This window comes from Pseudoxanthomonas sacheonensis (assembly GCF_010093305.1).
GTDB classification, from domain to species: Bacteria; Pseudomonadota; Gammaproteobacteria; order Xanthomonadales; family Xanthomonadaceae; genus Pseudoxanthomonas_A; species Pseudoxanthomonas_A sacheonensis.
In genome coordinates, this window is the sequence record NZ_PDWS01000002.1 from 1 (window position 1) to 57671 (window position 57671).

General features: G+C 64.3%; 38 protein-coding genes (1 of these 38 running past the window's edge). 24 read left to right on the forward strand and 14 right to left on the reverse strand.

The window, feature by feature from the left end:
* Window positions 1-320 (forward strand): MFS transporter (locus CSC73_RS02040; RefSeq protein WP_163838802.1); only part of this gene is annotated, 320 nt, incomplete at its 5' end.
* Window positions 321-340: 20 nt separating this feature from the next.
* On the opposite strand, the gene CSC73_RS02045 is transcribed toward CSC73_RS02040, so the two are convergent.
* Window positions 341-1435, reverse strand: coding sequence for a LacI family DNA-binding transcriptional regulator (locus CSC73_RS02045; protein WP_246197283.1), 1095 nt, complete (start codon window positions 1433-1435; stop codon window positions 341-343).
* Window positions 1436-1627: 192 nt separating this feature from the next.
* Between CSC73_RS02045 and CSC73_RS02050 the strand changes: the two genes are divergently transcribed.
* From CSC73_RS02050 to CSC73_RS02065, 4 genes are all read left to right on the forward strand, one after another.
* Window positions 1628-3793 (forward strand): alpha-glucuronidase family glycosyl hydrolase, encoded by a 2166-nt coding sequence (locus CSC73_RS02050; RefSeq protein ID WP_281352858.1) that lies wholly within the window; start codon window positions 1628-1630, stop codon window positions 3791-3793.
* Window positions 3790-5787 (forward strand): sialate O-acetylesterase, encoded by a 1998-nt coding sequence (locus CSC73_RS02055; protein WP_163838804.1) that lies wholly within the window; start codon window positions 3790-3792, stop codon window positions 5785-5787. The genes CSC73_RS02050 and CSC73_RS02055 overlap by 4 nt, the downstream gene beginning before the upstream one ends.
* Window positions 5788-5938: 151 nt before the next feature.
* Window positions 5939-7615, forward strand: coding sequence for a glycoside hydrolase family 43 protein (locus CSC73_RS02060; protein WP_425502264.1), 1677 nt, complete (start codon window positions 5939-5941; stop codon window positions 7613-7615).
* A gap of 59 nt (window positions 7616-7674) precedes the next feature.
* Complete coding sequence (locus CSC73_RS02065) at window positions 7675-10311, forward strand: glycoside hydrolase family 3 protein (protein WP_163839063.1); 2637 nt, start codon at window positions 7675-7677, stop codon at window positions 10309-10311.
* A gap of 224 nt (window positions 10312-10535) precedes the next feature.
* On the opposite strand, the gene CSC73_RS02070 is transcribed toward CSC73_RS02065, so the two are convergent.
* The gene (locus CSC73_RS02070) at window positions 10536-11570 is read right to left on the reverse strand and encodes an SMP-30/gluconolactonase/LRE family protein (protein WP_163838806.1); all 1035 of its coding nucleotides are present in this window, start codon (window positions 11568-11570) and stop codon (window positions 10536-10538) included.
* Between the two features lie 314 nt (window positions 11571-11884).
* Here CSC73_RS02070 and CSC73_RS02075 point away from each other — a divergent pair, with 314 nt between their 5' ends.
* From CSC73_RS02075 to CSC73_RS02090, 4 genes are all read left to right on the forward strand, one after another.
* Window positions 11885-13369: an MFS transporter gene (locus CSC73_RS02075; protein ID WP_163838807.1), complete on the forward strand. Its 1485-nt coding sequence runs from the start codon at window positions 11885-11887 to the stop codon at window positions 13367-13369.
* Window positions 13370-13402: 33 nt separating this feature from the next.
* A complete protein-coding gene (locus CSC73_RS02080; protein ID WP_163838808.1) occupies window positions 13403-14419 on the forward strand; it encodes a glycoside hydrolase family 43 protein in 1017 nt (338 codons plus the stop codon).
* Window positions 14409-15254 (forward strand): aldose 1-epimerase, encoded by an 846-nt coding sequence (locus CSC73_RS02085; protein ID WP_163838809.1) that lies wholly within the window; start codon window positions 14409-14411, stop codon window positions 15252-15254. Before CSC73_RS02080 ends, CSC73_RS02085 begins: the two co-directional genes overlap by 11 nt.
* 305 nt (window positions 15255-15559) lie before the next feature.
* Complete coding sequence (locus tag CSC73_RS02090) at window positions 15560-16366, forward strand: arginase family protein (RefSeq protein ID WP_163838810.1); 807 nt, start codon at window positions 15560-15562, stop codon at window positions 16364-16366.
* A gap of 87 nt (window positions 16367-16453) precedes the next feature.
* On the opposite strand, the gene CSC73_RS02095 is transcribed toward CSC73_RS02090, so the two are convergent.
* Window positions 16454-18490, reverse strand: a complete 2037-nt coding sequence (locus tag CSC73_RS02095; RefSeq protein WP_163838811.1) for a CshA/CshB family fibrillar adhesin-related protein — start codon at window positions 18488-18490, stop codon at window positions 16454-16456.
* Between the two features lie 545 nt (window positions 18491-19035).
* A complete protein-coding gene (locus CSC73_RS02100) occupies window positions 19036-19818 on the reverse strand; it encodes an IclR family transcriptional regulator (protein ID WP_163838812.1) in 783 nt (260 codons plus the stop codon).
* 179 nt (window positions 19819-19997) lie between these two features.
* On the opposite strand from CSC73_RS02100, the gene fucP reads away from it, so the two are divergent.
* Together fucP and CSC73_RS02110 are read left to right on the forward strand one after the other, a co-directional pair.
* Complete coding sequence (gene fucP / locus CSC73_RS02105; RefSeq protein ID WP_163838813.1) at window positions 19998-21299, forward strand: L-fucose:H+ symporter permease; 1302 nt, start codon at window positions 19998-20000, stop codon at window positions 21297-21299.
* A 3-nt stretch (window positions 21300-21302) separates the two neighbouring features.
* A complete protein-coding gene (locus CSC73_RS02110) occupies window positions 21303-21659 on the forward strand; it encodes an L-rhamnose mutarotase (RefSeq protein ID WP_163838814.1) in 357 nt (118 codons plus the stop codon).
* Between the two features lie 42 nt (window positions 21660-21701).
* Here CSC73_RS02110 and CSC73_RS02115 read toward each other — a convergent pair whose 3' ends face one another.
* From CSC73_RS02115 to CSC73_RS02145, 7 genes are all read right to left on the reverse strand, one after another.
* Window positions 21702-22841 (reverse strand): L-lactate dehydrogenase, encoded by a 1140-nt coding sequence (locus CSC73_RS02115; protein ID WP_163838815.1) that lies wholly within the window; start codon window positions 22839-22841, stop codon window positions 21702-21704.
* Between the two features lie 40 nt (window positions 22842-22881).
* Entirely contained in the window at window positions 22882-24228 is a 1347-nt protein-coding gene (locus tag CSC73_RS02120; protein WP_163838816.1) for an L-fuconate dehydratase, read from the reverse strand.
* 52 nt (window positions 24229-24280) lie between these two features.
* Window positions 24281-25132, reverse strand: coding sequence for a fumarylacetoacetate hydrolase family protein (locus CSC73_RS02125; protein ID WP_163838817.1), 852 nt, complete (start codon window positions 25130-25132; stop codon window positions 24281-24283).
* A 26-nt stretch (window positions 25133-25158) separates the two neighbouring features.
* Window positions 25159-25905 carry an SDR family oxidoreductase gene (locus tag CSC73_RS02130; protein ID WP_163838818.1) on the reverse strand — a complete coding sequence of 249 codons (747 nt, stop codon included), beginning with the start codon at window positions 25903-25905 and terminating at the stop codon, window positions 25159-25161.
* Window positions 25906-25960: 55 nt separating this feature from the next.
* Window positions 25961-26812, reverse strand: coding sequence for an amidohydrolase family protein (locus CSC73_RS02135; RefSeq protein ID WP_163838819.1), 852 nt, complete (start codon window positions 26810-26812; stop codon window positions 25961-25963).
* The gene (locus CSC73_RS02140; protein ID WP_163838820.1) at window positions 26809-27828 is read right to left on the reverse strand and encodes an aldo/keto reductase; all 1020 of its coding nucleotides are present in this window, start codon (window positions 27826-27828) and stop codon (window positions 26809-26811) included. The genes CSC73_RS02135 and CSC73_RS02140 overlap by 4 nt, the downstream gene beginning before the upstream one ends.
* A 333-nt stretch (window positions 27829-28161) precedes the next feature.
* Entirely contained in the window at window positions 28162-29229 is a 1068-nt protein-coding gene (locus CSC73_RS02145) for a LacI family DNA-binding transcriptional regulator (RefSeq protein WP_163839064.1), read from the reverse strand.
* A gap of 344 nt (window positions 29230-29573) precedes the next feature.
* On the opposite strand from CSC73_RS02145, the gene glk reads away from it, so the two are divergent.
* The 11 genes from glk to CSC73_RS02200 all read left to right on the forward strand — a co-directional run bounded on the left by glk (window position 29574) and on the right by CSC73_RS02200 (window position 51400).
* Window positions 29574-30578 carry a glucokinase gene (gene glk, locus CSC73_RS02150; RefSeq protein ID WP_246197284.1) on the forward strand — a complete coding sequence of 335 codons (1005 nt, stop codon included), beginning with the start codon at window positions 29574-29576 and terminating at the stop codon, window positions 30576-30578.
* A gap of 137 nt (window positions 30579-30715) precedes the next feature.
* Window positions 30716-33295, forward strand: coding sequence for a TonB-dependent receptor (locus CSC73_RS02155; protein ID WP_163838821.1), 2580 nt, complete (start codon window positions 30716-30718; stop codon window positions 33293-33295).
* Between the two features lie 265 nt (window positions 33296-33560).
* Window positions 33561-35975, forward strand: a complete 2415-nt coding sequence (locus CSC73_RS02160; RefSeq protein ID WP_163838822.1) for a beta-N-acetylhexosaminidase — start codon at window positions 33561-33563, stop codon at window positions 35973-35975.
* A 12-nt stretch (window positions 35976-35987) separates the two neighbouring features.
* On the forward strand, window positions 35988-38663 hold the full coding sequence (locus CSC73_RS02165) for a beta-mannosidase (RefSeq protein ID WP_163838823.1): 2676 nt from the start codon (window positions 35988-35990) through the stop codon (window positions 38661-38663).
* A gap of 89 nt (window positions 38664-38752) precedes the next feature.
* The gene (locus CSC73_RS02170; protein WP_163838824.1) at window positions 38753-41386 is read left to right on the forward strand and encodes a glycoside hydrolase family 3 C-terminal domain-containing protein; all 2634 of its coding nucleotides are present in this window, start codon (window positions 38753-38755) and stop codon (window positions 41384-41386) included.
* A gap of 126 nt (window positions 41387-41512) precedes the next feature.
* Window positions 41513-42964 carry a glycoside hydrolase family 125 protein gene (locus CSC73_RS02175; RefSeq protein WP_163838825.1) on the forward strand — a complete coding sequence of 484 codons (1452 nt, stop codon included), beginning with the start codon at window positions 41513-41515 and terminating at the stop codon, window positions 42962-42964.
* A 121-nt stretch (window positions 42965-43085) separates the two neighbouring features.
* Window positions 43086-45428: a GH92 family glycosyl hydrolase gene (locus CSC73_RS02180; RefSeq protein ID WP_163838826.1), complete on the forward strand. Its 2343-nt coding sequence runs from the start codon at window positions 43086-43088 to the stop codon at window positions 45426-45428.
* A 122-nt stretch (window positions 45429-45550) separates the two neighbouring features.
* On the forward strand, window positions 45551-47389 hold the full coding sequence (locus CSC73_RS02185) for a glycoside hydrolase family 35 protein (RefSeq protein WP_163838827.1): 1839 nt from the start codon (window positions 45551-45553) through the stop codon (window positions 47387-47389).
* Between the two features lie 130 nt (window positions 47390-47519).
* Window positions 47520-48902 carry an alpha-L-fucosidase gene (locus tag CSC73_RS02190; protein WP_163838828.1) on the forward strand — a complete coding sequence of 461 codons (1383 nt, stop codon included), beginning with the start codon at window positions 47520-47522 and terminating at the stop codon, window positions 48900-48902.
* 20 nt (window positions 48903-48922) lie between these two features.
* Window positions 48923-50017, forward strand: a complete 1095-nt coding sequence (locus tag CSC73_RS02195) for a sialidase family protein (protein WP_163838829.1) — start codon at window positions 48923-48925, stop codon at window positions 50015-50017.
* Window positions 50018-50401: 384 nt separating this feature from the next.
* Window positions 50402-51400 carry a carbohydrate kinase family protein gene (locus CSC73_RS02200; protein ID WP_163838830.1) on the forward strand — a complete coding sequence of 333 codons (999 nt, stop codon included), beginning with the start codon at window positions 50402-50404 and terminating at the stop codon, window positions 51398-51400.
* Between the two features lie 130 nt (window positions 51401-51530).
* Here the strand turns inward: CSC73_RS02200 and CSC73_RS02205 are convergent, their stop codons facing one another.
* Entirely contained in the window at window positions 51531-52319 is a 789-nt protein-coding gene (locus CSC73_RS02205) for a copper homeostasis protein CutC (protein ID WP_163838831.1), read from the reverse strand.
* Window positions 52320-52466: 147 nt separating this feature from the next.
* On the opposite strand from CSC73_RS02205, the gene CSC73_RS02210 reads away from it, so the two are divergent.
* Entirely contained in the window at window positions 52467-53912 is a 1446-nt protein-coding gene (locus tag CSC73_RS02210) for an alpha-L-fucosidase (protein WP_163838832.1), read from the forward strand.
* Window positions 53913-53958: 46 nt separating this feature from the next.
* On the opposite strand, the gene CSC73_RS02215 is transcribed toward CSC73_RS02210, so the two are convergent.
* Window positions 53959-54366, reverse strand: a complete 408-nt coding sequence (locus CSC73_RS02215) for a DUF4124 domain-containing protein (protein ID WP_163838833.1) — start codon at window positions 54364-54366, stop codon at window positions 53959-53961.
* 684 nt (window positions 54367-55050) lie between these two features.
* On the opposite strand from CSC73_RS02215, the gene CSC73_RS02220 reads away from it, so the two are divergent.
* The gene (locus CSC73_RS02220; RefSeq protein WP_163838834.1) at window positions 55051-56127 is read left to right on the forward strand and encodes an SAM-dependent methyltransferase; all 1077 of its coding nucleotides are present in this window, start codon (window positions 55051-55053) and stop codon (window positions 56125-56127) included.
* On the opposite strand, the gene ligD is transcribed toward CSC73_RS02220, so the two are convergent.
* Window positions 56109-57671, reverse strand: partial view of a DNA ligase D gene (gene ligD / locus CSC73_RS02225; protein WP_163838835.1) — the 3' portion only. The gene runs 951 nt beyond the window's last position; only the last 1563 of its 2514 coding nucleotides appear in the window; its start codon lies beyond the right edge, outside the window; the stop codon is at window positions 56109-56111. The two genes, CSC73_RS02220 and ligD, sit on opposite strands and share 19 nt — an antisense overlap.

The following is a 57671-nucleotide window of genomic DNA, read 5'->3' on the forward strand; positions in this document are numbered from 1 at the left end:
CCGACTCGATGGGCATGCTGGCGCTGGTGGCGGCCAACGTCTACGTGGTGTTCTTCAACATGTCCTGGGGTCCGGTGATGTGGGTGATGCTGGGCGAGATGTTCCCCAACCAGATCCGCGGTTCCGGGCTGGCGGTGGCGGGTGCGGCGCAGTGGACGTCGAACTTCCTCATCACCGTCACTTTCCCGATCCTGCTGACCGGCATCGGTCTGGCCGGGGCCTACGGTATCTACACGGTGGCCGCGGTGGTCTCGGTATTCTTCGTGCTCAAGTACGTGTACGAAACCAAAGGTCGGGAGCTGGAACAGATGCAGGGTTGATGGCCATGCCGGTCGCCCGCTCAGCTTTTCGCCGGACGTTTGCGCTTGGCGATGGGCGCGACCGAATCGCGCGTGACCAGTTGATGCGGGGCCACATGATCGACCACCACGCGCGTGCCGCGGTCCTTGCGCCGGATATTGCGCAGCAGGATGTCGATGGCCGAATCAGCCATCGAGGAGACCGGCTGGTGGACGGTGGTGAGCTCCGGCCAGACCGTGGTTGCGGCGGAAGTGTCGTCGAATCCCACGACCGAGAGGTCGCGCGGCACATCCATGCCTTTGCGATGGGCGACCGAAACCACGGCAGCGGCCATGTCGTCGTTGCTGGCGAAGATCGCGGTGGGCGGCGGACGGTGGGCAAGCAGCTTTTCGCTCGCCTCAAGACCCGACCGGTACGTGTAATAGCCTTGTTGCACCAGCGTTTGATCGTGGGCGATGCCCGCTTCCTTGAGCGCGTCCCGGAAGCCTTCGTAACGGTGGGCGCTGGCGGTCTGGTTGGGATGGCCCTTGATGTAACCGATGCGCGTATGGCCCTGGGAAATCAAGTGCTCGGTCATCTCCTTGCTGGCGCGGAAATCATCGATGCGGACGCAGGAGATTTCGTTGCTGAAACGGCCCGAGGCGATCGCCACCACCGGGATGCCGGCGCCGACGAACTCCTTGATCACCGCCTTGGATTCGCACAGCGGCGGGGGCAGGATCACACCGGCCACGCTCTTGGCCAGGGTGCGCGCCGCACTGCGCTGCTCTTCCGCGTTGAGGTTGTCCCAGGTGTCGATGACCAGCTGGGCGGCCGTGCGCGCTGCACCGCTCAATGCGCCCACCAGGAGTTCGCGCAGATAGGCCGAGCTTGGGTTGGTGTAGATCAGCGCGATGCGGGTGTGCTGCGCCGCGGCCAGCGAACTGGCCGCCAGGTTCGGCGTATAGCCCAGCTCGCGCACCGCGCGCATGACTTTTTCACGGGTGGATTCGCGCACCTTGCCCTGGCCGTTGACCACGCGCGACACGGTCATCGGCGATACGCCGGCCAGTGCCGCCACTTCATCGATGGTGACGGCGCGTCCTTTGCGTCGAACCGATTTCTTGGGTTTTTCCAACGCTCGCACCTTTGCCATGCTGGCGGTTATGGAGGTCTCTGCATGCGTGCGAGCATTCGATGGCCCTGAAAAAAACCTTCAATTGCGAATCAAGACAGGCACGGAGCTGCCCGCATGGTAACGCTAACCGATAGGCACGGCGAGAACCGCGATCGGCCCGGGGGATGTGCGGAGCACCCGGGGTCCGCGCTGCGCCGCCGGACGCTTTCCTTGCCTTTCCGGTCGCGGATTGCCGCGTTCCTGTGCGCGGTGGCCACCGTGCTGTGCGCCTCCGCTGCGCAGGCCGAAGACGGCCATGAACTGTGGTTGCGCCATGGACGACTCGCGGCCGGCCAGGCCGATGCCTACCGCGCACATGCCTCGCAACTGATCGCTGGGCAGGGCACGCCGACCCAGGTCGCGGCGCGTGCGGAGTTGCTGCGGGGCTTGAGCGGCCTGCTGGGAGCGCCGTTGTCCGTGTCGCAAACGGTGACCCGCGATGGCGCCATTGTCGTGGGTACGGCCGCCTCTTCACCGCTGGTGGCGCGTCTTGGCCTGGACCTGTCGGGTCTGGGCGGCGAGGGGTATCTGATACGCACACTCGCAATCGATGGCCATGCCGCCACGGTGATTGCGGCGCAGGAGGATATCGGCGCGTTGTACGGCGCTTTCCATTTTTTGCGCCTGGTGCAGACCGGACAGTCGCTCGAGCGGCTCGACGTGCGCGAATCGCCGCGCCTGAAGCTGCGCGTGCTCAACCACTGGGACAACCTGGATGGACATGTGGAGCGCGGCTATGCGGGCGCTTCGATCTGGGACTGGCACAAGCTGCCCGATTACCTGGACCCGCGCTATGCCGACTATGCGCGCGCCAACGCGTCGCTGGGCATCAACGGCGCCGTGCTCAACAACGTCAACGCCGACGCGCGCAGCCTGACGCCGGCCTATCTGGACAAGACCGCGGCGCTGGCGCGCGTGTTCCGCGCTTATGGCATCCGCGTCTTCCTCAGCGCCCGCTTCAGCGCGCCTATCGAGATCGGCGGGCTCGGGACGGCCGACCCGCTGGATCCCGCAGTGCGGCGCTGGTGGCGTTCGAAGGCCGATGAGATCTACCGGATCATTCCCGATTTCGGCGGCTTCCTGGTCAAGGCCAATTCGGAAAGACAGCCGGGTCCGCAGGACTACGGCCGCTCGCATGCCGGGGGCGCCAACATGCTGGCCGATGCGCTGGCGCCGCATGGCGGTACGGTGATGTGGCGCGCCTTCGTCTATTCGCACGAACAGCCGGACGACCGCGCCAAGCAGGCTTACACGGAGTTCGTGCCGCTGGACGGAAAGTTCCGCAGCAACGTGCTGCTGCAGGTCAAGAACGGCGCGGTCGACTTCCAGCCGCGCGAACCTTTTCATCCGCTGTTCGGCGCGATGCCGAAGACTCCGTTGATGATGGAGTTCCAGATCACCAAGGAATACCTGGGGTTCGCCACCCATCTGGTTTATCTGGGTCCGCTGTACGAGGAAACATTGCGGTCGGACACCTACGCACGCGGCAAAGGCTCGACCGTAGCCAAAGTTATCGACGGCTCGCTGGACGGCCATACGCTGACCGGTATCGCCGGGGTGGCCAACATCGGCGCGGACCGCAACTGGAGCGGATCGCATTTCGACCAGGCCAACTGGTACGCCTATGGCCGCATGGCCTGGAATCCTGATCTGCCGTCGCGTGCGATCGCCGAAGAGTGGGTGCGGATGACGTTCTCCAACGATGAGCGATTGGTGGCGCCGGTGGTGGAGATGATGATGGGCTCGCGGCAGGCGGCGGTGGACTACATGACCCCGCTGGGCCTGCATCACGTCATGGCGCGCGGCCATCACTATGGTCCCGCTCCCTGGGTGGAAGGCGGTCCGCGCGCCGACTGGACATCGGTGTATTACCACCGCGCCGGCAAGGACGGCATCGGTTTCGATCGCTCGGCGCATGGCAGCAATGCGGTCGCGCAGTATTTCCCGCCGGTGGCGCGCGAGTTCGGCGATGTGCATCGCGTGCCCGAGGATTTGCTGCTCTGGTTCCACCACGTTCCCTGGGACTACAAGACCCGCTCGGGCCGTCCGTTGTGGGACGAACTGGCGTACCGGTACGAGCGCGGGGTGGACTACGTGCGCACGATGCGGAACACCTGGGATGGTCTGGAGCCATACGTGGATGCCGAGCGCTACGCGCAGGTGGCTGCGTTTCTGGGCATCCAGGAGCGGGAAGCGCAATGGTGGCGGGACGCCAGCATCGCGTATTTCCAGACGTTCTCGGAGCGGCCGCTGCCGCCCGGGATCGCGCCGCCGGCGCATTCGCTCGATTACTACAAGTCGCTGGATTTTCCGTACGCCCCGGGAGATGGCCGATGAAGCCGGTTGCATCATCGGCGCACCTGCTTCCGCGTCGCGCCGGCGGTTTGCTGGCGGCAGTGGCTTTCGGCTTCGCCGCCTGGGCTGCAAAGGCGGAAGAGCCGGCCAAGGCCCCGTTGTTTCATGCGATGTTCCAGGACCACGCGGTGTTGCAGCGGGACAAGCCGATCCGGGTCTGGGGCCGTGCGAAACCTGCGCAACGGGTGCACGTCGCGTTGGCTGGAAAGAAGACGCATGCGAACGCGGACGGGCAGGGTTACTGGGAAGCGCGGCTGCCGGCGTTGAAGGCGGGCGGCCCCTACACCTTGACCGCGACGGCGGGCGGCGCCTCGCAGACGGTCGGCGATGTGCTGGTCGGAGATGTGTGGTTGTGTTCCGGCCAATCGAACATGGAATTGCAGGTCTGGCGTTCGTTGGATGCGCGAGCCGAGATCGAAGGCGCGCACGGCGAAACGATTCGCCTGTTGACGGTTCCGCAGACGGGCAGTGTGGTTCCGCTGGAAACTTTTCCGACGCCCACGCAATGGCGAAAGGTCACTCCCGACACGCTGCGCGATTTCTCAGCGGCCTGCTTCTACTTCGCTCGCGAACTGCAGAAAACCGTCGACGTGCCCATGGGACTGGTCAATGCGGCCTGGGGCGGTTCGCGCATCGAAGCCTGGACCAGCGGCCAGGGGCTGCGCACAAGCGGCGGATACGACGACGATCTGGACGTGCTGGAGAAATACGCAGTCGATCCAGCCGAAGCGACCGGACGCTGGGGCGAGTTATGGGGCCGGTGGTGGTCGAACCGCGTCGGCACCAAGCACGGCGACGAACCCTGGAGTCCTGCGTACTCCACCGGCAACGAATGGCGCAGCGCACCGCGTGATCTGGGCGCCTGGGAGCGCTGGGGCGTGCCAGAACTGGCGGACTACAACGGCATGGTCTGGTATCGCACCAAGGTCCGTCTTACCGCAGAACAGGCTGAGCAGAGGGCAGTGTTGTTGCTGGGTTCAATCGACGAGATCGACATGACCTGGGTAAACGGACGCGCCGTAGGCAGTACCTACGGGCCGGGTTCGAGCCGCGAATACCCGCTTCCGGAAAACCTGTTGCATGCCGGCGACAACGTGGTTGTCGTCAATGCGCTGGATACCTATCGCGACGGAGGAATGAACGGTCCTGCCTCCGCTTACGCGCTGCAGTTGCAGGATGGAACGCGAATCCCCCTGGATGGCGGATGGCAATACCGGATGGCACCGGGCGAAGACCTGCCGCCAAGTGCGCCATGGCAGACGGCGGGCGGGCTATCGACTCTGTACAACGGAATGATCGCGCCCATCGGCCGTTACGGCTTGCGCGGCTTGTTGTGGTACCAGGGAGAATCAAACATCACGCAGGCGGGACGCTACCACGTGCGCCTGCAGGACCTGCGGAACGACTGGCGTGCGCGCTTCGGTGCGGATATCCCCCTGCTGATCGTGCAACTGGCCGGCTATGGCATGCCTGATACGAAACCTGCCGAAAGCGGTTGGGCCGAGTTGCGGGAGGCGCAGCGGAAAGCGGCCGCCGGCGATCCGCATACGGGACTGGCCGTCACCATCGACATCGGCGACCGTTACGACATCCATCCGCCAAACAAGCAGGAGCTCGGACGCAGGCTGGCGCGTGTGGCGCGCCATCTGGTGTATGGGGAAAAGCTGCCGCCTTCCGGTCCGGTACCGCTGTCGGCCCGGCGCGACGGCGATTCGGTGGTGGTGGATTTCGGCGACGTAAGCGGACCATTGGTCGCCTATGGATCCCATACCCCGATCGGCTTCGAACTCTGCGGCGCCGAGCCCGCTTCGTGCCGTTATGCCGATGCGGAGATTCGTGGCCACGATGTGATCCTGCGCGCGCCGGCGGCACGAGTGTCCACACGCGTGCGCTATGGCTGGGCTGACAACCCCGTAGTCACCTTGTTCGACGGCGCGGGCTTGCCCGCGGGGCCGTTCGAAATCCATATCCCTTGATGCTCGATTTGACGGACGACACCCCGATGAACCCGCAATCCGACACCGAAGCCAACGCACGCAGCTTTCCGTACGACCGTCGCCGCGGTCGATGTCGCGCTGTGGGATCGGTGAGCATGGCCGGACAATGGGAGCAATAGCGATGAAATGGATGAAAGCCGCAATGGGGCTGGTATGCGCGATGCTTGCGATGCCGGTCTGCGCGCAGCAGCCGATTCTGTTCGACTGGTTCGAGTACCGCGGAAAGGACGCTGTCTTCGAGACGCCGCTGCCGGAAAGCAGCTACCGCAATCCGGTGCTGGCCGGCTTCCATCCCGATCCCAGCATCGTGCGGGCGGGCGATCGCTACTATCTGGTGAATTCCAGCTTCACCTATTTCCCCGGGATTCCCGTGTTCGAGAGCACGGACCTGGTGCACTGGCGTCAGATCGGCAATGTCATCGACCGGACATCGCAACTGGACTTCGACGGATTGGGGATGTCGCGTGGCGTGTTCGCGCCGGCCATCGAGTATCACGACGGCACGTTCTACGTAGTCAATACGGCCGTGGACAGCGGCGGCAACTTCATCGCTACGGCCACCAACCCGGCCGGTCCGTGGTCCGATCTCCACTGGCTGCCGACCATCGGCGGAATCGATCCTTCGTTGTTCTTCGACGACGATGGGCGCGCGTATCTGCTCAACAACGATGCGCCGGCGGGACAACCGCGCTACGACGGCCACCGCGCGATCTGGATGCAGGAATTCGACCTCGCCAGAATGCAGCCGTTCGGTCCGCGCAAGGTGCTGATCGATGGCGGCGTGGATCCTTCCAGAAATCCGATCTGGATCGAAGGGCCGCACATATTCAAGCGCGACGGCTGGTACTACCTCAACTGCGCCGAGGGCGGTACAGGCCCGCAGCATTCGCAGGTCATCCTGCGCAGCCGCCAGGTGTGGGGGCCGTACGAACCCTATGAAAAGAATCCCATCCTGACCCAGCGCGATCTCCCGGCCGACCGTGCCCATCCCATCACCAATGCCGGCCATGCCGATCTGGTGGAAGGACCGGATGGCCGCTGGTGGGCCACCTTCCTGGCCAGTCGCAACTATGGCGGAGTGCACTACAACACCGGCCGCGAAACCTTCCTGCTGCCGGTGGAATGGAAAGACGCCTGGCCGGTGATTCTGGAACCGGGCCGCGAGATTCCTTACGTGGCCCCGGGTCCGGGTTACATGTCGCAAACGGGGACGCAGGCACCGTTGACCGGCAATTTCACCTGGCGCGACGAATTCGACGAACCGGCACTGGATCGCGCCTGGATGTATGTGCGTGTGCCCAAGCAGTCCTGGGCCGACTTGGCCGGCCATGCTGGCCAACTCGCCATGCGGCCCCTGGCGGAAGGGCTGGACACGCTGCGCAACCCGGCGTTTCTGGCGCGCCGCCAGCAACACACGGCGTTCGAAGCCAGCACCGCATTGCAGGTGCCGGTCGAGGCCGGTACCGAGGCGGGCATTGCGGCATTCCAGAACGAAACGCACTGGTACTTCCTTGGCGTGCGCCGCAAGGGGCAGGGCATGGAACTGTTCCTGGAAAAGAGCGGTAGCGAAGGCAGGCGCATTGTCGCCGTTAAAACGCTGCCCGCTCCGGATTCGCTGAAACTCAAGATCGCAGGCGACGCCGCCGATTATTCCTTCGGCTTCGATGCAGGCAAGGGCTGGCAATGGCTGAAGCAGAACGAGGACGGCACGTTGCTCAGTACCGACGTGGCCGGCGGCTTCGTCGGCGCCGTAGTGGGACCGCACGCGCGAATAGCGCCGAACGAACAGAACGGAGCAGGCAAATGATCAGCAAAAATACATGGTTGCGGATGTCGGTACGCGGCGGCCTGCTTGCCGGGCTGGCGATGGTCGCGTGGCACACCCAGGATCTCCGTGCCGCGGAGGCGCAGAGCGCGCCAGCGGCCTATCAGGACACGGGGCGCAGTTTCGAAGAACGCGCGGCCGATCTGGTGTCGCGAATGACCCTTGAGGAAAAGGCCGCCCAGATGCAGAACGCGGCGCCGGCGATCGAGCGCCTGGGAGTGCCCGCGTACGACTGGTGGAACGAGGCGCTGCACGGCGTGGCGCGCGCAGGAGGCGCGACGGTGTTCCCGCAGGCCATCGGCATGGCCGCGACCTTCGACGTGCCGTTGATGGACCAGGTGTCGCGGACGATCAGCGATGAAGCGCGCGCCAAGCACCATGAGGCTATCCGGCGCGGCGAACACGGCCGCTACCAGGGCCTGACCTTCTGGTCGCCGAACATCAATATCTTCCGCGATCCGCGCTGGGGGCGCGGGCAGGAAACCTATGGCGAAGATCCGTTCCTGACCGCGCGCATGGGCGTGAGCTTCGTGCGCGGCTTGCAGGGCGACGATCCCAAGTACCGCAAGCTGGACGCAACCGCCAAACATTTTGCCGTGCATAGCGGGCCGGAGGCGGATCGGCATCACTTCGATGCACGCCCCAGTACGCGGGACCTGTACGAGACCTACCTGCCGGCGTTCGAGGCGCTGGTGAAAGAAGGCCAGGTGGATGCGGTCATGGGCGCGTACAACAGGGTCTACGGAGAATCGGCCAGCGCCAGCCAGTTCCTGCTGCGCGATGTGCTGCGCCGCGATTGGGGATTCAAGGGTTATGTGGTGTCGGATTGCTGGGCGATCGTGGACATCTGGAAGAACCACAAGATCGTGGCCACGCGCGAGCAAGCGGCTGCGCTGGCAGTCAAGAACGGCACCGAGCTGGAGTGCGGCGAGGAATATTCCACTTTGCCCGAAGCCGTGCGCAAAGGCTTCATCGCCGAAGCGGAGATCGACGCCGCGCTGACTCAGTTGTTCACGGCGCGCATGCGGCTCGGCATGTTCGATCCGCCCGAGATGGTGCGCTGGGCGCGCATCCCCGCTTCAGTCAACCAGTCGCCGGAGCACGACGCATTGTCGCGCAAGGCCGCGCAGGCTTCGATGGTGCTGCTGAAGAACGACGGCATGCTGCCGTTGTCGCGCAAGTTGCGCCGCATCGCGGTGATCGGTCCCACCGCCGACGACACCATGGCCCTGTTGGGGAACTACTACGGTACGCCGGCGGCGCCTGTGACCATCCTGCAGGGCATCCGCGATGCCGCGCCGCAGGTGGAGGTGGTTCATGCACGCGGCGTCGATCTGGTCGAAGGGCGCGAAGATCCCGCCGCAACGCCGCTGATCGAAGCGCAGTACCTGCGCCCGGCTACGGGCAGCAGCGAAAGAGGACTGCGCGGCGAGTATTTCCGCAGCATCGACCTGTCGGGCAAACCGGCACTGGTGCGCGTGGATGCGCAGATCGGATTCCGCTGGGATCGCGGTTCGCCTACCGACAATCTGATGGCGCGCGGAGAAGCAGGCCCGGGGCAGGGGGTGCCTTCCGACAACTTCAGCATTCGCTGGAGCGGACAGTTGCTGCCGCCGGTGTCGGGCAGCTACCGGATAGAGGCCGCGGCCAACGATGGGTACCGCCTGTACCTGGACGGACGGTTGTTGCTCGACCACTGGCAGTCCAGCGACCGCCTGCGTGCCGACAGCGTCAGTGTGGAACTGGAGGCAGGCCGCGCCTACGACGTGAAAATGGAGTACTACGACGGCGAGCGCGACGCCGGAGTCCGCCTGGCCTGGAACATGCCGGGCGCCAAGCCTCCATTCGAGGAAGCGGTGGAAGCGGCGCGCGGCGCCGATGCGGTGGTGTTCGTCGGTGGACTCACCGGCGATGTGGAAGGCGAGGAGATGACGGTCAATTACCCGGGTTTCGCCGGCGGAGACCGCACCGATATGCGCCTGCCCTCCACGCAGCAAAAGTTGCTTGAGGCGCTGCACGCCACCGGCAAGCCGGTGGTGCTGGTGCTGACCACCGGTTCGGCGCTCGCCGTCGATTGGGCCAAGCAGAACCTGCCGGCGATCCTGGTGGCTTGGTATCCCGGTCAGCGTGGCGGCAATGCGGTGGCCGACGTTCTGTTCGGCGATGCCAATCCTGCCGGGCGTTTGCCAGTGACGTTCTACAAGGCGGACGAGAAATTGCCCGCGTTCGACGATTACGCCATGAAGGGACGTACCTATCGTTACTTCGACGGAGAGCCGTTGTATGCGTTCGGCCATGGCCTTTCCTACACGCGCTTCGCCTATTCGGACCTGAAGCTGGACCACGAAAGCGCTGCGGCTACGCAAACGGTGAATGTGAAGGTGAAAGTGCGCAACAGCGGCGAACGTGCCGGCGAGGAGGTGGTCCAGTTGTATCTGCGCCCGAAGCATCCGCAACGCGAGCGGGCGCGCAAGGAACTGCGCGGCTTCCAACGGGTCACGCTGCAGCCAGGCGAGGAACGCACCTTGACGTTCGCTTTCACTCCGCAGGCCGATCTCAAATATTACGACGATCAGGCTAAGGCCTACGCGGTCGACCCGGGCGACTACGAGGTGCAGGTCGGGGCATCGAGCGCCGATATCCGCCTGATTCGACCGTTCACGGTGAAGACTCGCTGAGGGTCGGTGTTTACCACTCGACGGCGTGCTGACAGCCAGGAGTGGGCTTGAGGGACTAAATACGTATGGCTCGTCATCCCAGCGAAAGCTGGGATCCATTTTGATCTTGCTTCCAGCAAGGAACTTTAAAGTCAACATGGATCCCAGCTTTCGCTGGGATGACGGGTCTATTTATACTTTTTGCGGGAAGGATAAAAAGACAGGTTCCGGTTGTGCAGGCCTTCCTATCGATGGAATTGCAGACCATTGGCTTTCAAGCGTACCCGCGCCACCAGGGTATGCGAACTCATGTAGAGCGTATGTCCGTCGTCGCCGAAAGCGCAGTTGGAGATCGCCGTGCCGGTCTCGATACGGCCGAGACGCTTGCCATCGGGGTCGAACACCAGCACACCACCCGGCCCGGTAGCGAACAGACGTCCGTCTTCGGCAACGGCCATGCCGTCCGGCAATCCCGGAACGCCTTCCCCCAGCAGGTCGGTAGCATCGGCGAACACGAGTTTGCTCGTGACATCGCCTTGCGCGTCCAGTGAGTAAGCCATCCAAATCGGTCGCTTCGGATCCGAGTTGGAGACGTATAGCGTCCGCTCGTCCGGCGACAGCGCGATGCCGTTCGGGAAACTCAGCCCGTCGTCCAACAGATGGACGCTGCCGTCGGTATCGACGCGATACACGCCATTGAACTTCAGCTCCTTGACCGGGGACTCGTCCAATCCTTTCAGCCCGTAGGGAGGGTCGGTGAAGAACACCGCACCGTCGCTGCGCCTGACGACATCGTTCGGACTGTTGAATTTCTTCCCTTGGTACGTCGCTGCGAGTGTGGTTTTCAGTTTCGTTTCCGGATCCAGCCTCGCCACGACACGGGTTCCGGAGTCGGCCAGTACGACCGTTCCGGCCGGTTCCGCATACAAGCCGTTGGCACCTGCCTCACGCAGCGTGCCCGGGTTCGGTCCGGCAAGGCCGGACGGCTTCAGGAAAACGGAGATGCCGTCGCGCTCGCTCCAGCGATATAGTGTGTTTTCCGGCACGTCGGTAAAAAGCAGGTAGTTGCCTTGGCGAACCCAGGCCGGGCCTTCGGCCCAGGTGAAACCCTCGGCTATCTTCTCGATCCTGACATCGGGCGCGACCACGTCGTGGAACGACTCGTCGAATACGGTCAAGCGCCCGAGGGTGGGGAAGGATTGTCGGGAAGCGCCCGCCGCCGCGAAGGCCGCCAACACGACAGTGAGCACTGTTGCAAGAGCGAAGCGGAATGAAGGCATGCTGGTTTCCCTGATGTTGTTATGTACGTCCAAGTGTGAAGCAGGAAATCATCACCTTCAGACGCATGCGAGAAAGACAGTGCAGGTTAATGGCCTTGTTGCAATGCGATATGCCGGTGCCGCAATCCATGCTGCTTTGCAGCGTGCGGACGGTTAATGGTAGCGCTACCATCCGGCATCTTACAGATATCACGCGGCCCGAACCAAAACAATCGGAAGTGGTTTGCTGCAGCGAACCGAATCATCGTCTCCTACATGCGGCCGAAAGGCCGGTCGGCTTAACCAACGCAGCTGCAGCAGAGCAACCGGTGACCATGGACAAGCCCGCGGAAACTCTTTCGGTCAAGGAGAAGATTGGATACAGCCTGGGCGATCTGGCTGCCAACCTCATCTTCCAGACCCTGATCACCTACCTGGCGTTCTTCTACACCGATGTCTACCGGATGCCGGCGGCCACGGCGGCCAAGGTCATCTTCGTAGTGGGGTTGTTGGGCGCCTTCGTGTTCACGCCGCTGATCGGCCTGATCGCCGACCGCACCACGACCCGGTGGGGGAAGTTCAGGCCCTGGATCCTGTGGACGTCGATTCCGTTCGGCGTGCTGTCCCTGCTGGCTTTCAGTACTCCCGATCTGGGCGAGCACGGCAAGGTCGTCTATGCGCTGGTCACCTACACCTTGCTGATACTGGTCTATGCCGCCAACAACCTGCCTTACTCCGCACTCAGTGGAGTGCTGACTGGCAACATGGATCAGAGGAACAGTCTTTCGTCGTATCGTTTCGTAGCGGTCATGGTGGCGCAGTTCATCATCCAGGTGCTGTTGCTGCCTCTGGTGCTGATCCTTGGCAATGGCGACAAGGTGGAAGGCTTCAAGAACACCATGACGGTGTTCGCCATCGTCGGCACTGCGTGTTTCCTCATCACCTTCTTCACCACGCGCGAGCGCATCGTGCCGGTGCCCGAACAGAAATCCGGCGTGATGCAGGATCTGCGCGATCTGACCCACAACGGACCCTGGCTGGTGATGCTGGCGCTCACCATTCTGGTGTTCGTCAACCTGGCCTTGAAAGGCGGGACCTATATCTACTATTTCCAGTATTACCTGAGCGAGCCGGCGCTGGCGGCGTTCCTGCAGGACATCGGCTTCAACGGCTTCATCGAAGGGTTGAACTCGCTGCTGACCGGTGCAGGACTGGCCGCATTCGCCTGGCCCAAGGACGCACCGACTTCCGCCTTCAGTCTGTTCAATGCCGGCGGCATCATCTTCATGATCGTGGGCATCGGGTTTTCGCGGTGCCTGGCCGACCGCTTCGGCAAGCGCGACGTTTTCGGCGCCGCGCTGCTGGTTTCCACATTGTTCCTGCTGGCGTTCTACTTTTATTCGCCCGAGTCCATCTGGCTGGTATTCGTCAGCTATATCCTGCATGGCTTCTCTTACGGCATCACCATTCCCTTGCTATGGGCCATGATCGCCGATGTGGCCGATTATTCGGAATGGAGGAACAACCGTCGCGCTACCGCCATCATCTTTTCGGCCATGCTTTGCGGGTTGAAGATAGGGTTGAGCATCGGCGGCGCGCTGGTGGCCGGCATTCTGGCGTTCTATGGCTATGACGCCGATGCCGGCGTGCAGCCGCCGCAAACGGTCAATGGCATTCGTCTGGCGATCAGCGTGTTCTGCTCCATTCCGTTCCTGGTGGCCGTGGCCATGCTGTTTCTCTACAAGATCGACAAGCGCATGGAGTCGCGTATCGAAAGCGAGCTGGGTGCGCGCAGATTGCAGAGCGCGGCCGTCTCCTGAACACTTCAGCATCCATATGGGACCTGTCCTGCCATGCCCGATGAATCGGCCTTCGTCGATCTGCAAGCGCTAGCCGCCAAGGCCATTTCGCAGCCGCTGGTGAGCCACATCTACACGGCCGATCCGTCGGCGCACGTGTTCGATGGCCGTCTCTATATCTATCCGTCCCACGACATCGACGCGGGCATCCCGTTCAATGACGATGGCGATCATTTCGGCATGCAGGACTATCACGTACTGCGCATGGAGTCGCCCGAGGGCGAGGCGGTCGATTGCGGCGTCGCTCTGCATATCAGGGATGTGCCCTGGGCCGAGCGGCAGATGTGGGCGCCGGATGTGGCGTACCGCGACGGCAACTACTATCTCTATTTTCCTGCGAAGCGCGCGGACGGCATTTTCCAGATCGGCGTGGCGGTAAGCGATAACCCGGCGGGACCTTTTGTGGCCGAGCCGCAGGCGATCGAAGGCAGCTATTCGATAGACCCTGCCGCCTTCACCGACGACGATGGAACCTGCTATCTGTATTTCGGCGGACTTTGGGGCGGGCAACTGCAGAAGTACCGCGACAACGCGTACGACGCCTCGCACGAAGAGCCTATGGCCGGTCAGCCGGCGCTGGGTCCCCGCGTAGCGCGGCTGGAGGCGGACATGAAACGCTTCGCCGAAGCGCCGCGCGAGGTGCTGATAGTGGACGAAGCGGGGCAGCCATTACGCGCCGACGACCATGCGCGCCGATATTTCGAAGGCCCGTGGATGCACAAGCATCTGGGCAAGTACTACCTCTCGTATTCGACAGGCAATACCCATCTGCTGTGTTATGCGTTGAGCGACAACCCTTATGGGCCTTTCGTCTATCAGGGCGTAATCCTGCAACCGGTGGTGGGCTGGACGACCCATCATTCGATCTGTCAGTTCCAGGGTCGCTGGTATTTGTTCTATCACGACTCCTTGCTTTCCGGCGGCGTGACTCACCTGCGTTCGGTCAAGGTGACAGAACTCCATTACGACGGGCAGGGCAGGATCCGGACCATCGACCCCTATGGCGGTTGATCCTCGCCATCTGCCAGCACTGGACGCAATGGCGCCCATGCAGCCGGGGCCGCTGATCGCGATCGGCAACGCAGGGCTACGCGTGACTATCGCGCCGCAGGCCGGTGGGCGCATTGCGCAGATCCATTGCGACGGCATCGATCATCTCGTTGGCTACGATGATGCCAATCAGGCGATGATCGCCTGGGGAAGTTATCCGATGGTGCCGTGGGCAGGCCGCATTCGCCAGGGTCGATTCGACTTCCAGGGCCGGGAATACCAGCTGCCGCTGAACCTGGACGCGCACGCCATTCATGGCGTTGGCTTCACGATGGCCTGGCAGGTGGAAGCGCATGAAACCCATGCCGTAGAGCTTTCGCTGGCACTGCCCGAAGACGAACGCTGGCCGTTCGGCGGAACCGCGCATCAGCGGATCGAGGTGGGCGAGGGCCGGTTGAAGATGGAGTTGTCGGTGCGCGCTGGTGCGGCTCCGATGCCGGCCGTCATCGGCTGGCATCCGTGGTTCCGCAAACCGGAGCAACTGCTGTTCTCGCCCAGCGGCATGTATCCCCGCGACCAGCAGGGAATCGCGATACTGCCATTGGTGGAGCCGCTGCCGGGTCCATGGGACGACTGCTTCATCAACCAGGCGCCGGTCGTGCTGCAACGCGCGGGCCAACGCCTGCAGTTGAGTTCGGACTGCACACATTGGGTGGTCTACGACCAAACCGCCCACGCCACCTGTATAGAGCCTCAAAGCGGCCCGCCCGATGCGTTCAATCTGGAGCCGACGATAATTCTGCCTGGGGAAACGCTGCGGAAGAGATTCTTGATCGAATGGCTGGAGCCTCGATAGGGGTGAGGCCTTCCGAGCGGCTTTGCCGCGCCGACCCAGCTATGGGCGTACAAGATCCAGTCAGCGCCCTGTGTATTTTACATAATATAGATTATGCGAAATTAGATATTGGAGCTGCTTGCCCTGGCGACTGCTCGGTTCTGGCTTCGAGGCTGTTTCTGCACACGCCGCCAGCCAGGATCTGAGCTCTGCCATGCTCAGGATCAAGCCACTGTCATGCTTAGGCGTGTACTACTCGACTTGATGGTCTTGGACGGAACTAGACGATTGCCAGTAACGCCACGAACAGATGGAGCGCGAAACAGATGCAGTCTTTGCAGAAACAATTCGACCTCAGCCTCGCTTATCCGCAATGGCAAGGATCGGGTCGGCACGAGAATCTCCCGCGTGGCGCTGCAGCGGCAGCTGCGGTGTGCGGGCGGTACGCGCCACTGGTACGGGTGCCCTTGGACGACGGCAACGTGGAAGCCGCTTACGGCGTACGGCGTTGGGAAGCGGTCTTTGCGCAGTTCCGCAGCGCTCAGGATATCCTCGCACGCTCCGGTGCCAGGCGTGTGCTGACCGCTGGCGGAGATTGCGCAGTGGATGTCGCAGTGATCGATTATCTAAGCGGAATACATCCTGGCCTGCGCGTAATCTGGGTCGATGCCCACCTGGATGCGAACACACCCGAGACTTCCCCCAGCGGCAACTTCCATGGCATGCCGGTGAGCGCCATTCTGGGGCGCGCACCCGAACCGATGCGGCCCTTCCTGCGCGCTCCGCTCGACCCGGCCCGCTTCCACTACTTCGGCATCAGGGTCGGGGACGACGGCGACTGGGCGTTGCAGCGTGAACTGGATTTGAAGTTGCTGGATCCGGAAGTGTCCATCGACGGGCCGGTCCATATCCATTTCGACCTGGACGCGCTCGATCCGCGCGAATTTCCTTACGTCGCTTATCCCGAAGGCGGCCTCGGGATCGAAGACGCAATCGCCCTGGTCGGCCGCATAGCACGCGAGTCGGACTTGGTCGGCCTCACGGTGACCGAATTCGCCCCTGCCGATGAAGATGAAGCCCGCGAAGGCAGCAAGACGATTGCGAGGCTCTGCGAGGCAGCCCTCGATCCATGAAGCCGCAACCGGTGCCCGTGCGTTTCGCACGATGATCCGGTTGCGGATGCATGGACAGCACCACTCCCCTGCCCTCTGTATCGGGCTCTAGGGCGACACGCTGCACGACAGCGTGAAGGTCACGCTCCCGTTCGCAGGCAGCGTTGGAATGCCGATTCCGGCGGCGGATTGCATCGCGGTGGCCAGCGCGGACCCGGTCTCGGCAGGGCACGTTGCACCATTGCTTGAACCGCAAGTCGCAGTGGCGCAGGTCAGTCCTGTCAACGGAGTATCGCGTACTACAGCGCCGTCGGCTGCGCCCGGCCCCAGATTCGTGGCCACGATGGTGTAGTCGACATTCGATCCGGCAGGTACCGTATCGTTGCCGCCGTCCGTGCTGCCGCTCGCCGGGGTGTTGGTCTTGGTGATCTGCAGGTTCGCGATGGCGCTATTGGTGAATGTGCAGGTGATGTTGGCATCCGCCGCCGTCGCTGCGGCATCGAGAAGGACAGTGCGCGCGGCCAGATCCGGCGTGGCCGTGCCGCCCGCGCCGAGTCCCGTGCACACGATGCCCGTCAAGGCGAAGCCGGTTGCCGCATCTTCGGTGAGGGTGACGGGCGCGCCCGCCGCGGTCAGCGATTGCGCTGCGCCGCTGACCGCGGTGTTCGGCGCCGTCGTGGTCAGGCTTTGCGCGGCGATGCCGTTGTCGCCGCTGAAGGAGAACGTACCCACGCCACCGGTGCTGATTTTGGCGATGGTCACGGTCGGCGCTATTTGCGGCAAGGCCAACCGATAATCTTCCGCCTCGCCGTTAACGGCTACGCCGGCGGGATTGGCTATGCTCGCTTCATCGGGCGACAAGCGCAGGCGCATGTAGCTCGTCGCCTGCGTCGTATAGTCGGCCGGAATAGTCCAGGTCAGCGAGACCGTGCCGCTGCCGCTCGGACAGGTCGCCGTCGCCGAACGGTCGTCGGCATCGAAGCTGCCGTTGCCGTCGAAGTCGATCCAGCCCGCTACGAAAGCCGGCCCGGTGCAGGCGATATTCGAAATCGTGTAACTCGCGCCGGATGGACCGCTTGGCGGCGGCACGGCGGCATAGCCGCTTCCCAGCGGGCCCGTGGTCTTGGGCAGAGCGTCGACGTCGGAGCCGCCGACCGCACCGGCAGCATCGGGATCCGGCTCGATCGTCGCGCCGAGGCGCGCGCCGGGCACCACCGTCGCCAGATTGGCGCGGTCGTTGTAGTCGCCGCCGGTGACCGCGACGCCCCCGCTCCAGTTGGTATTGAGCACGTGCGCAGCGGCGCTGCCGTACGAGGCGGGAATGGCCTCGGAGAATTCGAGATCGATCACCGCGCCCACTGCGACTGCGGAAACGCCGCCGCCCTGCGCGATGACCCTGGCCGACAAGGCGCCGTCGATGAAACCGACGAGCGCCGGGCCCGCGCGCAGCGAAGGCGTGGCGTTGCCCTCGCAGCTGGTCGCCGGCGCCGTCGGTCCGGCGAACCTGACTTCATTTCCGCTCACGGTGACCGTGGAGCGGATATTGGTGTTGCCGCCGCGGCATTGGGCGATTTCGTCGATCACCCGCAGCGTGCCGCCGCTGGTCAGGCGTGCCGCGACGAACTCGCTGCCGCCGCTGGCTTCTGCATCCGCGAACACCAGGCCGCTGAGTCCGAAAGGCACTCCTCCCAAAGTGGCGCTGCACGAGAAGTCGAACTCGATCGTCGTGCTCCCCGGCGTCGCCAGACCCACGCTCAGCGTATTGGGGTTGGCGCCCTGCCCCGGATGATTGCCGCCGATGTTGTAGAGATCATCGAGGCCGTCGCCCTGCCAACTGCCGGGGGTGTAGACGGTCAAACCGTTCACGGTTCCGCGCGTGCGTGCCGCGTTGCTCAGCGTGCAGGTGATATCGAGACGGTTGGCGCTCGACGCCGGCGTGCCGATATTGAAGCCGCGGGTGATCGTCTTGCCGGCGAAGACATTTTCGCCGTTGTTGCCCCAGTCCACCCAGAAGATGCGCCCGCGATGCAAGCCGCTGCCGCCCGTGGCGAATTGCGCCTGCGCCGGAGACGCCACTGCCAGCAGCGCGCAGAAGGCAATGCCGAGTGCGCCCTTCGAGGCCCAGAATTTCACTTGTGATCGCATGCGTCTATTCCTTTTGGCCGACATCCGGCTTGTATGGTCGTAATCGACGGATCGTCGATCCTGCTGGGGAAGCAATGGCGACAGCGGTTAACCGCATCCTGGGAGATCGCCGTTCGGCTTACGCCAAGCGCGAAATGCGGGCACGGATAGGCCACGGCCCACAGCCGCGCGCAGACTGCCTGGATTCATGACCACCCGACCGCTCCCCTTCAAACGCAGCCGCTGATGGCCTGCGCTCTTTCACGTTCAATGGCTCTCGTACAGCGCCGCTGCACCGAGCTCCCCCTGTTTCAGACCGAAATTCCAGCGCAAGGAGCGATGGAATTGTGATCCGAATCATGAAAATGGTAAGGCAAAATACACTTTACGCCAAGCGGATTTCGCTCCTGTGGCGCTTCGGGACGGGCGTTTTTTTGTCCTGTCGAGACATTGCAGGATGAAATTCGGACGGAACTGCGCTTGTAGCGCTCAACGAGTGGTGGCGCCTTGGTGGTACGCGGTGCGGCCCCTGGCTGTGGCTCGCCCGGGAGAATAACGCATTCCGTTCAAACAGCCTCGATACTTCGCGGCGGACGATACATAAGCGCCTGCGATATCTCATCGGCCGCTTCGCGCAGCGAGTTCAGGGCTTCCTGCACGTTGATCTGCTGCGGACGGCGTTCGATGAAGGGTACCGTGAGCGTGTAAGTGGCGTGCTCCTGCTGCAGGATCGGCGCCGTAAGGTCGATGACGCCGACCACCGCCTCGCTGGGGTGCATCGCATAACCGTGCTCGCGCACTTCGCGCGCGGCTTTCAGGAATTGCGCGCGCTCGTAAGGCACTTCGCTCTCATCGATCAATTTCAGCCAGCGCGCCTGGACGTCTTCCTGTTGGAATGCGAACAACACCAGACCCGAGGTCGAGTGCGCCAACGGCCGCCGATGGCCGGGGCGCACCACCAGGCCCAGATCGCTGGGCGCATCGATCTGGGCGATGACCACGATCTGGTCGTCGGAGGGCGCGACCAGATGGCAGGGTTGGCGGATTCTGTCGGCCAGATGCCGCATCACCGGCAGCGCCACTTCGGTGACGTTCTGCACCTGCGGCTGCTGCATGCCGAGCATGAACAGACGGTTGGTGAGCATATAGTCCCCGTTGCCGGCTACTTTGGTCAGGTAGCCGCGCTCTTCGAGCACCTGCAGCATGCGGAAGATTTCGCTGCGCGAACGCCCCACGCCTTCCGAGATTTCGCCCATGGATCGGGGGCCGGCGTTCTGGGCCAGCAGCTCCAGGATGTCCAGGCCCTTGTCCAGAGCGGGCGCGCGATACTTGGGGGTCTTGGCAGTCATGCTGAACAGCATAAGGGAACAAGGTGAGTGCCGGCATGGGTGCCGGAGACCGAAGCTTGCAGTTCGGCGGCCAGCATTGCATTCATATATAAATATTATTTTTATATTTGCATAATAACGTCGGTCGCAGTAGGCTCCAAAAGACGCCAGCGCAGCAAGCCTTGGGAGGGGTAAGCGGCATGCACTTCGAAGACGCCACCACGGTTGCGCCGAACTCTTTGGTCCGGACCGCCATTCTGCCTCTGGTCCTGATTGTCAGTCTGTTCTTCCTGTGGGGAATGGCCAACAACCTCAACGACATCCTGATCAAGCAGTTCAAGAAAGCCTTCGAGCTTTCGGATTTCCAGGCCGGTCTGGTGCAGAGCGCGTTCTATCTGGGCTACTTCGTGTTCGCCATCCCCGCCGGCATGTTCATGCGGCGCTACAGCTACAAGGCGGCGATAGTCCTTGGGCTGTTGCTGTACGCCACCGGCGCGTTCCTGTTCTATCCGGCGGCGCAAGCGCATACCTACAATCTCTTCCTGCTGGCGCTGTTCGTGATCGCCAGCGGCCTGGCGTTTCTGGAAACCACGGCCAACCCGCTCGTCACCGTCCTGGGTCCGGCCGAAGGCGCAGCGAGGCGCTTGAACCTGGCGCAGGCATTCAACCCATTGGGCTCGATCACCGGCATCCAGATCGGGCAGCATTTCATTTTTTCGGGCATCGAACATTCGGCGGCCGATCTGGCGGCGATGAGTCCTGCGGCGCGCCAAGCGTTCCATGCGGCCGAATCTTCGGCCGTGCAGACCCCGTACCTGGTCATCGGCGGAATCGTGGTGCTCTGGGCGTTGTTGATCGCGCTGACCCGCTTTCCCGCAACCTCGAGCGCAGCCGAACCGGCAGGTCAGCGCCACGGCATTTTCGGCCGCCTTTTGCGCAAGCGGCGCTTCGTCCTGGCCATCGTGGCCCAGTTCTTCTACGTGGGCGCGCAGGTCGGCATCTGGAGTTTCCTGATTCGATACATCCAGGACGGTTTGCCGGGAACGCCCGAAAAGTCGGCCGCGGCGTATCTCACCGTTTCTCTCGTGCTGTTCATGCTTGGGCGGTTCGTGGGCACGGCGCTTTTGCGCTATCTGTCCCCTGCCCGTCTGCTGGCGATATTCGCGCTGATCAATCTGGCGCTTTGCGCGATGGCGGTGGCGACGCCGCATTCGATCGGCGTGTACGCGCTGGTGGCCAGCAGTATTTTCATGTCGGTCATGTTCCCGACCATCTTCGCGTTGGGCCTGGAAGGATTGGGCGATGACGAGCGAAAGCTGGGGTCCTCGCTGATCGTCATGGCGATCATCGGCGGCGCCATCCTGACCGCGCTGATGGGGGCGGTTTCGGACCAGGCGGGCATCCATTGGGCAATGGCGGTCCCGGCCCTGTGCTTTGCGGTGATCTTGTGGTTCGCCTTGGCCTCTGTCGGCCAAAGCCGGCCTGCGGCCGGGAGGGCTTGAGCAATGCCGCGGCTTTATTACGCGCTGGATCTGCACAACGATCCGGCGCTGATCGCCGAATACGAGCGCTGGCATAGCCCACAGGCGATCTGGCCCGAGATCGTCGATTCCATCGTCGCAGCTGGAATACGCGACATGGAGATACACCGTATCGGCGACCGCCTGGTGCTGACCATGGACGTGGACGAGGACTATTCGCCCGAAGCCAAAGCCACCGCCGATGCCGCCGACCCTAGGGTACAGGCGTGGGAGGCCCTGATGTCGTCGTTCCAGAAACCGCTGCCCGGATCCGCGCCGGGCGAGAAGTGGCGGCTTATGACGCGTATTTTCTCGCTGTCCGAATCCCGCAGGGACAAGTAAGGGCCTTCCCCGCTGCCCTGCTCTGCTTCGCTCGCCGGCCGATCAAAGCGCAAGCAAGTCGCGGCCGGCCTTGTTCAAGTCGGTGCAGCCGGTCAGCGACATGGCCACTTCCAGCTCGGCCTTGAAGGTCGCCAGCATTTCGCTCACGCCCTGCCCGCCGCCTGCGCCCAGCGCATAGGCCCAGGCTTTTCCCACCAGGCAGCCTTGCGCGCCTGTGGCCAGCACGCGCAGGACGTCCAGGCCGGAGCGGACGCCGCCGTCCATCAGGACCGGGACCCGTCCCCCCACTTCATCCAGTATCGCCGGCAAAGCCGCTATGCCAGACAGTACGCCGTCCAGCTGGCGACCGCCGTGGTTGGACACCACGATGCCGTCGGCGCCGGCGGCCAATGCATCGCGCGCATCCACGGGATCCAACAGGCCCTTGATCACGATGGGGCCATCCCAGTGGCTGCGCACCCACTCCAGGTCTTTCCAGGTAACGGTGGGATCGAAGTTGTTTTTGATCCAGCCCGCGAACGCGCCCAGCCCCGCTTCGCCGATCACTTCCGGCGGGATATTGCCGAAACGGTGCGGTCCTCCGCGCAGCTGCACGTTCCATAGCCAGCGTGGATGGGTAGCGCCCTGCCAGGCGCGCATGCATGCGCCCTTCATGCCGGTAGGCCCCGACATGCCGGAACGCAGGTCGCGGTAACGCGCACCGGCGATCGGCAAGTCCACGGTCAGCAGCAACACCGGGCATCCGGCGGCCTTGGCCCGTTCGATCAGGTTTTTGCAAAAGCCGCGGTCGCGCACCATGTAAAGCTGGAACCAGACCGGCGCCCCGCTGCCGCCAACCACCTCCTCCAATCCGCAGATGCTCAGCGTGGACAGGCAGAACGGAACCTGGGCCGCCTGCGCGGCGCGCGCCGCCTGCACTTCGCCGCGCCGCGCGTACATGCCGGCGAAACCGACCGGCGCCAGCGCCAGCGGCATGCTCATCTCCTGGCCGAACAGCGTGGTCGCCATCGACAGTCCGGAAATGTCGGTCATCACGCGCTGGCGCAGTGCGATCGCCTTCAGGTCGTCGACATTCCGCCGCAGCGTGATTTCGTCGTACGAGCCGCCGTCGATATAGTCGAACAGCAAGCGCGGCAACCGCCGTCGTGCGGCGGCGCGCAGCTCTGAAACGGGCCTGGCCATGGTTCGACTCCGACTCTAGGTAGAGCGTTGATGCGGAATGTTATCCCGCCGCCTGCGCATTGAGGCCTTGCGACGCAAGCGCAAGCGCTTCTTCGCTCCATACCGGGCCGCTTGGATAAAGATGCCGCCGCACGGAGTCGACATGCATCTCCGCCGAGAATCCCGGAAGCGCCGGCGCCAGGTAGCGGCCATGCCGGATGGTCACCGGTTCGACGAAATGCTCGTGCAGGTGATCGACGAACTCGATGGCGCGATCCTCCATGCTGCCGCTGATGGCGATGAAATCCGCCATGGCCAGGTGCTGGACCAGTTCGCACAGGCCCACGCCGCCGGCATGCGGAAACACGCGTATGCCGAACTTGGCCGCCAGCAGCAGGATGGCCAGGTTTTCGTTGACCCCGCCCACGCGCGCCGCGTCTATCTGGATCAGGTCCACCGCCTGCGCCTGCAGCAGCTGCTTGAAGACGACACGGTTCTGCGTGTGCTCGCCGGTGGAAACCGGCACCGGCGCTATGCCGCGACGGATGGCGGCATGGGCCAGGATGTCGTCCGGACTGGTCGGCTCTTCGATCCAGGCGATGCCGAAGGGCGCAAGCTGTTTCATCCAGGCGATGGCAGGACCGACATCCCAGCGCTGATTGGCGTCCACCGCCATCGCGACCTCCGGGCCGATGGCTTCGCGCGCCAGACGGCAGCGGCGCATGTCGTCTTCGATACTGAGTCCGACCTTGAGCTTGATGGTGCGGAAGCCGTCCTCCACCGCTTCCCTGGCCAGACGCGTCAGCTTTTCGTCGGAATAGCCGAGCCAGCCGGGCGAAGTGGTATAGGCGGGATAGCCGTCCTGCAGTAGCGACGCCATCCGTTGCGCCTTGCCCGGTTCGGCGGCGCGCAACAGATCCAGCGCCTGCTCGGGCGTGAGCGCATCGGAGAGATAGCGGAAATCGATGGTGCGCACCAGTTCTTCCGGCGTCATGTCGGCGATGTAGCGCCACAACGGCTTGCGCGCGCGACGGGCGGCCATGTCCCACACGGCATTGATCACCCCGCCGATGGCCATGTGCATCACGCCCTTCTCCGGGCCCAGCCAGCGCAGCTGCGAATCGTCGGTCAGGGTGCGTGCGAACGAACCCAGGTCGTCGAGCACCGCATCCACGTCGCGCCCCACCACCAGATGCGAGAGAGCGGAGATCGCAGCGGTCTGCACGTCATTGCCGCGCCCGATCGTGAAGACCAGCCCATGGCCGGCCAGCCCATCGGGATCGTCGGTGCGCAGGATGAGATAGGCGGCCGAATAATCGGGATCCGGATTCATCGCGTCGGAACCGTCCAGCTCGCGCGAAGTGGGAAAACGGACGTCGTAGGTGTCTATTGCGGTGAATTTGCTCATGCCCTTTCCTCAGGCTTCCTTATGCTGTTCGATGCGGCGGTCGGCGGACATGTCAATGCTTGCCATAGGCAACGACCTGCTGCCGTTGCTGGCCCAGTCCCTGGATACCCAGCTCCATGACGTCTCCGGGCTTGAGGTAAACCGGCGGCTTCTGGCCGAGGCCCACGCCCGGCGGCGTGCCGGTACTGATCACATCGCCCGGCATGAGGGTCATGTAGCGGCTGATGTAGCTGACCAGCTTCGCGACCGTGAACACCATGGTCCGGGTATTGCCGTTCTGGTAACGGTGGCCGTTCACTTCCAGCCACAACGCCAGGCTCTGCGGGTCCGGAATTTCGTCGCGGGTGACCAGCCAGGGGCCGATGGGGCCGAAGGTGTCGCAGCTCTTGCCCTTGACCCACTGTCCGCCGTGCTCGAGTTGGAACTCGCGCTCGGACAAGTCGTTGATGACCGCGTAGCCGGCCACATGGTCCAACGCCGTTTCGACCGGTACGTCATGGGCCCGGTCGCCGATCACCACGCCCAGTTCGACCTCCCAATCGGTCTTGTGCGAATCGCGCGGGATCACCACCGTGTCGTCGGGTCCGATCACCGCGCTGGTCGCTTTCATGAACAGCACCGGCTGATCGGGCACGGCCATGCCCGATTCGGCGGCATGGTCGGCGTAGTTCAGGCCCACGCAGATGAACTTGCCGATCCGCCCTACCGCCGCGCCGACCCGTACGCCTTCGGCCACCAGAGGCAAGGAAGCGGTGTCCAGCGCGCGGAGCTTGTCCAAGCCGGCCGCTGTGAGACTCTCGCCGGCGATGTCGTCGACGACACCTCCCAGGTCGCGTATCCGTCCTTGCTCATCCAGCAATCCGGGACGTTCCTGCCCGACAGGTCCGTAACGCAGCAACTTCATCGCAGTATCTCCTTCTTTTCCATTCTTCAGTTCGACCAGCCGCCGTCGATGATGTGGGTTTGTCCGGTAGTGAAAGAGGACTCGTCCGATGCCAGATAGACCACCAGCGCCGCGATTTCCCGCGGCTCGCCCAGCCGGCCCATCGGTTGGCGATCGATGAAGCTTTTCCATACCGCTTCCTGATCGCCGCCCAGCGCGGCGACGCGCATGGAAAGCGAAGGGGTCTTGATGGTTCCAGGGCAGATCGCGTTGCAGCGCACGCCCTGGGTGACGAAGTCGGCGGCAATCGCTTTGCTCAAGCCGATCACCGCCGCCTTGGTGGTGGAATAGGCGAACCGGTTGGGAACGCCCTTGATGCTCGAGGCGACCGAGGACATGTTGATGATGCTTCCCCGGCGCTGAGCCAGCATGCCCGGCAGCACCGCACGGCACAGCGAGTACATGGCGTCCACATTGATCGCGAACGAGCGCCGCCATGCCTCCGGGTCGCAATCGAGGATGCTGCCCTGGTGCACGTATCCGGCGCAGTTGAACAGCACATCGAAAGCGTCCTGCGTGGACACGAACGCATCGATATCCGCCGCACGGGTGACGTCCAGCACCCGCGTTTCGATCGATCCGGACTCCGCAGAAAGCGAGGCCAGGGCCTGCGCGTCGATATCGGTGGCCAGCACCCGCGCCCCTTCACGCGCGCATGCCAGCGCGCTTTCGCGGCCGATGCCGGCGCCGGCTGCAGTGATGAGGCAGCGTTTCCCGTGCAGACGGCCGCTCATCGCGCGACCGCCTGGGGATCGTTGGACAGTCTAGACATCGCTTTTCTCCTGCGGTTCACAAGTACGGTTTCCGCTCCAGGCGATAAAAGCGCTGGGCGTTGTTGGCGAAGACGTCTTCCAGGTGGCCTGCGGCCAGGCGTCCGACCAGCGCTTTGGCCATGTCGAACCAATGCGTGTAGCCGGCAGTGGCGGTCAGCACGGGCCAGTCGCTGCCCCACATGATCCGTTCGGGTCCGAAACTGGCGAACAGATGCGCCACGTAAGGTTCGATATCCGCCGCCGAAGCCGAAGGCCCGGCTTCGGACAGCAAGCCGGACAACTTGCACGACAAGTTCCCTTGGCCGGCCAGGCGAACGATCTGCCGTGCCCAATCGTCGAACCCGCCGCCGGCGATATCGGGTTTCCCAGCGTGGTCGAGTACGGCCCTCAACTGGGGATGACGATCCAACCGCTCCGCAAGCGCCGGCAAGTGCTTGGGCGCCACCAGGGCATCGAACGACAAATCGTTGGCTATCAGCGTATCGAAAGCCGGGTCCAGCGCAGATCTCGACAGCCACCGCTCGTCCGGAATGTCCTGGACCATCGGCCGCAGTCCTTTCAGACGGCCCTGCGCGGCGCGGCAAAGCGCGGCTACTCTCTGCGGCGCGTCTTCGGCTTCGAAGTCGGTCCACCCGACCACACCGGCGATGAAAGGATGCTCGCGCGCCAGTTCAAGGAGATAGTGGGTTTCGGCTTCGGTGGCGGCGGCCTGCACCACCACCACCGACCCGACCCCGCACGCCCCCAAAGTAGCGTTGATGTCGTTCGGCGAGAAATCTCGATACAGCGCGGAAAATTCCGGCGTCAGCCACAGATAGTCGCCGCGCGATAGCCGCCAGAAGTGCAGATGCGAGTCGACAAGCATCATGGCGTCCTCGCCCAGTCCTGCGCCAGTCCTTCGGCGCGGAGCTGTTGCCAGAACTCTGCGGGGACTTCCGCGCGGTACCGCAGCGACGCGCTTATCGCTTCTTCCGCGTTGCGCATTCCGGCCACCACGCTGGCCACTGCCGGATGGGCCAGGGGAAACCGCAAAGCGGCTGCGCCCACGTCCACGCCATGTTCGGCGCATATCGCGTAGATCCGCCGAGCGCGCTGCAGGACTTCCGGCGCCACCGGCGCGTAGTCGTAGGTGCTGCCCGGCGCCCGCGCATCGCCCATCAAGCCTGAGCTGTACGGACCCGCTGCCAGGATGCCGATGTTCCGCGCTTGCGCTTCCTGCATGATCCGCTGCGAGGCGTGCTGTTCCAGCAAGGTGTAGCGGCCGGCCAGCATCACGCAGTCCAACGGGAACAACGGCATAAGTTCGACTGCGATGTCTTCTTCGTTGACGCCGATGCCGATGGCGCCGCACGCGCCGGAGGATTTCAGTTCGGCCATCGCCGGCAACGCCTCGTCCAGCGCCTGCCGCAGCATGACCGGATGGTTGTCGCCATGGGTAAGGCGGCCTATATCGTGCAGCAGCAGGATATCGACACGGTCGGTTCCCAAGCGCCGCAAACTGGACTCGAACGAGCGCATCACGCCATCGCGGCTGTAGTCGAACTCCGCTTTGTAGCCGGCTACGGCGAAGCCTTCCTGGCCGGGTTTGCGGCTCGCATCTTCGTAGATCCGTCGCCCTACCTTGGTGGAAATGCGGACGGTTTCGCGGGGCACGCCCTTGAGTCCCTGCCCCAGGCGGGACTCGCTCAAGCCATAACCGTAGTACGGCGCGGTATCGAAATAGCGGATGCCCTTTTCGAGTGCGGCGCCTATCGCACGCATCGCTTCGTCGTTGGTCACCTCGGTGTACAGATTGCCGATGGGCGCGGCGCCGAAGCCCAGTACAGGCAGCCTGATGCCGGTGGCACCCAGGCGTCGCTCTGCGATGTCGGTGGCTGAAGGCATCGTTCGCTTCATCCCCTGATGAGTCGCGATTGCAGCGGCAAGGGTTGCCGGTTACCGCCCATGGATCTGTGCATGGCGTCCCCTCCCAGGGAGTTGGAACCGTGTAGCTGCGCTTGGACAGATAGCTTGATCTACTCTGCAAACACTATCATTTCATATACGAAGTTTCATCTCATATTTAAACCAAATACTTCAATGCATCAAATACAATAAAAACAATTTTCAATGCATTGATATCTATACATTTACCTTCACAAGCCTGAGTTGATCGTCAGCAGCATGTAACCCGTGGCCATATCCAATGTCCTGCCCTCCAAGACGGCAGGCGTCCGGTTACTGATTGCCCTTGCTGGACGATGGGCGTAACTGCGGCGGCGCGGTCGACCCGCGCACCACCAGTTGCGGCATGAAGCCCTGATTGCGCGTGGTCATCGGGTGATCGGCATAAGCATGATGCCGGCGCAGGCTGGCGATCAGCAGCCGTGCAGCCTGTCTGGCGATTCCGTCGGTGGCCTGCTTGGCGGTGGTCAGCGGCGGCCACGACTGGCGCGAGAACGGGCTGTCCTCGAAGCCGGCGATGGAAAGTTCGTACGGCACGCCGATGCCGGTGGACTTCGCCGCGGCCAGCACGCCGGCCGCGATTTCGTCGTTGCTGCCGAAGATCGCGGTCGGCGGCTCGCGCAGTGCCAGCAGGCATCGCGCCCCACGGAAGCCGTCGTCGAAGGTGTAGTCGCCGGAAACCACCAGGCCGGCGTCGACGGCCATGCCGTAATCCTGCAATGCCTTTTCGTAACCTGCGTAGCGCTCGCCGCTGGAGCGGTGCTGAGGGCCGCCCCACAGGAAACCGATGCGCCGGTGACCGAGCTGGATCAGGTGTTCGGTGATCTCGTAGGCGGCGTTGCGGTCGTCGACATAGACGCACGGCAGGCCGTCGTCCGGGTCTTCGGTCGCGGCGATGATGCGCACCAGTGCGACTCCCCGCGCTGCCAGCGCGTCGACCAGATCCTTGCGTTCGGACATCGGTGCGGTCAGCACCAGGCCGGCCAGACGGGAGCGCTGTACGAAATCGACCAGTTCGTCGGCCAGCGACGGCGACGTTGAGTCAACCGGCTGGATCTGCAGGCCGAAGCCGTTTTCGCGGCAAGCGGCCAGCACGCCCTTCTGCATCGCGATGATGTGGTACGGGTTGGGATTGTCGTAGACCAGACCGATAACGAACGACAGACCATTGCGCAAATTGCGTGCGGACGGATCGGGTTCGTATCCGAGTTCGGCGATCGCCTGCGCTACGCGCGCGCGCGTGGCCGACGCTACCGACGGTTCGTTGTTGATCACCCGGGACACGGTCTTCAGCGACACCTCGGCGCGTTCGGCGACGTCCTTGATGGTGGACCTGCGCATGGTGGCTTGCGTTGTCATGGTTTCCTGGTTCATCCGCTTCGCCTTCCGTTCTGCATCCCGTCTCAGGCCGCCGGCCGGGCTCCGACAAGCGCCCTTTCGGCTGCCCAATTTGCTTGGTGATTCGGCGCATTAGAACGTTCTAAAACCTCAAAATATCAACAAATTTGAGATCAATCCAGGACTTTTCATATATGAACAGGCGTTTCTATCGCTTATCCGACACCATTATCAGAAACCGATGACAGGCCATTGACATCGTTGTTTAGATCGATCCAAACTCGAGCCATAGTCAGGTGCTAGTCGGGCGCCATGACGGAATGCGAGGCATGGGAGATGTGTTCGCAATGATCGATCCACCCACAATGGGTTCACTGGTGAACGGCACGCCGTTCCTCGCCGCAGATGTCGGCGGCACCCATGCGCGCCTGGCCCTTGTGCGCGCCGGAGCCGCCGCCGGCCGGCCGGTCGAAGTGCTGGCGTTCCAGAAATACGATTGCAGCGACCACGCCTCGCTCGTCGACTTCATCTCCGAATTCCTGGCCGCGCATGGCGCCAGCGGAGTGGACCGCGGAGTGGTCGCCAGCGCCGGCTACGCGCTGGACGACGAGACAGTCATCACCACCAACCTGCCGTGGCCGCTGTCGATCCGTGAGACCCGCGAACGCCTCGGCTTCGCCGACCTGCGTCTGGTCAACGACTTCGAAGCCGTGGCCTACGCCGCAGCCACCCTCCCCACCGTGGAGACCACCCACATCACCGGGCCATACGAGGCTTTGGTGCGCGGCCCCGTGCTGGTGCTGGGCCCTGGTACCGGCCTGGGTGCGGCGTTGTGGATTCCCAACGGCGAACGTCCCTTCGTTTTGGCCACCGAGGCCGGGCATGCGGCATTGGCGGCCAACAACGAACTGGAACTGGCGCTGCTGGCGCAACTGTTGAAGCAGCACCGGCACGTGACGATCGAACAGGTGCTGTCCGGCCCCGGCATCCTCAATCTGTACAACGCGCTGGCGGTGCTGCGCGGCGCGAAACCCGTGCTGTCCACGCCGAACCAGATCACCGCGGCGGCGCAGACCGGCGACGACGCGCTTGCGCGCGAAGCTCTGGAAGCTTTCTGCGGCTTCCTGGGCAGCGTGGTCGGCGATATGGCGTTGACCTACGGCGCGCAGGGCGGCATCCGCCTGGCTGGCGGCGTTCTGCCGCAGATCCGCGATTTCCTTTTGCGCAGCGACTTCGTCGCCCGCTACCTCAACAAAGGGCCGATGTGCGCGGCGCTGGAGCGCATTCCCGTGCGCCTGGTCGAGCACGGGCAACTTGGCGTGGTCGGCGCAGCGCACTGGTACCTGCACTAGGAAACGCAAGCTTTCGCAACTGCAACACCACAGACACGGAGGGGGCGCATCAGGCGCCCAGACGGAAATCACGGAGCAACACGGCTCGGCAACTACACAACCACCGCAGCATCCAACAGATCGATCGGGAGAGTGGCATGAATTACCGCAAGTCAGCACTATCGTCAGCCATCGTCGCTTGCATAGCGTTCAGCGCCCACGCGCAGGATGCCGCCAGCCAAGCGCCTAGTTCCAACGAGCAGGCCACGCAGTTGGACACCGTCACCGTTACCGGCTATCGCCTCTCCCTGGAAAAGAGCCAGGCGGTCAAGCGTTCGGCCAATTCCATCGTCGATGCGATCAGCGCCGAAGACATCGGCAAATTCCCCGACACCAACGCCGCCGAATCGCTGTCGCACTTGCCCGGCATCACCGTCGACCGCCAGTTCGGCGAAGGCGAAAAGGTCAGCATCAACGGTACCGACCCGGCGTTGAACCGCGTACTGGTCAACGGCCAGACCATCGCTTCCGGCGATTGGGGCGGCAATCCCACCGACACCAGCGGCCGCACCTTCAATTACACCCTGCTCTCGCCGGAAATCATCGGCCTGATGGAGGTGTACAAGACCCCGGAAGCCCGCATCGACGAAGGCTCGATCGGCGGCACCGTGATCGTGCACACCCGCAAGCCGCTGGACCTGCCCAGCAACACCATCCGCGGTTCGCTCGGCTACAACTACAACGACCGCTCGGAAAAAGGCAATCCACGCGGTTCGGTACTCTGGAGCTGGAAGAACGACGCCGAGGACTTCGGCTTCCTGGTCTCGGGCACGCACGACGAGCAGAGCATTTCCCGCGCCGGTATCGAGTACTGGGGCTACGTCACGGGACTGCCCGCCACCGCCACGATCACCGGCGAAGGCGATCCTGCGGCGGCCAAGCTTCCGGTCGGCATCAGCAGTTCGTACTTCCAGCAGGACCGCAAGCGCGACGGCCTGCAGGCGGCGCTGCAGTGGAAGCCCAATGAGCGCAACGAGTTCAACCTGACCGGCCTCTACGTCAAGGGCAAGTACGACAACTTCAGCCAGGCGCGCTACGTCTGCCCGGCCTGCAGCCTGAGCCAGATCACCAGCGCCACCATCGAGGACGGTTACGTGGTGGCGGCCGACGTCGACGGCGACGCTTACGCGCAGCACGATTTCAACCTGCGCAAGAGCCAGGTGGAGACCAACAGCCTGAACCTGCGCCACGATTACTATGGCGACAACTGGGTGTTCACTACCCAGGGCGGCACCACCAGCGCCAAGGGCGGCAAGGATCCGGAGTACCTGATGAAGACGCTGCTGCTCAGCGGCGGCTTCGACTTCGAATACGACGCCAATCACACCATCGTCAATTACGACAACAACGATGCGTCCAACTGGGGCCTGGCGCCCGGCCAGCAGTACGGCGGCCAGTACTACGAGACCAGCCGCGACAAGGAGCGCTACTTCCAGTTCGACGCCGAGCGCAACGTGGAATGGGGCCCGATCAACAAGGTCCAGATGGGCTACAAGTACACCAACCACGACAACAGCGTTTCTTCGCGCGGAAATGCGGTGGACGTGGTCTCGGCATTGAACCTGACCGAGATTCTCGGCGGCATGGCGCCGAGCGGCCTCTACGACGGACTCGGGGCGAGCGGAGATTTGACGAGTTGGCCGACGGCCGACCTGGGCGCGGCCATCGCCTACTTCAATACGCTGACGCCGCGCGGCCCGTACAACTACAACTACGGTCCTTCGTTCGCGGTCAAGGAGATCACCAACGCCTTCTACGCGCAGGCGAACTTCGAGTCGGGCAAGTGGCGCGGCAACCTGGGCGTGCGCTACGTGGATACTTCGGACAAGTCGCTGTACTGGGTCAGCAACGGCTCGGGCGGCTACGATCGGGCGCTGGCGAACCGCAGCTACTACAAGCCGCTGCCCAGCTTCAATCTGGCCTACGAAATCAATGACGACATGGTGGCGCGCTTCTCAGCGGCCAAGGTGATGGCCCGCCCACGCTACGGCCAACTGGCGGGAACGTTGGATCTCGACGACACGAACTTCACCGGCGGTGGCGGCAACGTCGACCTGAAGCCCTACGAGGCCAACAACTACGACCTGGCGTTCGAGTGGTACTTCGCCCCGAGCAGCATGCTGGCGGCCGAAGTGTTCCGTCGCGACATCAGCAACTATGTCGTGACCAACACCACCGAGCAGCAACTGACCAATCCGATCTCCGGCGTGTCCGGCGTCTATTCCATCAGCCGTCCGATCAATGTCGCCGATGCCACGGCCACCGGCGTTGCGCTGATCTACCAGCACGCGTTCGACAATGGTTTCGGCATCAACGCGAACTACACGTATACCGACACCAGCACCAGCACCGATCTGTTCCTTCCCTATGTCTCGAAGAATGCCTACACGCTGACGCCGTATTTCGAGAAAGGTCCGTTCAGCGTGCGCGTGAACTACAGCTACCGCTCGGAATACTTCAACCAGATCGGGCGCCAGCAGTCCACCGTGTTCGCCGATGCGTACAAGCAGCTCGACCTGATCGCCGGCTACGAGATCAACGACATGTTCGGCGTCACCTTCAGCGCCACCAACCTGCTTGACGAAACCTACTACTGGTACGACACCCAGAAGCGCACCCCGCTCGGCGTGTACAAGAGCGGACGTAACTACCAGCTGGCCTTCAACGTCAAGTTCTGATGCGGTACGGGCGGCGCCATCGTTCCCTCCACGATGGCGCCGCTCTTTTTTTGGGGCGCTACCAGCTCCGCGACTTTCCATGAGTGCCGGTTCCCATGAAGCCCGATAGCCAGCTGCCACACAGCGGCCCATTCCGACGCCTCGTTTGCACTGCCGCTCGCACTTATCCCCTTTCCATCGCCGACGCCTGTTGCGCAAGACCGATGTCGGCATGCATGGTTGTCGTGAGGCCCACTTCGACAGAAACCATGAAGAAGGCGACCGAATGACCACGATACCCACCCGTTCCGCACGCATCGGTACAACGGTGCGCGTATTCGTCTTGTTATTGGCCGTCGGCATGTTGCTGCTTGGTTGCAGCGGGCGCACGGCTCCGGCGCCTGTCGCGGCACGCGCCGGAGTGCTGCCGTTGATCCCCGCGCCCGCCCAGGTCCAACGCGGCGATGGCAGTTTCGAAATCACTGGCGGAACCGTCGTCTCTGTCGCACAGGGCGATGCTCCCGCACGCGATGCGGCAAACCATCTGGTCCGACTGCTGCGAGATACGCGCGGCTTGGACCTTCCCGTACGCGAGGAATCCACACCCTCCCCCGCCAGCATTCGCCTGCAGCTGGATACCAAGTCGCCGGTAGCCCAGGCCGAGGGATACGCGCTGGACGTCGATGCGCAGGGCTTGCGCATCAGCGCACGCGACGCCGCTGGCCTGTTCTATGGTGCGATCAGCGCATGGCAACTGGCGAGCGCCGACGCCGGTCGCGGCCCCATCGAGATCCCGGCGGTGAGGATCAGAGATTGGCCGCGCTTCGGCTGGCGCGGCCAGTTGCTGGACGTGGCCCGCCACTTCCACGACGTGGACACGGTCAAGCGCATGATCGACGCGATGGCCCAGCACAAACTCAATGTGCTGCATCTGCATCTGACCGACGACCAGGGCTGGCGCATCGAGATAAAGCGCTATCCCAAACTCACCGAGATCGGCGCATGGCGCACGCCGCCGGGCGCGGGCCGCCACGGCACGCCGCAGCGCTACGGCGGCTATTACACGCAGGAACAGATCCGCGACCTGGTCGCCTATGCCGCCGCGCGCCACATCACCATCCTGCCCGAAATCGACATGCCCGGCCACGCGCAGGCGGCGGTGGCGGCTTATCCGGAAGAAGTCGGCGTGACCGGCGAACATCCGTCGGTTTCGGTGGATTGGGGCGTCAATCCTTATCTTTTCGACACCGACGAACGCAGCATGAAGTTCATCGAGGGCGTGCTCGACGAAGTGTTGGAACTGTTTCCCTCGCCTTTCATCCACATCGGCGGCGACGAAGCGGTCAAGGACCAGTGGGAAGCGTCGCCAGCGGTCCGCGCGCAAATGCGAAAACTGGGAGTGAAGGACGCGCACGCGATGCAGGGCTGGTTCAATGCGCAACTCGCCAAGTACCTGACCGGCAAGGGCCGGCGCCTGATCGGTTGGGACGAGATCCTGGAAGGCGGCCTCCCGGAAAGCGCCTCGGTGATGTCCTGGCGCGGCGTGGAAGGCGCCGTGGCCGCCGCCAAGCTAGGCCACGACGTGGTGCTGGCCCCTGCCGGCTGGATGTATCTGGACAACCTGCAGACCGAGCGCAGCGACGAGCCCAACGGCCGCCTGGCGGTGCTGCCGCTGTCGCGCGTCTACGAACTGGATCCGGTGCCGCCGGGACTGACTGCCGCCCAGGCCCGGCATGTGCTGGGCGCGCAGGGCGCGTTGTGGAGCGAATACATTCCCTCGCGCCGCCATGTCGAACACGCGCTGTTCCCGCGCATGGCGGCGGTGGCCGAAGTGGCCTGGTCGCCGATGGCCGCACGCGACTGGAACGGCTTCCTCTCACGCTTGCCGGCGCAGCTGCAGCGCTACCGTGCGCTGGGTATCGGTTACAGCGACGGCGCCTTCGCCGCCGATATCAAGATCGACGGCGGCCTCGACACGGTATCGAACGGCGGGCAGGCCAGGATCGCGCTGGGCAACCAGACCGGCTTCGGCCAGATCCGCTACACCATCGATGGCAGCGAGCCTACGCAGGAATCCCCGCGCTACAGCGCGCCCTTCGCGGCGACGCTGCCGGTTACGGTGAAAGCCGCGGTGTTCACCGAGGACGGCAGGCCGCTGGCCGCCGCGCGTAGCCGGCGCTTCGACCGCGAAACGCTGTTGAGCGTCGATACCCAGGGCCTGCGCAACTGCCACGATGGAGGTCCGCTGGGCCTGCGCGTACCGCTGCTGCCGGACATGCCGGGCATGGACACGCCGGTCTACAACGTGGACCTGTTCTACGCTTGCTGGACCTATCCGCAGGCGCGGCTGGACGGTATTGCGGGAATCCGCGTCGACGCCGCACGGCTGGCGCGCAACTATGGCTTGGCGCACGATCAGTCCAAGGTGCATCAGTATCCTTCGAGTGCGCCGCAGGGCGGGCGTGCTCATGGCGAACTCGAAGTGCTGGACGGTTGCGGCGGCAAGACGCTGGCGAAAATGGCGTTGCCGGCCGGAGCTGCCCTGGGCGAACAGTTCACGCTGGAAGCGCCGTTGCCGCCGCAAAAGGGCGTTCACGAGCTGTGCCTGCGCTTCACCGCATCCATCACGGGTCCGTTGTATGCGATAGGAGCGGTTCAGCTGATCGAGGCCACCGCGCAGTCGCCACCCGCCATGCATTGAAAGGAGCTCCGCATGTTCCCGCTACACCACCGTTTTCGCCGGCCGCATTGGGTCGCGCTGCTGTGCCTGGCCCTGGCAACGCCGGCTTGGGCCGCGCCGCCCACCTCGTTGAATCTCGACGAAGGTTGGCAGGTCCGGCTGCTGCCGGGACAGGCACAGGCGAAGGAGCATCCGAAAGCGGCGGCGTGGTTGCCGGCGCGTGTGCCGGGCACCGTGCAGACCGACCTGATGGCTGCCGAGTTGGTGCCCGATCCGTTCATGGGCGACAACGAAGGAGCGATCCAATGGGTCGGCCTGAGCGACTGGCAGTACCGCAGCCGTTTCAAGGTCGATGCGGCGACCCTGGCGCGCGGACATGTCGAACTGGTGTTCGACGGACTGGACACGCTGGCCGAAGTACGGCTCAACGGCAAGCCTGTGCTGGATGCGGACAACATGTTCCGGCGCTGGCGGGTGGATGCCAAACCGCTGCTCAAGCGCGGCGAGAACGTGCTTGAAGTGACCCTGCGCTCGCCGATCAAGAAGATCCAGCCCTGGCTGGCGCAACAGCCGTATGCCCTGCCCGGCGGCTACGACTCGGCCTTCGGCGACGAACCGAAGGCGCGGCTCAGTTCCACTTACGTGCGCAAGGCGCCCTACCATTTCGGCTGGGACTGGGGACCGCGCATCGTCACCGCCGGCATCTGGAAGAACGTGCGCCTGGAAGCCTGGGACGCGATGCGTGTGGAAAGCATGCACATCGCCCAGCAACGGGTCGACGCACGGGCGGCGCAGCTCGAGGCGCAAATTGAGCTGGAGGCCGGCGCCAGCGGGCCGGTGCAGGTCGTGCTGGAAGTGCGCGGCCCGGATGGCGCCACGGTAACGCGGATCGAACGCGATGCGGTGGCCGATCCCGGCAGCAACCGCATCGATCTGCCGCTGCGCATCACCGATCCGAAGCGCTGGTTCCCGTTCGGCTACGGCGCCCAGGATCGCTACATCTTTTCCGCGACGCTGCGCGACGCCAGTGGCGACCAGCATGCTATCCAGCGCACCACCGGCCTGCGCACCGTCGAGCTGCGCCGCCAGAAGGACCAGTGGGGCAAGAGCATGGAATTCGTGGTCAACGGCATTCCGGTCTTCGCCAAGGGCGCCAACCTGATTCCGCTGGACAGCTTCCCTACCCGCGTCGATGAGGCGCGCATGCGTCGCACCCTGCTCGACGCGCGCGAAGCCAACATGAATATGCTGCGCATGTGGGGCGGCGGCCACTACCAGGAAGACCGTTTCTACGAAATGGCCGACGAACTGGGCGTAATGATCTGGCAGGACTTCATGTTCGGCGGCGCGATTCCTCCCTACGACGTGGAATTCCGCGAGAACACCCGGCAGGAGGCGATCGAACAAGTCAAACGACTGCGCGACCATCCCAGCATCGTGATGTGGTGCGGCAACAACGAGGTGCAGACCGGCTGGGACCACTGGGGCGACCGGGTCAAGTTCAAGCAATCGATCGATCCCGAGGAACGCAGCCGCATCGAGCGCGGCATGACCACGCTGTTCGGTACGGTGTTCCGCGAAGTTGTCGCCGTGCACGATCCGGACGTGCCGTACTGGGCGACTTCACCCGGTACCGATTTCGATGGTGCCGCGGACGTAAGCGACGACGGCGACATGCACTACTGGCAGGTCTGGGGCGGCGAAGCCAAACCGGCCGAGGCCTACCTGGACGTCGAAACCCGCTTCCTGTCCGAGTACGGCCTCCAATCGTTCCCTGACATGCGCACTATCCGCGCCTTCGCCGGCAAGCAGGACATGGATCCGGAATCGCCGGTGATGCGCGCGCACCAGAAGTTCGACAGCGGCAACGGCAACCAGCGCCTGCTTCTTTACATCCGCCGCGAGTTCGGCGAGCCGAAGGATTTCGAAAGTTTCGTCTACCTGAGCCAGCTGATGCAGGCCGAGGGCATCGGCCTGGCCGCCTCGCACCTGCGCGCATCGCGTCCGCGGACTATGGGTTCGCTGTACTGGCAACTCAACGATGTGTGGCCGGGCGCATCGTGGTCCAGCGTGGACTACTACGGACGCTGGAAAGCGCTGAACTACCACGCCCGCCGCTTCTACGCGCCGGAGCTGACTGCCGCGCTGCGCAAGGACGGCAAGACGACGCTTTCTCTGATTTCCGACCGCACCGCACCGCTCGCCGCACGCTGGCGGCTGCGCGTAATGGATTTCGACGGCAAGGAACTGAGCCGACGCGAGAAGACAGCGACGCTGCCGCCACTGAGCAGCACCCGCATTGGCCAGTTCAGCGATGCGCAACTGCTCGGCCGCGCCGATCGCAAACGGAGCTTTGCGGTGTTCGAACTGCTCGACGGCGAGCGCGTACTGTCGCGCCAACTGGTGTTCTTCGATGCCGCCAAGCATCTCGCGCTGCCTGCCGTACAGGTCCGCAGCGATTGGAAGGCCGATGGCGATGGCTTCGCGCTGACCTTGTCCAGCGACGCGTTGGCGCGCGATGTCTGGCTGTCGTTCGGCGATCTCGACGCGCATGTCTCGGATAACGCTTTCGATTTGCTGCCGGGCGAACCGCTGACGGTGCGTGTGCATGGCCAGGCAACGTTGGAGCAACTGCGTACGGCGTTGCAGGTGCGCGAACTGGGCGGCACGCTGGCCGGCGCTCCGGCTGAACCTAAAGAGGCGAAATGATGAGTAATTCGTCATCCCCGCGCAGGCGGGGACCCAGCGACTTTGGGTCCGGGAAGAACAAAAGGCACTGGATCCCCGCCTGCGCAGGGATGACGATGCTGGCTGCCTTGCTTGCCATCGCATCCGCTCCCCTCCGCGCCGACGAAGCCGAGGACCGCGCGGCCGCACTGGTGGCGAAGATGACCCGCGAGGAGAAGATCGCCCAGACGATGAACGCCGCTCCAGCGATTCCACGTTTGCAGGTGCCGGCTTATGAATGGTGGAACGAGGGTTTGCATGGTGTCGCCCGCAGCGGCCATGCCACGGTGTTTCCGCAGGCGATCGGGCTGGCGGCGACTTGGAATACCGGTCTGCTCGAACAGGTCGGCACCGCGACCTCCACCGAGGCGCGCGCCAAGTTCAATCTGGCCGGCGGTCCGGGCAGCGACCACAAGCGTTACCAAGGCCTGACCATCTGGTCGCCGAACATCAACATCTTCCGCGACCCGCGCTGGGGCCGCGGCATGGAAACCTATGGCGAAGATCCCTACCTCACCGGGCAACTCGCTATCGGTTTCATCCGCGGCCTGCAGGGCGACGACCCGCAGCACCCGCGCACGATCGCCACCCCCAAGCACCTGGCCGTGCACAGCGGCCCGGAACCGGGCCGCCACGGCTTCGATGTCGATGTCTCGCCGCGCGATCTGGAAGCCACGTATCTGCCCGCATTCCGCGCTGCGCTGGTAGAAGGCGGCGCCGGTGCGGTGATGTGCGCCTACAACTCGCTGCACGGCACACCGGCCTGCGCCGCCGACTGGCTGCTCGATGGCCGCTTGCGCAAGGATTGGGGCTTCAAGGGTTTCGTGGTGTCCGACTGCGATGCGCTATACGACATGACCTGGTTCCACTACTTTCGCGCCGACGAAGCCGGCTCGGCCGCTGCTGCGTTGAAGGCCGGGCACGATCTCAACTGCGGCAATACCTATCGCACGCTGGGCCAGGCGCTGGATCGCGGCGAAGCCGACGAAGCGCAGCTGGACCAGTCGCTGGTGCGCCTGTTCGCCGCACGCTACCGCTTGGGCGAATTGGAACGACCGCGACGGGATCCTTACGCACGGCTGGGCGCCGACGATATCGACACGCCAGCCAACCGCAAGTTGGCGCTCGAGGCGGCGCAGCAATCATTGGTGCTGCTGAAGAACCGGAACGCGACGCTGCCGTTGAAGCCGGAAACCCGGCTGGCGGTGATCGGCCCCAATGCCGATGCCCTCGCCGCGTTGGAGGCCAACTATCAAGGCACTTCGGTCGATCCGGTGACGCCTTTGCTGGGCCTGCGGCAGCGCTTCGGCAACCGGCGCGTGAGCTACGCGCAAGGCGCGCCGCTGTCGGCCGGAGTGCCGGTGATGGTCCCGGAAACCGCACTGCGCAACGGCGCGCAAACGGGCCTGAAGGGCGAGTACTTCGACAATCCGGATCTGGCCGGCACTCCACGCCTGATCCGTCAGGATCGCGTGGTCAGCTTCAACTGGGATCAGGTGGCGCCTGCGCCTGGTGTGGACAAGGATCGCTATTCGGTGCGCTGGACCGGCGAACTGCTGCCGCCCGGTCCCGGCGACTACACCTTGGCGGTGCGCGTGGCGCGCTGCTTCGCTTGCACCCGCCACGACCCGGTGCGCCTGTACGTGGACGACAAGCTGGTGATCGCCGGCAACGCCGAAGACAAGCGCGTCGCCACCGGCATGCACAACGCCGATGGCCGGAACGTTGAAGCGCAACTGCACTTCGAAGACGCACAGCCGCGGCGCATCCGCCTGGAGATCGAACACCAGGGCGAGGATCAAGGGCTGCGCCTGGAGTGGCTGGCACCTGCGGACGCGCAACTGGCCGAAGCCGAACGCGCCGTGGCGCAGGCCGACGCGGTGGTGGCCTTCGTCGGCCTGTCGCCGGATGTGGAGGGCGAAGAGCTGAAGGTCGATGTGCTCGGCTTCGACGGCGGCGACCGCAACGCGATCGGTCTTCCGGCGGTGCAGCAGACATTGCTCGAACGCGCCAAGGCCGGCGGCAAGCCGCTGATCGCGGTATTGATGAGCGGCAGTGCGGTGGCGTTGAACTGGGCGCAACAACACGCCGATGCGATTCTCGCCGCATGGTATCCCGGCCAGTCCGGCGGCACCGCCATCGCGCAGGCGCTGGCCGGCGATTCCAATCCCGGCGGCCGGTTGCCGGTGACCTTCTACCGCTCGACCAAGGATCTGCCGGCCTATGTCAGCTACGACATGAAGGGCCGCACGTACCGCTATTTCACCGGCACGCCGCTATACCCCTTCGGCCACGGCCTGAGCTACACCACCTTCGCCTACGACGCGCCTCGGCTGTCGACGCCGACACTGAAGGCTGGCGAGCCGCTGCGCGCAAGCGTGCGGGTGCGAAACAGCGGCGAGCGTACTGGCGACGAGGTGGTGCAGGTCTATCTCGAGCGTGTCCATTCGGAGCCGCAACAACGGCTTCAATCGCCGATCCGCAGCCTGGCCGGTTTCGAACGGGTGACGCTGCAACCTGGCGAGTCGCGCGAAGTGAGCTTCGAACTGGACGCGCGCGCGCTCAGCGAGGTCGACCGCGCTGGCCAGCGCGCAGTCGAGGCCGGCGACTACCGCGTATTCGTCGGCGGTGGCCAGCCCGGCACCGGCGCGCCGGGTGGTGGTGCGACGTTCTCTATCCAGGGCCGGATGCCGTTACCCAAGTGAACGGCATCCCCTTGTAGAGCCGAGCTTGCTCGGCTGGGGCCTTCCCGGCAACGGCAACGGCAGCCGAGCAAGCTCGGCTCTACAAAAAAGCGCAAGCGCACAGCAACACGACAAGGAGATTCCGATATGCCCAGCCGCCGCGACATCCTGCAGTTCCTCGGCGCTGGTGCCGGCGCCAGCCTGCTCCTTGGCGCGCTGCCCGCTTTGGCCGCCGCTACGCAGGCTGCGAAGGGCGGCGCGTTCGCCAGCCTGCGGCCGCCGAAGGGCGAACGCCGCTTCGTCAGTGCTGCGGTAGAACGTCAACTGACGCGGATCAAGGCGCGGATAGGCGATCCCGAACTGGCCTGGCTGTTCGAGAACTGCTATCCGAACACGCTCGACACCACTGTGCAGACCGGCACCCGCGACGGCAAGCCGGATACCTTCGTCATCACCGGCGATATCGAAGCGATGTGGCTGCGCGATTCTTCCGCGCAGGTCCATCCCTACGTTCCGCTGGCGAAACAGGACCCGGCATTGCGCCGGATGCTGCATGGTCTGATCCGACGCCAGTCGCACTGCATTCGGCTGGACCCCTACGCCAACGCCTTCCTGCCAGACGGCACGACCCAACGCCTGAAGTGGTCGGTGAACGATCTCACCGAGATGAAGCCCGGGGTGGGAGAACGCAAATGGGAAGTCGATTCGCTGTGCTATCCGATCCGGTTGGCGCACGAATACTGGCGCGCCACCGGCGACACCGCGCCGTTCGACGATGGCTGGCGCGAGGCGATGCGTGTCGTGTTGCGCACGTTCCGCGAGCAGCAGCGCCTGCATGACCATGGACCCTACACTTTTCAGCGGCCCTCCTCGCTTGCGACCGAGACGCTGGTGCTGGGAGGCTATGGCCAGCCGACCCGTCCCAACGGCATGATCCATTCGATGTTCCGGCCGTCCGACGACGCCTGCGTGTATCCGCTGTTCGTGCCGGCCAATCTGTTCGCGGTAACGGTGTTGCGGCAGCTGGCGCAGATGAGCCAGACCATCCACCACGACCGTGAGTTCGCTTCCGATTGCAACGCGCTTGCCGATGAAGTGGAAAAGGCGACGCGCCAGCACGGCATGATGCGCGACGCCGACGGCCAGTCATTCTGGGCCTACGAGGTGGACGGATACGGCAACCAGTTGTTCATCGACGACGCCAACGCACCCGGCCTGTTGAGCTTGGCCTATCTGGGCTGTTGCGAGCGCGACGATCCGGTGTTCCGGCGATCTCGCCAGCTGGCCTGGAGCGAACGCAATCCCTACTTCTACCGCGGCCGCGCCGCCGAGGGCGTCGGCAGTCCGCACAGCGGCCTGCGCACGATCTGGCCGATGGCGATCATCCAGTACGCGCTGGCCAGCGACGACGATGCGCAGATCCGCCAGTGCCTGCACTGGCTCAAGACCACCCATGCCGGTACCGGTTTCATGCACGAGGCCTTCGATCAGGACGATCCGGCGAAATTCACCCGCGATTGGTTCGCGTGGGCCAACACCCTGTTCGGAGAACTGATCCTCGATCTGGCGCGACGCAAGCCGCATCTGCTGAGCGGCTGACGCGAAGTCTTGTAGAGCCGAGCTTGCTCGGCTGCTTTTTGCGACAGCCTTCCAAAGCAGCCGAGCAAGCTCGGCTCTACAAATCTACGGAACACATCCAATGCATCACGGAGAACACCCAATGACAACTCGACGCGGATTCCTGCAGAGCGCCATCGCACTGGCCTTGTTCGGCGGCAGCGGGTTGTCCGGCTATGCGTTCGCCCGCGCCGGCCACTATGCGCTGCCTGCCGACGCCCGCGTGCAGGCGGACCTGACCCGCCACGTCGATGTCTTCATCGGCAGCGGCGGCCACGGCCACACCTTTCCGGGCGCCACGCTGCCGTTCGGCATGGTGCAGCTCAGCCCGGACACCTACAACGCGGGCTGGGATGCGTGCAGCGGCTATCACGAGTCCGACGGCTCGATCATGGGCTTCTCGCATACCCATCTGTCCGGCACCGGCATCGGCGACATGCTCGACTTCCTGGTCGTGCCACGAACCGGCGAGGTCAGACTGCAACCCGGTGCGCTGGACGCGCCGGAAACCGGCTACCGCTCGCGCTACGACCACGCCGACGAAGCCGCCTCCCCTGGCTACTACCGGGTGCTGTTGAAGGACACCGGCATCCATGCCGAACTGACCGCCACCGCGCGCGCCGGCCTGCATCGCTATCACTTCCCCAAGGGCCGGGCCGGCCACTTGCTGCTCGATCTGTCGCACGGCTTCCAGGACAACGCCTCCACTCCGACGCGGATTACCGATGCGCAGTTGCGCATCGTCGACGAAAGCACCGTCACTGGCGGCCGTCGCGTCCATCAATGGGCGAAGGGCCGCTACCTCTTCTTCGCGATGCGGCTGTCGCGCCCGTTCGCGCGGGCGCGCTTGTACAGCGATGATCAGCCGCTGGTTGAAGAGGCGCGCCAGGCCGATGGCACGCGGCTGAAGGCCGCCCTGCACTTCCCCGACGCCGACGCTGCGCCGCTGCTGGTCAAGGTCGGTATCTCCGCGGTCAGCGCCGAGAACGCGTTGGCGAACCTCGATGCCGAAGTGGCGGATTTCGATTTCGCCCGCGTGCACGCCGAGGCGATCGCTGCCTGGGAGAAGGAACTGGCGCGCGTGCGCATCGATACCGGCGACGATGCGCAGCGGCGCATCTTCTACACCGGCCTGTACCACTCACTGCTCGCGCCGACGTTGTTCAGCGATGTGGATGGGCGTTACCGCGGCATGGATCTGCAGGTGCACACGCTGCCCGAGGGCTACCGCAACTACAGCACCTACTCGCTGTGGGACACCTACCGCGCACTGCATCCGCTGCTGACCCTGGTGCAGCCCGAGCGCGTTCCCGATCTGATCCAGGGCCTGGTGCGCGGCGCGGCGGAATGCCCGGACGGCGTCGGCATCTGGCCGTTGCAAGGCGTGGAAACCGGCACCATGATCGGCTACCACTCGGCGGTGGCGCTGGCCGAAGCGCATGCCAAGGGTTTCGATGGCATCGACTACGCCGCGGCCTGGCCGTTGTTCCGCAAGCGCGCGATGGACGACGACTTCCATGGCCTGCCCTACTACCGCCGGCTCGGCTACATCCCCAGCGACAGGATCAGCGAAGCGGCCAGCCGCACCCTGGAATACGCCTACGACGATTGGGCATGCGCGCACTTGGCGCGCGCGGCCGGCGCCGAGGACGACTACCGCGCCCTCGTGGCCCGCTCGCGCAACTACAGCAATCTGTTCAACCGCGACAGCGGCTTCATCCAGCCGCGATTGGAGGACGGCAGCTGGGCCGCACCGTTCGACCCGCGCGCGCTTGGCCACATGGAGCGTTGGCACGACTTCACCGAATCCAACGCCTGGCAGGCCACTTTCCTCAACCAGCACGACCTGTACGGTTATATGGAACAGTTCGGCGGCCGCGACGGCTTCGTGCGCAAGCTCGACGAACTGTTCAGCACAAGCTCCGAACTGCCGGCCGGCGCCCCGCCGGACATCGACGGCATGGTCGGCCAGTACGCGCACGGCAACGAGCCCAGTCACCACGTCGCCTATCTCTACCCTTACGCCGGGCAACCGTGGAAGACCCAGGCCATGGTGCGCCGGTTGCTGCACGAACAATACCGCGGCGCGCGCGATGGCCTGTCCGGCAACGAAGACTGCGGGCAGATGAGCGCCTGGTTCGTACTCAGCGCGCTGGGCTTCTACCCGGTAGATCCGGTCAGCGGCAATTACGTGATCGGTAGTCCCCTGTTCCGCCACGCCGAACTGGATGTCGGCGGCGGCCGCGTCCTGCGCATCGTCGCTCGCCGCAACAGCGCGAAAAACATCTACGTGCAACGCCTGCGCTGGAACGGAAAACCGTATACGCGCAGCTGGCTGCGCCACGCCGATCTGGCCGCGGGCGGCACTTTGGAATTCGAGATGGGGCCTGAGCCCAATCGGGATTTCGGCAGCCATCCGGAAGACCTGCCGCCGTCGTTTGTTTGAAGCTGGGAATCGGGAATCGGGAATCGGGAATCGCCAGAGCATTGGCTTCTCCCTTCTCCCAGAAGGGGAAAAGGCCCCGGGCGAACAATCCATCATCAATGGAACACATTAAAGAGACCTCCATGCTGCGCAATCTCCTCGCATCGCTTGCCATGACGCTCGCACTTACGGCGCCAGTCGCAGGCATGGCCGCAGACGCTTGGCCTGTATTCTCGACCGAGGCCGCCCACTTCACCCGCGATGGCAAGCCTTACCAGATCGTCTCCGGCGCGATCCATTTCCAACGCATCCCGCGCGAGTACTGGAAAGACCGTTTGCAGAAGGCTCGCGCGCTCGGCCTGAACACGGTGGAGACCTACGTATTCTGGAACCTGGTGGAACCGCGGCGCGGCGCGTTCGACTTCAACGGCGACAACGATATCGCCGCCTTCGTTAGCGAGGCCGCTGCGCAAGGTCTGAACGTGATCCTGCGCCCCGGCCCCTACGCCTGCGCCGAATGGGAGGCCGGCGGCTATCCGGCCTGGCTGTTCGCCGAGCCTGGCATGCGCGTACGCAGCCGCGATCCGCGTTTCCTGGCTGCCAGCGCTGCGTACCTGGAAGCCGTGGCCGATCAAGTGCGCCCGCTGCTGAACGGCAACGGCGGCCCGATCATCGCGGTGCAGGTCGAGAACGAATACGGCTCCTACGACGACGACCACGCCTACATGCGGGCCAACCGCGACTTGTTCGTGCAGGCCGGCTTCGACAAGGCGTTGCTGTTCACTTCCGACGGCGCCGACATGCTCGCCAACGGCACGCTGCCCGGTACGCTGGCTGTGGTGAATTTCGCCCCCGGCGAAGCCAGGAGCGCATTCGGGAAACTGGAGAAGTTCCAGCCCGGCCGGCCGCGCATGGTCGGCGAATACTGGGCGGGCTGGTTCGACCATTGGGGCAAACCGCACGCCAGTACCAATGCGAAGCAACAGGCGAAGGAACTGGAATGGATGTTGCGGCAGGGCCATTCGGTGAATCTGTACATGTTCGTCGGCGGCACCAGCTTCGGCTTCATGAACGGCGCCAACTTCCAAGGCAACTCCAGCGACCACTACGCGCCGCAGACCACCAGCTACGACTACGACGCAGCCCTGGACGAGGCCGGACGGCCAACGCCGAAGTTCGCGCTGTTCCGCAACGCCATTGCACGCGCGACCGGGGTGCAGCCGCCTCCGTTGCCGGCACCGGTACGCTTGGCCGACTTGCCGCAGACCGAGCTGCGCGAATCGGCTTCGCTGTGGGACAACCTGCCCGAACCGGTCGCCAGCGAAACTCCGTTGCCGATGGAAGCCTATGGCCAGGACTACGGGTACATCCTCTATCGCACCACCGTAGTCGGTCCACGCAAAGGCGATCTGTATCTGGGCGAAGTGCGCGATTACGCACGCGTCTACCTCGACCGCAAGCCGGTCGGCGACGTCGAGCGCCGCTTGCAGCAAGTGTCGGTGGCGCTGGACGTACCGGCCGGAGAACACACTCTGGATGTGCTGGTGGAGAACAGCGGACGCATCAACTACGGCCCGCGCATGGCCGATGGCCGCGCTGGACTGGTCGATCCGGTGCTGCTGGGCGGCGAACGGCTATTGGGCTGGCAGGTGTTCCCGCTGCCGATGCGGTCGCCCGACACCCTGCGCGGTTGGACCATGGCCAAGGTGGAAGGTCCGGCGTTCCACCGCGGCGCCTTGCGCATTGCCGCGCCTGCCGACGTATGGCTGGACATGGGCGCGTTCGGCAAGGGCTTCACCTGGGCCAACGGCCGCAATCTGGGCCGCCACTGGAACATCGGCCCGCAGCGCACGTTGTATTTCCCTGCTCCGTGGCAACGGCAAGGCGACAATCAGGTGATGGTGTTCGATCTGGATGGCACCGACGCCGCCCGTGTTCGCGGCGTGTCTGAGCCCTTGTGGAGCAGCCGCGGACATGACTGAGACCGACATGACCGATATCCGATACGCGCCCTCTGCGTCGGCGGCATCATCTCCACACGATCGCACTTTCCCAATCACCGTTGCCCGCGCGAGCCGGCAAAGGTGGTTCCGTCGCCTGCGAGGTATTCCGATGTCCTGCTCCTTCCGTTCGCCGATCCGCCGACTGGCCGCCATCGGCCTGTCCCTCTTGGCCCTGCCGCTTGCCGCCGCGCAGAACTTTTCCGAAGTGCGGCCGTCGCCACAGCAGGTGGCCTGGCAGGATCTGGAATTCGGCGTGATCGTCCACTTCAATCCCAACACCTGGCTGGACCAGGAATGGGGCGACGGCACCGCCAGTCCATCGGTGTTCAATCCCGACCAGGTCGATCCCGGGCAATGGGCACGGGCGGCCAAAGCGGCTGGTGCGAAGTATCTGATTCTGGTCGCCAAGCACCATGACGGTTTCGCGCTCTGGCCAACCGGGCAAAGCAAGTACTCGGTCAAGAGCAGTCCCTGGCTGGGAGGCAAAGGCGATCTCGTCGGAATGACCAGCGAAGCGGTCCGCAAGGAAGGCATGGGCTTCGGCATCTACCTGTCGCCCTGGGACCGGCACGAACCCAAATACGCCGACGCCAAGGCCTACGACAAATTCTATGCGGCGCAGTTGGTGGAACTGGCGCTTCACTACGGACCGATCACCGAATGGTGGCTGGACGGCGCCGGCAGCGCCGGCCATGTCTACGACTTCGACAAATACATCGAGGAACTGCGCACCTACCAGCCGAACGCGATGGTGTTCGCCGACACGGCGCTGTTCGAGTACGGCGACATCCGCTGGGTCGGCAACGAAGACGGATTCATCGTGGGCGAAAACTGGAACGTGATAGACCGTCACGGCTTCCTGCGCTGGCGGCCGGTGGAAGTGGATACGCCGCTGCATCGCTTCCAGTGGTTCTGGCATCCCAACAGCGATCAGACTCTCAAGAGCGTGGACGAGCTGGTGGAGATCTGGGAGAAGAGCGTGGGCCTGGGCGGACAGCTGGTGCTGGGTATCGCTCCGGATACCCGCGGCCTGCTGCCGGACGCCGACGTGCAGCGGCTACGCGAGCTGGGTGAAGCGATCCAGGCGTTGTACGGACCAGCCAAGAACCTGGTAGCTGGCAATCTGAAAAGCGCAGGTGCCGCCACTGCGGCTGTCGATGGCGACCGCGACACCTTCTGGAGCGCGCCGGAAGGCTCGCACCATGCGACTCTGGAACTGAACTTCAAGCAGCCGGTGACGTTCGACAGCGCCCTGAGCATGGAATGGATCAATGCTGGCCAGCGCGTGCAGAAATACGCGGTAGAGGCGTGGCAGGACGGTAGATGGGTACGGCTGGCGCAGGCGCAGGCGATCGGGCGTATGAAGATCGATCGTTTCGCTCCGGTCACCGCCTCGCGCGTACGCCTGAACATCCTGTCCAGTTCCGATCCGGTGCGCATCCGCGAATTCCAACTGTTCGACACCGACAGAGGCGCCGCCGGGAAACAGTGAGCGCACCACGAAACCTCTCCATGCATCTTCAACGCAGCAACGCTCTCGCCTTTCTGTTGCTTATCGCTACAGCCCTGACATCGTGCGGTACCCAGCCCGTGCCTTCGCCCTCGCCAATCGTGCTGGAGGAATTCATCGCCACGCAGCCACCAACGCCGCAAAGCCATGCTTCCACCCTGGTCGAAACCCGCGACGGCACCCTGCTCGCCGCCTGGTTCGGTGGCGAGCACGAAGGTGCGGCCGATGTGGGCATATGGCTGGCCCGCAGAGGCGCCGATGGCTGGTTGCCGCCGCAACGCGTGGCTGACGGCGCACAGGACAACGGCCATCCGCAGCCGGCGTGGAATCCGGTGCTGTTCCAGCCTGCGCAGGGTCCCTTGCAGCTGTACTACAAGGCCGGCCCGAACCCGCGGCAATGGTGGGGAATGCTCGCGGTTTCCTCCGACGGCGGCGCGCATTGGTCGGCGCCCGGACGCTTGCCCGATGGCATCCTCGGCCCGATAAAGAACAAGCCGCTGCAGTTGCCCAGCGGCCGCATCCTCGCCCCGGGCAGCAGCGAGGACGAGGCCGGCGGTTGGCGCGCGCACATCGAAACCAGCGACGACAACGGGCTGCATTGGCGGCGTGGCGGCGCGCTCAACGATCCGGCGCGTATCGGCGCCATCCAGCCCAGCCTGCTGCGTTACCGCAACGGCCGTCTGCAGGCGCTGGGTCGCAGCAAGCAGAACCGTGTGTTCAGCGTCTTCTCCGATGACGCAGGCGACACCTGGGGGCCGATGACCTTGCTGGATATCGAAAACCCCAACTCCGGCACCGATGCGGCGATGCTGCGCGACGGCCGCGCGTTGCTGGTCTACAACCCGGCCCGCGCGGGCAAGGAATGGTGGGACGGCCGCGGCGTGCTGGCGGTGGCGCTGTCCGACGACGGCGTGCATTGGCGACGCGCGCTGACGCTGGAGAACGGCACCAGGGAGGAGTTTTCCTATCCGGCGGTCATCCAGACCCGCGACGGATTGGTGCATGTCGTCTACACCTGGAAACGCCGGCGCATCAAACACGTGGTGCTCGATCCGCAGTTGCTGCCGTCTCCAACGCAGGGGGCGGATCATGGGTAGCGCCCGTCACGATGTGCTTGCGCGACGATCTGTGACGAAGGCCCACAAATCGCCGCTGGCGCACTCGCAGCGGTCCGCGAACCACGCCTATGCTTGGATCGCCAAAGCGCAGCCACGCACGCCCGATTCCGATCCATGGCGTACGCCCGGCAGGCAGCTGGCGCGCAAATGCGGCAGACAGGAGGATACGACTTGCAGGCATGTCCGGTTTCCCGCAGGATACGAGAGTTGGATCGATCTAAATCGAATGGGTGACGCCTTGGAAAAACCGCGCAGGATCGCCCCGAACGACATCGTGCGTCCGTACTGCCGGCCGAATGAGAGAACACCCTGCATGCACTCGACGCCCAGGTCCTGCGACCGGCAATCAGCGGCCGCCGATCGATGAGCGTCGCCAACGACACCATCCTCTGCTTCGGCGAGGCGCTGATCGACTTCCTCGCCAGCGAACCCGCCGAGGGCCAAGCCCGCACGTTCCGTCAGTTCGCCGGCGGCGCCCCGGCCAACGCCGCGGTCGCTGTGGCGAAATTGGGCGGCCGGTGCGAATTCGTCGGCATGCTCGGCCATGACATGTTCGGCGACTTCCTGCTGCACAGTCTGCGCGAAGCCGGCGCCGGGGTACGTTACGTACGCCGCACCGCCGCGGCCAAGACCGCACTGGCCTTCGTCTCGCTGGACGCCCACGGCGAACGCAGCTTCAGCTTCTACCGCCCGCCCGCCGCCGACTTGCTGTTCCGCGACGCGGATTTCGACGACAGTTGCTTCGCCGCCGCCGGCATCTTCCATGTCTGCAGCAACAGCCTGACCGATACCGACATCGCCGCGGTCACACTGTCGGGCATGGCCCGCGCGCGCGCCGCGGGGGCGCTGGTCAGCCTGGACCTCAATCTGCGCCCCGCCCTGTGGCCGGATGCGGCGCCGGCGCTGCCGGTGCTGTGGCGCGCGCTCGAAGCCGCCGACATGGTCAAGCTGGCGCGCGAGGAGTTCGAGTACCTGAAGGAAGGCCGCCATGGCGACGACTTCATGATCGCCCGCCTGCTGCGTACCGCGCGCCTGGTGCTGGTCACCGACGGCGCTGCGCCGATGCGCTGGTTCGTGCGCGGAGGCAGCGGCGAACTGTCCACGTTCGAAGTCAAGGCGGTCGACACCACCGCCGCTGGCGATGCCTTCATCGGCGGCCTGCTGTCGCAGTTCCAGCGCGAGGGCATCGACACGGGCGCGTTCGACGCATTCCTTTCCCAGCCGGCGGAACTCGAGCGCTGCCTGCGTTACGCCTCGGCCTGCGGCGCGCTGGCCGTGACCCGGCATGGCGCCTTCGCCGCGCTGCCAACGCACGCGGAAGCTATCGCCCTGCTGGATGCTTCGGCTGCGGTGGAAGCCTGAGAATGGAATCGGCCATGCCGCCGCCTGCGTCCGGCGACGCATCAGCGCGGCAGGCCGTCGCCGGGTCCGCTACACGCAGTGCGTCGCACGCCGGCACCGCGGCAGGTGCAGGCGGCAAGCCGATTCCGGCTTACCCTCTTCCTGCTGATGCGGCATCGCGCAGCGCTTCGGCGAGGCGGCGCACTTCGACGGCATCGCTACGGGTTTCGCCGCCCGCCATGCCCAATGCGGCCGGCGGAGCGAACCGCATCCGCGAGGGCAAGCTGCGCTTTGCCGAGGCATGGAATTCGCGTGCGCCGGTCGCGGCCATGAGCGCGGCGATATTGCCGGCGTCGATGCCTGCGCCAGGCATGATCTCTATGCGGCCGGCGGCCTGTTCCATCAGCCGTCGCAGGTTGGCGCTGCCCTCCATCGCGCTGGCCGCGCCGCCGGAACTGAGCACGCGCCTGAAACCGAGGCCGATGGCGGCCTCCAGCGCCGCTGCCGGGTCGCGACACACATCGATGGCGCGGTGGAAGGTGAGATCGAGCCGGCCGGCGGCGGAGACCAGTTCCCGGCAACGCGCCACGTCGAGGTCGCCATCGGCGGTCAATGCGCCGATCACCACGCCGTCGCAACCGGCGGCGGCGCAGTATTCGATGTCGGCGAGCATGGTCGCATGCTCCTCGTCCGCATACGCGAAATCCCCGGCGCGCGGCCGCACCAGCACATGCACCGGAATCGACAACCTTTCCCGCACCAATGCGATCTGCGCCGGCGATGGGGTCAGACCGCCCAGCTCGAGCGCCGCGCACAGCTCGATGCGCGAAGCGCCTCCCTCCTGCGCGGCCAGCGCCGAGGCGAGCGAGTTCGCGGCGATCTCGAGGACGCATGCCGCGCCGGACCCGGCGCGCTCCTGTTCCGCTGGCTTTGCTTTCATTGCGTGCCGGTTTCCTGTTCTGGTCCGTATCGCGACGATGCCATTGCCCACGGCATTCGCCCGCGAAGACGCGCACGTTAACACCGCCGCCGCTGCCGGGCCAATCGGACCGCGCGGCGATAACAATCCACCCACCGAGAACGACGAATGAAACCGCTACGACTCGCATTGGCTGCGCTGCTGTGCGCAGCACCGCTGTTCGCCGCGCACGCAGAAAGCGATGGCGACTACGTGCCGGAAACCGACCCGCTCGTACTGCGCAAGCTTGAGCAATGGCAGGACTGGAAGTTCGGCTTCATGATGCACTGGGGGCCGTACAGCCAGTGGGGCGTGGTCGAATCGTGGTCCATCTGCTCCGAGGACGTGGACTGGTGCAAGCGCCCCGAAGGCGAAGCCTATGTCGACTACGTCAAGCGCTACGAGCGATTGCCGACCACGTTCAACCCGCTCAAGTTCGACCCTGCGCGGTGGGCAAGCATCGCGAAGGATGCCGGCACCAAATACGTGGTGTTCACCACCAAACACCACGACGGCTTCGCCATGTTCGATACACGGCAGAGCGACTACAGGATCACCGCGCCCGATGTTCCGTTCCACACCGACCCGCGCGCCAACATCACGAAAGAAGTATTCGACGCTTTCCGCGCGCAGGATTTCGGCATCGGCGCCTACTTCTCGAAACCCGACTGGCACAGCGACGACTACTGGTCGCCGAAGTGGGCCACGCCCAACCGGCACAACAACTACGACACCCGCAAGCATCCGGATATCTGGAAGCGCTTCGTCGATTTCACCCATGCGCAGGTCGGCGAACTGACTTCCCAGTACGGCCCGCTCGACATCCTCTGGCTGGATGGCGGCTGGGTGCGCCCGACCAGCACCATGGACGGCATCGCGGAAGGAAACGCCGGCGTGCCGTGGCCTCAGGACGTCGACATGCCCGGAATGGCCGCGATGGCACGCAAGAACCAGCCCGGCCTGATCGTCGTCGATCGCGCGGTTGGCGGGCGCTACGAGAACTACCGCACGCCGGAGCAGAAAATCCCGGCCGAGCCGCTGCCGTACCCGTGGGAAACCTGCATGACCCTGGGCGAATCGTGGTCGTACGTGCCGAACGACAAGTACAAATCCGCGCGCAGCGTGGTGCATATGCTGGTGGACGTGGTCGCCAAGGGCGGCAACTACCTGCTCAACGTCGGTCCCGACGCCAACGGCGAAATTCCTCCGGTCGCGGCGCAGCGCCTGCACGAAATCGGCGCATGGATGAAGGTCAACGGCGAGGCGATCTACGCCAGCCGATCCGTCGCACCGTATCGCAACGGCAAGTTCCGTTACACGCGGTTGAAGGACGGCACCGTTTATGCGCTCTACCTTCCCGACACGGATGAAAGCAAGCTGCCGAGGACGCTGCGGATTCCAGGCCCCGCCCCTGCTGACGGCGCCGAAGTGAAGCTGCTCGGCAGCGAGGCACGGCTGGCGTGGCACCGCGATGGCGACGTTACCGTGGTCGATATCCCGGCATCGCTGCGCAAACAGACGGCCAACGCCTACGCCTGGGCTATCCGTTTGCCGGGTGCGGTGCCGTCCCACTGAGGAGGCGGGCCGCAAAGGTCCCGGAGTCCGGAAAAGCGAGCGTGGCTCATCGCTTGCATGCCTCGTAAACGGCATCGTCGAGTTTGCGGAGCAGGTCGAACGTCCGCTTCAATCCCACCGCGGCCAACCTGGCTTCGCGGCGCGCTTTGGCGGCTTCGCAACGATTGGCGGCGGCGCTGATCGGCGAAGCCGCCCCGGCACGGCTCCAGGAACGCGTTCGACGTCTGCGTGAGGAATCCGTCCCGTCCTGTCTGCGTTCGACCTGGCGATGGCGAGGTGCGTCTGCGGACGGCTCTGGCTCCGGCGCGGCTTCCCATTGCTTCACCAGGTTCTGGGTTCGGTCGCAAGGCGCGGACTGATAGCTCACGTCCCTGCCCTTGGCGCACTTGTACACCTGTTGCGCATTTCCGGGTGGTGCGATGAGAAGAATCAAAAGAAGAATCGCGATCCGCATGCCCGCTCCTTGGTCCATATCGTCTTTCCGTAGACACTTACTGAATATAGAGAGGAGTCGGACCGATCCGAATACGGCTTTCCCGCCTGCTTTTGTCGGAGGATTGCCCGTGTATCGGTAGGTTGCGTCCTATAGCGTGCCATCGCTCATCCTCGCGACCGTCCTGGCCAATGGAACCGGCGCGAGATGCGCTTTCACGGGAATGTGAAAGCGGATGGTCCCGCATACGCGGGGGTGCGGCCCAATTCACAGATTCGCTACCGTCGGTACTGTTACCGTTGGGATCGCTTTGGGGAGCGGCCATGGGGCTATTCAGCTACAGCGCACTGCGTCTTGCCAAAAACCCGTCCGACACTGCCAAACGGAGCTGCCGCATGAAGACGTGGCCAGTGCCGTGGGTTTTTCTGCGCGCGACGCTGGCGGTAGCGAAAACGCGCCGGGCCAGGCGCTCTCCACCCTGCCTTGCCGATCGAATCGATGGGAGGGTCTTCATCCAATAACCCTCCCCCTGGGCAGCCATGCCGGCTTGGCATTGATGCTGGCCTTCCCCGTATCGCCCGACCGGCACGCTTGGCGCGCAACGTGAGCGCTGCCCCCAAGATGCGGGACTACATGCCTGTTGCCGACGCACCACCCGTTGCACCGCTTCCCCCGAAGCCTTGATAGACATCCCCTGGAGTACGCATGTCAATAACGACCACCTCGCTTGCCGCCGATTCCGACAAAGAGAGCCTTGCCACCCGCTTGGCGGAATCCGGCCGGCTCCCCGACAATCTGCTGCGGATGGGCATTCGCCGCCAATGCGCGCAACGCCTGAAAGACGAACGCAAAGGCGGCGCGGATGAAGTGTTCGCTCGTCAGCAAGCCTGGCTGGAAGGCTTGCGCAACAGCGATATGGCAGTCCAGACGCAGACGACCAATCGCCAGCAGCACCATGAGTTGCCGCCGGAGTTCTTCCAGTTGTGCCTGGGCAGGCAGCTCAAGTACAGCAGCTGTTATTGGGACGAGGCGACCACCAGCCTGAACATGGCCGAAGAGCATATGCTGCGCCTGTACGGAGAGCGCGCGGAGCTGGCCAACGGCCAGCGCATCCTGGAGCTCGGTTGCGGCTGGGGTTCGCTGACGTTGTGGATGGCGAAGCAGTATCCGGAATCGAGGATAACCGCGGTCTCGAATTCGAAAATGCAACGCGAATACATCGAGGCCCGCTGTCTGGAGCGCGCCATCTTCAATGTGGAAGTCGTTACCGCGGACGTGAACAGCCTGCGCATGCAGGACGGAAGCTACGACCGCGTGGTGTCGGTGGAGATGTTCGAACACATGCGCAATTACCAGGACCTTCTGTCGCGCATCGCCGGGTGGCTGGTGCCGGGCGGCAAGCTGTTCGTGCACCTCTTCTGCCATCGCGAACTGCTGTACCTGTTCGAAGCCAAGGGCGAAGGCAACTGGATGGGCCGGCATTTCTTCACCGGCGGGTTGATGCCGTCGGCCGATACCTTGCTGCACTTCCAGGACAGGATCGCCATCGAACAGCGCTGGCTGCTGTCCGGCACGCACTACGAAAAGACCGCCAATGCCTGGCTGCAGAACCAGGACAACAATCGCGAGCAGGTCATGCGCGTGCTGCAGGGCGTATACGGCATGGCCGATGCGCCGGTGTGGTACCAGCGCTGGCGCATGTTCTGGATGGCGTGCGCGGAATTGTTCGGCTACGACAACGGCAACGAATGGATGGTGGCCCACTACCGTTTCAGGCGCTGACGGGCCGATGGCGCCGGGGCCGCCCGGGTTCCGGGCAGTTCCTGGCGCAGGTCCTCTATTCCTTGCCAGGGATCGTTGCGCAACTTGCCGGCGCGCTGCAGGGCGCGAGCCATCGTATACATGCCCGGGGCGGTGACCTTGGCCAGTTCTTCCCACTGCAGCGGCATGGCCACGGTCGCCTCTTCGCGGGCGCGCAGCGACCAGGAGCAGACGCTGGTCGCGCCGCGCGCGTTGCGCAGCCAGTCGATGAAGATAACTCCATCGCGCTTGGCCTTGCTCATGGTGGCGACGTATTTGTCCGGCGAATGCGCGGCCAGCGCTTCCGCGAAAGCGCCGCAGAAATCCTTGACCTGGTCCCAGTCGGGGCCGGGCGTTATCGGTACCACGACGTGCAGGCCCTTGCCGCCGGACAGGCGCAGGTAACTCTGCAATCCCGCCTGCTGCAGGCGTTTACGCACATCGCGCGCGGCCGCCTTCACTTTGGCCCAACCGACTCCAGGGCCCGGATCGAGGTCGAAAACCAGGCGGTCGGGCTTTCCCGGTGCCGTTATTTTCGACCCCCACGGATGGAACTCCAGAGTATTCATCTGCACCAGTTCGAGCAGTCCGGCGGCATCCTGCAGATACAGATAGTCCTCGTTGCCGCTTTTCTGTTTCAGCGTTATGGCCTTGACCGACTTTCCCAATGCGTCGCTGTAGTGCTTCTGGAAGAAGCATTGGCCATGCGCGCCGTCGGGACAGCGGACCAGCGACAAGGGGCGCTCCACCAGCTCCGGAAGCAACCAGCGCGCGACCTGCCGGTAGTAGCCGGCTACGTCGCCCTTGCTGATCTTCCCTTTCTTGTAGACGATGCGGTCGGGATGGGTGATGGTCACTTCATCCGAATCGGATGGATCCAGATCCTGCATGCTCTTGTCCTCGCGCAAACGCTTGAAACTGGCTTGCCGCAATAGCCCTTCCTTCGCCCAGCCGCGGAAAGCCACCTCGGCGATCAGCACGGGCTTTACCCACCGCACGCCATGGACGGAGAACGGCACGTGGCTCGGCAGTTCCACGCTTGCCGTGCCGGTACGCAATCCGGCCAGCATGGTTTCCAGCGAATCCAGCGTGGAGTCGTCGAAACCCGTCCCCACCCTGCCCGCGTAGCGCAAGACGCCGTTCTGCGGAACCGCCACCAACAACGATCCGAATCCGCTACGCGAGCCCTTGGGCGCGGTATAGCCGACGATCACGAATTCATCGGTGTCTTCGTGCTTGACCTTGGCCCAGGCGTTGGAGCGCGACTGACTGTAGCTGGAATCGATGCGCTTGCTGACGATGCCTTCCAGTCCTTTGGCCTTGCTGGCTTCGAAAACCTCCTTGCCATGGCCCAGCACATGTTCGCTGTAGGCGATCACGCCGGGCCGCTTGCCGACGAGGTCCTTGAGCAGCGACTTGCGGTCGATGAGCGCGGCATGGCTGAGATCGACGCCGGCGATGCCGGGCATATCGAAGACGACGTAGCGCAAGGGCTGTTTCGAAGTCCCGTCGATGGCCCGTTGCAA

Coding starts and splice junctions, on each gene's coding strand:
- CSC73_RS02045 (WP_246197283.1), bottom strand. CDS start 1,435: ATGGCAAAGGTGCGAGCGTTGGAAAAACCCAAGAAATCGGTTCGACGC.
- CSC73_RS02055 (WP_163838804.1), top strand. CDS start 3,790: ATGAAGCCGGTTGCATCATCGGCGCACCTGCTTCCGCGTCGCGCCGGC.
- CSC73_RS02060 (WP_425502264.1), top strand. CDS start 5,939: ATGAAAGCCGCAATGGGGCTGGTATGCGCGATGCTTGCGATGCCGGTC.
- CSC73_RS02065 (WP_163839063.1), top strand. CDS start 7,675: ATGGTCGCGTGGCACACCCAGGATCTCCGTGCCGCGGAGGCGCAGAGC.
- CSC73_RS02070 (WP_163838806.1), bottom strand. CDS start 11,570: ATGCCTTCATTCCGCTTCGCTCTTGCAACAGTGCTCACTGTCGTGTTG.
- CSC73_RS02075 (WP_163838807.1), top strand. CDS start 11,885: ATGGACAAGCCCGCGGAAACTCTTTCGGTCAAGGAGAAGATTGGATAC.
- CSC73_RS02080 (WP_163838808.1), top strand. CDS start 13,403: ATGCCCGATGAATCGGCCTTCGTCGATCTGCAAGCGCTAGCCGCCAAG.
- CSC73_RS02085 (WP_163838809.1), top strand. CDS start 14,409: ATGGCGGTTGATCCTCGCCATCTGCCAGCACTGGACGCAATGGCGCCC.
- CSC73_RS02090 (WP_163838810.1), top strand. CDS start 15,560: ATGCAGTCTTTGCAGAAACAATTCGACCTCAGCCTCGCTTATCCGCAA.
- CSC73_RS02095 (WP_163838811.1), bottom strand. CDS start 18,490: ATGCGATCACAAGTGAAATTCTGGGCCTCGAAGGGCGCACTCGGCATT.
- CSC73_RS02100 (WP_163838812.1), bottom strand. CDS start 19,818: ATGACTGCCAAGACCCCCAAGTATCGCGCGCCCGCTCTGGACAAGGGC.
- fucP (WP_163838813.1), top strand. CDS start 19,998: ATGCACTTCGAAGACGCCACCACGGTTGCGCCGAACTCTTTGGTCCGG.
- CSC73_RS02110 (WP_163838814.1), top strand. CDS start 21,303: ATGCCGCGGCTTTATTACGCGCTGGATCTGCACAACGATCCGGCGCTG.
- CSC73_RS02115 (WP_163838815.1), bottom strand. CDS start 22,841: ATGGCCAGGCCCGTTTCAGAGCTGCGCGCCGCCGCACGACGGCGGTTG.
- CSC73_RS02120 (WP_163838816.1), bottom strand. CDS start 24,228: ATGAGCAAATTCACCGCAATAGACACCTACGACGTCCGTTTTCCCACT.
- CSC73_RS02125 (WP_163838817.1), bottom strand. CDS start 25,132: ATGAAGTTGCTGCGTTACGGACCTGTCGGGCAGGAACGTCCCGGATTG.
- CSC73_RS02130 (WP_163838818.1), bottom strand. CDS start 25,905: ATGAGCGGCCGTCTGCACGGGAAACGCTGCCTCATCACTGCAGCCGGC.
- CSC73_RS02135 (WP_163838819.1), bottom strand. CDS start 26,812: ATGATGCTTGTCGACTCGCATCTGCACTTCTGGCGGCTATCGCGCGGC.
- CSC73_RS02140 (WP_163838820.1), bottom strand. CDS start 27,828: ATGCCTTCAGCCACCGACATCGCAGAGCGACGCCTGGGTGCCACCGGC.
- CSC73_RS02145 (WP_163839064.1), bottom strand. CDS start 29,229: ATGCGCAGGTCCACCATCAAGGACGTCGCCGAACGCGCCGAGGTGTCG.
- glk (WP_246197284.1), top strand. CDS start 29,574: ATGATCGATCCACCCACAATGGGTTCACTGGTGAACGGCACGCCGTTC.
- CSC73_RS02155 (WP_163838821.1), top strand. CDS start 30,716: ATGAATTACCGCAAGTCAGCACTATCGTCAGCCATCGTCGCTTGCATA.
- CSC73_RS02160 (WP_163838822.1), top strand. CDS start 33,561: ATGACCACGATACCCACCCGTTCCGCACGCATCGGTACAACGGTGCGC.
- CSC73_RS02165 (WP_163838823.1), top strand. CDS start 35,988: ATGTTCCCGCTACACCACCGTTTTCGCCGGCCGCATTGGGTCGCGCTG.
- CSC73_RS02170 (WP_163838824.1), top strand. CDS start 38,753: ATGACGATGCTGGCTGCCTTGCTTGCCATCGCATCCGCTCCCCTCCGC.
- CSC73_RS02175 (WP_163838825.1), top strand. CDS start 41,513: ATGCCCAGCCGCCGCGACATCCTGCAGTTCCTCGGCGCTGGTGCCGGC.
- CSC73_RS02180 (WP_163838826.1), top strand. CDS start 43,086: ATGACAACTCGACGCGGATTCCTGCAGAGCGCCATCGCACTGGCCTTG.
- CSC73_RS02185 (WP_163838827.1), top strand. CDS start 45,551: ATGCTGCGCAATCTCCTCGCATCGCTTGCCATGACGCTCGCACTTACG.
- CSC73_RS02190 (WP_163838828.1), top strand. CDS start 47,520: ATGTCCTGCTCCTTCCGTTCGCCGATCCGCCGACTGGCCGCCATCGGC.
- CSC73_RS02195 (WP_163838829.1), top strand. CDS start 48,923: ATGCATCTTCAACGCAGCAACGCTCTCGCCTTTCTGTTGCTTATCGCT.
- CSC73_RS02200 (WP_163838830.1), top strand. CDS start 50,402: ATGAGCGTCGCCAACGACACCATCCTCTGCTTCGGCGAGGCGCTGATC.
- CSC73_RS02205 (WP_163838831.1), bottom strand. CDS start 52,319: ATGAAAGCAAAGCCAGCGGAACAGGAGCGCGCCGGGTCCGGCGCGGCA.
- CSC73_RS02210 (WP_163838832.1), top strand. CDS start 52,467: ATGAAACCGCTACGACTCGCATTGGCTGCGCTGCTGTGCGCAGCACCG.
- CSC73_RS02215 (WP_163838833.1), bottom strand. CDS start 54,366: ATGCGGATCGCGATTCTTCTTTTGATTCTTCTCATCGCACCACCCGGA.
- CSC73_RS02220 (WP_163838834.1), top strand. CDS start 55,051: ATGTCAATAACGACCACCTCGCTTGCCGCCGATTCCGACAAAGAGAGC.